Source organism: Streptomyces sp. NPDC050703, assembly GCF_040654435.1.
GTDB lineage: Bacteria > Actinomycetota > Actinomycetes > Streptomycetales > Streptomycetaceae > Streptomyces.
Map to the genome: position 1 here is coordinate 108,105 of NZ_JBFAHX010000003.1, position 53,606 is coordinate 161,710.

General features: G+C 71.9%; 60 protein-coding genes and 1 riboswitch (1 of these 61 only partly in view). Of the genes, 23 read left to right on the forward strand and 37 right to left on the reverse strand.

Features of this window, described 5'->3' with window-relative positions; genetic code table 11:
• Positions 1-39: 39 nt before the first annotated feature.
• The 11 genes from AB0I16_RS03700 to AB0I16_RS03750 all read right to left on the reverse strand — a co-directional run bounded on the left by AB0I16_RS03700 (position 40) and on the right by AB0I16_RS03750 (position 6,165).
• A complete protein-coding gene (locus AB0I16_RS03700) occupies positions 40-516 on the reverse strand; it encodes a hypothetical protein (RefSeq protein ID WP_363247681.1) in 477 nt (158 codons plus the stop codon).
• Between the two features lie 207 nt (positions 517-723).
• Positions 724-2,853: an FtsK/SpoIIIE domain-containing protein gene (locus tag AB0I16_RS03705; protein ID WP_363247682.1), complete on the reverse strand. Its 2,130-nt coding sequence runs from the start codon at positions 2,851-2,853 to the stop codon at positions 724-726.
• A gap of 90 nt (positions 2,854-2,943) precedes the next feature.
• Positions 2,944-3,174 (reverse strand): hypothetical protein, encoded by a 231-nt coding sequence (locus AB0I16_RS03710; RefSeq protein ID WP_363247683.1) that lies wholly within the window; start codon positions 3,172-3,174, stop codon positions 2,944-2,946.
• A 71-nt stretch (positions 3,175-3,245) separates the two neighbouring features.
• Positions 3,246-3,416 carry a pRL2-8 gene (locus tag AB0I16_RS03715; RefSeq protein WP_363247684.1) on the reverse strand — a complete coding sequence of 57 codons (171 nt, stop codon included), beginning with the start codon at positions 3,414-3,416 and terminating at the stop codon, positions 3,246-3,248.
• A gap of 2 nt (positions 3,417-3,418) precedes the next feature.
• Positions 3,419-3,736 (reverse strand): hypothetical protein, encoded by a 318-nt coding sequence (locus tag AB0I16_RS03720; protein WP_363247685.1) that lies wholly within the window; start codon positions 3,734-3,736, stop codon positions 3,419-3,421.
• Positions 3,729-4,085, reverse strand: coding sequence for an RRQRL motif-containing zinc-binding protein (locus AB0I16_RS03725; RefSeq protein WP_363247686.1), 357 nt, complete (start codon positions 4,083-4,085; stop codon positions 3,729-3,731). The genes AB0I16_RS03720 and AB0I16_RS03725 overlap by 8 nt, the downstream gene beginning before the upstream one ends.
• On the reverse strand, positions 4,085-4,981 hold the full coding sequence (locus AB0I16_RS03730) for a DUF2637 domain-containing protein (RefSeq protein ID WP_363247687.1): 897 nt from the start codon (positions 4,979-4,981) through the stop codon (positions 4,085-4,087). The genes AB0I16_RS03725 and AB0I16_RS03730 overlap by 1 nt, the downstream gene beginning before the upstream one ends.
• A complete protein-coding gene (locus AB0I16_RS03735; protein ID WP_363247688.1) occupies positions 4,978-5,178 on the reverse strand; it encodes a hypothetical protein in 201 nt (66 codons plus the stop codon). Before AB0I16_RS03735 ends, AB0I16_RS03730 begins: the two co-directional genes overlap by 4 nt.
• A complete protein-coding gene (locus tag AB0I16_RS03740; RefSeq protein WP_363247690.1) occupies positions 5,175-5,633 on the reverse strand; it encodes a Pycsar system effector family protein in 459 nt (152 codons plus the stop codon). Before AB0I16_RS03740 ends, AB0I16_RS03735 begins: the two co-directional genes overlap by 4 nt.
• On the reverse strand, positions 5,630-5,896 hold the full coding sequence (locus AB0I16_RS03745) for a DUF6284 family protein (protein ID WP_363247691.1): 267 nt from the start codon (positions 5,894-5,896) through the stop codon (positions 5,630-5,632). The genes AB0I16_RS03740 and AB0I16_RS03745 overlap by 4 nt, the downstream gene beginning before the upstream one ends.
• Positions 5,897-6,012: 116 nt before the next feature.
• On the reverse strand, positions 6,013-6,165 hold the full coding sequence (locus tag AB0I16_RS03750; protein WP_363247692.1) for a hypothetical protein: 153 nt from the start codon (positions 6,163-6,165) through the stop codon (positions 6,013-6,015).
• Positions 6,166-6,545: 380 nt separating this feature from the next.
• Here AB0I16_RS03750 and AB0I16_RS03755 point away from each other — a divergent pair, with 380 nt between their 5' ends.
• Both AB0I16_RS03755 and AB0I16_RS03760 read left to right on the forward strand, forming a co-directional pair.
• A complete protein-coding gene (locus tag AB0I16_RS03755; RefSeq protein ID WP_363247693.1) occupies positions 6,546-7,340 on the forward strand; it encodes a GntR family transcriptional regulator in 795 nt (264 codons plus the stop codon).
• The gene (locus AB0I16_RS03760) at positions 7,337-8,002 is read left to right on the forward strand and encodes a YdcF family protein (protein WP_363247694.1); all 666 of its coding nucleotides are present in this window, start codon (positions 7,337-7,339) and stop codon (positions 8,000-8,002) included. Before AB0I16_RS03755 ends, AB0I16_RS03760 begins: the two co-directional genes overlap by 4 nt.
• A gap of 205 nt (positions 8,003-8,207) precedes the next feature.
• On the opposite strand, the gene AB0I16_RS03765 is transcribed toward AB0I16_RS03760, so the two are convergent.
• From AB0I16_RS03765 to AB0I16_RS03775, 3 genes are all read right to left on the reverse strand, one after another.
• Positions 8,208-9,650, reverse strand: coding sequence for a hypothetical protein (locus tag AB0I16_RS03765; protein ID WP_363247695.1), 1,443 nt, complete (start codon positions 9,648-9,650; stop codon positions 8,208-8,210).
• Between the two features lie 2 nt (positions 9,651-9,652).
• Positions 9,653-10,219, reverse strand: coding sequence for a hypothetical protein (locus tag AB0I16_RS03770; RefSeq protein WP_363247696.1), 567 nt, complete (start codon positions 10,217-10,219; stop codon positions 9,653-9,655).
• A gap of 389 nt (positions 10,220-10,608) precedes the next feature.
• A complete protein-coding gene (locus AB0I16_RS03775; protein WP_363247697.1) occupies positions 10,609-12,051 on the reverse strand; it encodes an FAD-dependent oxidoreductase in 1,443 nt (480 codons plus the stop codon).
• 252 nt (positions 12,052-12,303) lie between these two features.
• On the opposite strand from AB0I16_RS03775, the gene AB0I16_RS03780 reads away from it, so the two are divergent.
• The 3 genes from AB0I16_RS03780 (at position 12,304) to AB0I16_RS03790 (ending at position 14,577) form a co-directional block, all read left to right on the forward strand.
• Entirely contained in the window at positions 12,304-13,089 is a 786-nt protein-coding gene (locus AB0I16_RS03780) for a thioredoxin domain-containing protein (RefSeq protein WP_363247698.1), read from the forward strand.
• A gap of 74 nt (positions 13,090-13,163) precedes the next feature.
• Entirely contained in the window at positions 13,164-14,051 is an 888-nt protein-coding gene (locus AB0I16_RS03785; protein ID WP_363247699.1) for an aminoglycoside phosphotransferase family protein, read from the forward strand.
• 46 nt (positions 14,052-14,097) lie between these two features.
• Complete coding sequence (locus AB0I16_RS03790) at positions 14,098-14,577, forward strand: GNAT family N-acetyltransferase (protein WP_363247700.1); 480 nt, start codon at positions 14,098-14,100, stop codon at positions 14,575-14,577.
• Positions 14,578-14,608: 31 nt separating this feature from the next.
• On the opposite strand, the gene AB0I16_RS03795 is transcribed toward AB0I16_RS03790, so the two are convergent.
• A complete protein-coding gene (locus AB0I16_RS03795; RefSeq protein ID WP_363247870.1) occupies positions 14,609-15,649 on the reverse strand; it encodes a zinc-binding dehydrogenase in 1,041 nt (346 codons plus the stop codon).
• 83 nt (positions 15,650-15,732) lie between these two features.
• The gene (locus AB0I16_RS03800; protein ID WP_363247701.1) at positions 15,733-16,944 is read right to left on the reverse strand and encodes an FAD-dependent oxidoreductase; all 1,212 of its coding nucleotides are present in this window, start codon (positions 16,942-16,944) and stop codon (positions 15,733-15,735) included.
• Positions 16,945-17,087: 143 nt separating this feature from the next.
• Here AB0I16_RS03800 and AB0I16_RS03805 point away from each other — a divergent pair, with 143 nt between their 5' ends.
• Positions 17,088-17,786 carry a pentapeptide repeat-containing protein gene (locus AB0I16_RS03805; protein ID WP_363247702.1) on the forward strand — a complete coding sequence of 233 codons (699 nt, stop codon included), beginning with the start codon at positions 17,088-17,090 and terminating at the stop codon, positions 17,784-17,786.
• A 91-nt stretch (positions 17,787-17,877) separates the two neighbouring features.
• On the opposite strand, the gene AB0I16_RS03810 is transcribed toward AB0I16_RS03805, so the two are convergent.
• From AB0I16_RS03810 to AB0I16_RS03820, 3 genes are all read right to left on the reverse strand, one after another.
• Positions 17,878-18,381, reverse strand: coding sequence for a hypothetical protein (locus tag AB0I16_RS03810; RefSeq protein WP_363247703.1), 504 nt, complete (start codon positions 18,379-18,381; stop codon positions 17,878-17,880).
• 87 nt (positions 18,382-18,468) lie between these two features.
• A complete protein-coding gene (locus AB0I16_RS03815; protein WP_363247704.1) occupies positions 18,469-19,116 on the reverse strand; it encodes a response regulator transcription factor in 648 nt (215 codons plus the stop codon).
• A complete protein-coding gene (locus AB0I16_RS03820; protein ID WP_363247871.1) occupies positions 19,113-20,369 on the reverse strand; it encodes a sensor histidine kinase in 1,257 nt (418 codons plus the stop codon). The genes AB0I16_RS03815 and AB0I16_RS03820 overlap by 4 nt, the downstream gene beginning before the upstream one ends.
• A gap of 499 nt (positions 20,370-20,868) precedes the next feature.
• Here AB0I16_RS03820 and AB0I16_RS03825 point away from each other — a divergent pair, with 499 nt between their 5' ends.
• Together AB0I16_RS03825 and AB0I16_RS03830 are read left to right on the forward strand one after the other, a co-directional pair.
• The gene (locus AB0I16_RS03825) at positions 20,869-21,426 is read left to right on the forward strand and encodes a heme-binding protein (RefSeq protein ID WP_363247705.1); all 558 of its coding nucleotides are present in this window, start codon (positions 20,869-20,871) and stop codon (positions 21,424-21,426) included.
• Between the two features lie 130 nt (positions 21,427-21,556).
• Entirely contained in the window at positions 21,557-22,954 is a 1,398-nt protein-coding gene (locus AB0I16_RS03830) for a M1 family metallopeptidase (RefSeq protein WP_363247872.1), read from the forward strand.
• A 45-nt stretch (positions 22,955-22,999) separates the two neighbouring features.
• Here AB0I16_RS03830 and AB0I16_RS03835 read toward each other — a convergent pair whose 3' ends face one another.
• The 3 genes from AB0I16_RS03835 to AB0I16_RS03845 form a co-directional block, all read right to left on the reverse strand.
• Positions 23,000-24,055 (reverse strand): hypothetical protein, encoded by a 1,056-nt coding sequence (locus AB0I16_RS03835; RefSeq protein ID WP_363247706.1) that lies wholly within the window; start codon positions 24,053-24,055, stop codon positions 23,000-23,002.
• Positions 24,052-24,387 (reverse strand): PadR family transcriptional regulator, encoded by a 336-nt coding sequence (locus AB0I16_RS03840; protein WP_363247707.1) that lies wholly within the window; start codon positions 24,385-24,387, stop codon positions 24,052-24,054. Before AB0I16_RS03840 ends, AB0I16_RS03835 begins: the two co-directional genes overlap by 4 nt.
• A gap of 232 nt (positions 24,388-24,619) precedes the next feature.
• Positions 24,620-25,195, reverse strand: coding sequence for a TerD family protein (locus AB0I16_RS03845; RefSeq protein WP_062782923.1), 576 nt, complete (start codon positions 25,193-25,195; stop codon positions 24,620-24,622).
• A gap of 222 nt (positions 25,196-25,417) precedes the next feature.
• Between AB0I16_RS03845 and arfB the strand changes: the two genes are divergently transcribed.
• Complete coding sequence (gene arfB, locus AB0I16_RS03850; RefSeq protein ID WP_363247708.1) at positions 25,418-25,879, forward strand: alternative ribosome rescue aminoacyl-tRNA hydrolase ArfB; 462 nt, start codon at positions 25,418-25,420, stop codon at positions 25,877-25,879.
• Positions 25,880-25,926: 47 nt separating this feature from the next.
• Here arfB and AB0I16_RS03855 read toward each other — a convergent pair whose 3' ends face one another.
• A complete protein-coding gene (locus AB0I16_RS03855) occupies positions 25,927-26,508 on the reverse strand; it encodes a flavin reductase family protein (protein ID WP_363247873.1) in 582 nt (193 codons plus the stop codon).
• A gap of 443 nt (positions 26,509-26,951) precedes the next feature.
• Between AB0I16_RS03855 and cdgB the strand changes: the two genes are divergently transcribed.
• Positions 26,952-28,586, forward strand: a complete 1,635-nt coding sequence (gene cdgB / locus AB0I16_RS03860; protein WP_363247709.1) for a diguanylate cyclase CdgB — start codon at positions 26,952-26,954, stop codon at positions 28,584-28,586.
• An 87-nt stretch (positions 28,587-28,673) separates the two neighbouring features.
• Entirely contained in the window at positions 28,674-29,687 is a 1,014-nt protein-coding gene (locus AB0I16_RS03865; protein ID WP_363247710.1) for a carbohydrate-binding protein, read from the forward strand.
• Positions 29,688-29,709: 22 nt separating this feature from the next.
• Here AB0I16_RS03865 and AB0I16_RS03870 read toward each other — a convergent pair whose 3' ends face one another.
• The 5 genes from AB0I16_RS03870 to AB0I16_RS03890 all read right to left on the reverse strand — a co-directional run bounded on the left by AB0I16_RS03870 (position 29,710) and on the right by AB0I16_RS03890 (position 35,037).
• Positions 29,710-30,558: a class II fructose-bisphosphate aldolase gene (locus tag AB0I16_RS03870; RefSeq protein ID WP_363247711.1), complete on the reverse strand. Its 849-nt coding sequence runs from the start codon at positions 30,556-30,558 to the stop codon at positions 29,710-29,712.
• A gap of 38 nt (positions 30,559-30,596) precedes the next feature.
• Positions 30,597-31,532, reverse strand: a complete 936-nt coding sequence (locus AB0I16_RS03875; RefSeq protein WP_363247712.1) for a 1-phosphofructokinase family hexose kinase — start codon at positions 31,530-31,532, stop codon at positions 30,597-30,599.
• Between the two features lie 158 nt (positions 31,533-31,690).
• Positions 31,691-32,830 (reverse strand): N-acetylglucosamine-6-phosphate deacetylase, encoded by a 1,140-nt coding sequence (nagA, locus tag AB0I16_RS03880; protein WP_363247713.1) that lies wholly within the window; start codon positions 32,828-32,830, stop codon positions 31,691-31,693.
• Entirely contained in the window at positions 32,830-33,828 is a 999-nt protein-coding gene (locus tag AB0I16_RS03885) for an ROK family protein (protein ID WP_363247714.1), read from the reverse strand. Before AB0I16_RS03885 ends, nagA begins: the two co-directional genes overlap by 1 nt.
• A gap of 315 nt (positions 33,829-34,143) precedes the next feature.
• Positions 34,144-35,037: a sugar isomerase gene (locus tag AB0I16_RS03890; protein WP_363247715.1), complete on the reverse strand. Its 894-nt coding sequence runs from the start codon at positions 35,035-35,037 to the stop codon at positions 34,144-34,146.
• A 308-nt stretch (positions 35,038-35,345) separates the two neighbouring features.
• Here AB0I16_RS03890 and AB0I16_RS03895 point away from each other — a divergent pair, with 308 nt between their 5' ends.
• Genes AB0I16_RS03895 through otsB form a run of 3 tightly spaced genes read left to right on the forward strand, consistent with a single transcriptional unit; the run spans position 35,346 to position 37,701 of the window.
• A complete protein-coding gene (locus tag AB0I16_RS03895; RefSeq protein ID WP_363247874.1) occupies positions 35,346-36,563 on the forward strand; it encodes an extracellular solute-binding protein in 1,218 nt (405 codons plus the stop codon).
• 9 nt (positions 36,564-36,572) lie between these two features.
• Positions 36,573-36,806, forward strand: a complete 234-nt coding sequence (locus AB0I16_RS03900) for a DUF3263 domain-containing protein (RefSeq protein WP_363247716.1) — start codon at positions 36,573-36,575, stop codon at positions 36,804-36,806.
• A 19-nt stretch (positions 36,807-36,825) separates the two neighbouring features.
• Positions 36,826-37,701: a trehalose-phosphatase gene (otsB, locus tag AB0I16_RS03905; protein ID WP_363247717.1), complete on the forward strand. Its 876-nt coding sequence runs from the start codon at positions 36,826-36,828 to the stop codon at positions 37,699-37,701.
• Here otsB and AB0I16_RS03910 read toward each other — a convergent pair.
• Together AB0I16_RS03910 and AB0I16_RS03915 are read right to left on the reverse strand one after the other, a co-directional pair.
• A complete protein-coding gene (locus AB0I16_RS03910) occupies positions 37,698-39,116 on the reverse strand; it encodes a trehalose-6-phosphate synthase (RefSeq protein ID WP_363247719.1) in 1,419 nt (472 codons plus the stop codon). The two genes, otsB and AB0I16_RS03910, sit on opposite strands and share 4 nt — an antisense overlap.
• 76 nt (positions 39,117-39,192) lie before the next feature.
• Positions 39,193-40,137: a glucosyl-3-phosphoglycerate synthase gene (locus AB0I16_RS03915; protein WP_363247875.1), complete on the reverse strand. Its 945-nt coding sequence runs from the start codon at positions 40,135-40,137 to the stop codon at positions 39,193-39,195.
• A 168-nt stretch (positions 40,138-40,305) separates the two neighbouring features.
• A riboswitch (SAM riboswitch) is annotated at positions 40,306-40,434 on the forward strand.
• A gap of 17 nt (positions 40,435-40,451) precedes the next feature.
• Between AB0I16_RS03915 and thrC the strand changes: the two genes are divergently transcribed.
• The 4 genes from thrC (at position 40,452) to groL (ending at position 44,728) form a co-directional block, all read left to right on the forward strand.
• Positions 40,452-41,744 carry a threonine synthase gene (gene thrC / locus AB0I16_RS03920; protein ID WP_363247720.1) on the forward strand — a complete coding sequence of 431 codons (1,293 nt, stop codon included), beginning with the start codon at positions 40,452-40,454 and terminating at the stop codon, positions 41,742-41,744.
• 115 nt (positions 41,745-41,859) lie between these two features.
• A complete protein-coding gene (locus tag AB0I16_RS03925; RefSeq protein WP_363247721.1) occupies positions 41,860-42,135 on the forward strand; it encodes a MoaD/ThiS family protein in 276 nt (91 codons plus the stop codon).
• A 420-nt stretch (positions 42,136-42,555) separates the two neighbouring features.
• A complete protein-coding gene (locus AB0I16_RS03930) occupies positions 42,556-42,759 on the forward strand; it encodes a cold-shock protein (RefSeq protein ID WP_005315736.1) in 204 nt (67 codons plus the stop codon).
• Between the two features lie 343 nt (positions 42,760-43,102).
• On the forward strand, positions 43,103-44,728 hold the full coding sequence (gene groL, locus AB0I16_RS03935) for a chaperonin GroEL (RefSeq protein ID WP_076685541.1): 1,626 nt from the start codon (positions 43,103-43,105) through the stop codon (positions 44,726-44,728).
• A 141-nt stretch (positions 44,729-44,869) separates the two neighbouring features.
• On the opposite strand, the gene AB0I16_RS03940 is transcribed toward groL, so the two are convergent.
• From AB0I16_RS03940 to AB0I16_RS03955, 4 genes are all read right to left on the reverse strand, one after another.
• A complete protein-coding gene (locus AB0I16_RS03940; protein ID WP_363247722.1) occupies positions 44,870-46,153 on the reverse strand; it encodes a hypothetical protein in 1,284 nt (427 codons plus the stop codon).
• A gap of 382 nt (positions 46,154-46,535) precedes the next feature.
• Entirely contained in the window at positions 46,536-47,360 is an 825-nt protein-coding gene (locus tag AB0I16_RS03945; RefSeq protein ID WP_363247723.1) for a serine protease, read from the reverse strand.
• An 81-nt stretch (positions 47,361-47,441) separates the two neighbouring features.
• The gene (locus tag AB0I16_RS03950) at positions 47,442-47,756 is read right to left on the reverse strand and encodes a DUF397 domain-containing protein (RefSeq protein ID WP_363247724.1); all 315 of its coding nucleotides are present in this window, start codon (positions 47,754-47,756) and stop codon (positions 47,442-47,444) included.
• Complete coding sequence (locus AB0I16_RS03955) at positions 47,737-48,579, reverse strand: helix-turn-helix transcriptional regulator (RefSeq protein WP_363247725.1); 843 nt, start codon at positions 48,577-48,579, stop codon at positions 47,737-47,739. The genes AB0I16_RS03950 and AB0I16_RS03955 overlap by 20 nt, the downstream gene beginning before the upstream one ends.
• A 114-nt stretch (positions 48,580-48,693) precedes the next feature.
• Between AB0I16_RS03955 and AB0I16_RS03960 the strand changes: the two genes are divergently transcribed.
• The 3 genes from AB0I16_RS03960 to AB0I16_RS03970 all read left to right on the forward strand — a co-directional run bounded on the left by AB0I16_RS03960 (position 48,694) and on the right by AB0I16_RS03970 (position 49,843).
• Positions 48,694-48,900 (forward strand): hypothetical protein, encoded by a 207-nt coding sequence (locus AB0I16_RS03960; RefSeq protein WP_198503004.1) that lies wholly within the window; start codon positions 48,694-48,696, stop codon positions 48,898-48,900.
• Positions 48,897-49,127, forward strand: coding sequence for a hypothetical protein (locus AB0I16_RS03965; protein ID WP_363247890.1), 231 nt, complete (start codon positions 48,897-48,899; stop codon positions 49,125-49,127). The genes AB0I16_RS03960 and AB0I16_RS03965 overlap by 4 nt, the downstream gene beginning before the upstream one ends.
• Before the next feature lie 113 nt (positions 49,128-49,240).
• The gene (locus AB0I16_RS03970; protein ID WP_363247726.1) at positions 49,241-49,843 is read left to right on the forward strand and encodes a Uma2 family endonuclease; all 603 of its coding nucleotides are present in this window, start codon (positions 49,241-49,243) and stop codon (positions 49,841-49,843) included.
• Between the two features lie 17 nt (positions 49,844-49,860).
• Here the strand turns inward: AB0I16_RS03970 and murQ are convergent, their stop codons facing one another.
• Both murQ and AB0I16_RS03980 read right to left on the reverse strand, forming a co-directional pair.
• Positions 49,861-50,859: an N-acetylmuramic acid 6-phosphate etherase gene (gene murQ / locus AB0I16_RS03975; RefSeq protein WP_363247727.1), complete on the reverse strand. Its 999-nt coding sequence runs from the start codon at positions 50,857-50,859 to the stop codon at positions 49,861-49,863.
• Positions 50,860-50,923: 64 nt separating this feature from the next.
• Positions 50,924-51,844, reverse strand: a complete 921-nt coding sequence (locus AB0I16_RS03980) for a MurR/RpiR family transcriptional regulator (protein WP_363247728.1) — start codon at positions 51,842-51,844, stop codon at positions 50,924-50,926.
• Positions 51,845-51,965: 121 nt separating this feature from the next.
• On the opposite strand from AB0I16_RS03980, the gene AB0I16_RS03985 reads away from it, so the two are divergent.
• Together AB0I16_RS03985 and AB0I16_RS03990 are read left to right on the forward strand one after the other, a co-directional pair.
• Positions 51,966-52,322, forward strand: coding sequence for a hypothetical protein (locus tag AB0I16_RS03985; RefSeq protein WP_363247729.1), 357 nt, complete (start codon positions 51,966-51,968; stop codon positions 52,320-52,322).
• A complete protein-coding gene (locus tag AB0I16_RS03990; protein WP_363247730.1) occupies positions 52,319-52,585 on the forward strand; it encodes a DUF4031 domain-containing protein in 267 nt (88 codons plus the stop codon). The genes AB0I16_RS03985 and AB0I16_RS03990 overlap by 4 nt, the downstream gene beginning before the upstream one ends.
• A gap of 13 nt (positions 52,586-52,598) precedes the next feature.
• On the opposite strand, the gene AB0I16_RS03995 is transcribed toward AB0I16_RS03990, so the two are convergent.
• Positions 52,599-53,606 carry the 3' portion of a Cmx/CmrA family chloramphenicol efflux MFS transporter gene (locus tag AB0I16_RS03995; RefSeq protein ID WP_363247876.1) on the reverse strand. The gene runs 261 nt beyond the window's last position, so the window shows 1,008 of its 1,269 coding nt (coding positions 262-1,269); the start codon falls outside the window, past its right edge; its stop codon occupies positions 52,599-52,601.

The following is a 53,606-nucleotide window of genomic DNA, read 5'->3' on the forward strand; positions in this document are numbered from 1 at the left end:
GCGGCCCCGGCTTTGGCGAGACGGGGGCCGCCCTTGGCGTTACTGGTGGTTGTCGGTCTTGGCCCACACGCCGCTCGTGCGGCTGTGGACGGTGCGCCGGTCCTGGTGGACGGGGCCCTGGTAGTGGTGGTGCTCCTCGGGAGCGGGCTTGGCCCGGGTGGCGAGCCGGGCAAGGGCGAGCACGAGAGCGGTCGGGGCTCCGAAGACGAGTCCACAGACGAGCGGGTCGGCGTACTGGGAGAGGTACATCAGCACGCTCGCCGTGCCGCCGACCATGACGGTGGTGGTGCCTCCGGCGAGCATGAGCACGCTCGCGTCGGTGGCGCTCTGGCTCATGGGCGGTCGTCCGGGCTGGGCGACGGCCGGGGCCTCGCCGTGGGCTGGGAGGGGGGTGGTGTCGCGGTAGGCGGTGGGCCGGTAGGCGTCGGCGATGATCCGCCGCGCCTCGGTGGCGGCCTGTGCCTCGCTCAGACCGGCGCCCGCGGGGGCCGTCTCGGGGGTGGTGTCGGGGGTCATGCGGAATCCCTTCATGACGGGGGTCGGGGAGGCAGAGGCACCCCCTTCAGGGAGTGCCGCAGAGGGGGTTTCGGGGGTGCTGACCTGCACGCCTCCCCGCCTCCCCAAAGTGGTGTTTTCGCTGATCAGGGCGGGGGAGACGGTTGGGGGAGGGGTTTGGGGAGTTCTCCCCGCCTCCCCGGATGGGAAGGTGTTCGCTCCCCGCTGTCAGGCAGCGGAAGCGGAACCGTCACTGTCGCGGTCGGCGAGGGCCCGCAGGACGTGTTCGCGGTGGACGACCATGACCCCGTGCGACTTCTTGGGTTCCTCGCCGTGCTCCTCCAAGAGCCGCTTGAGGCGGTCGTTGGTCCACTGGTTGCCGTAGACCTTGGAGTCCAGCGCGTGCAGCCGCTTCAGTACCTCGGTAGTGCGCAGTCGGGCCGCGTCGCCGATGACAGCGGCGACGTCGGCGAGGGCGTCACGCTCCTCGCCGCGGTCGATGCCCTGCATGGTGGTGACGTCGCCGCGTAGGGCCTTGGCCCGCGCGGCGATCTCGGCGGCCGGTTCGTCGGCGATGAAGTGCGTGCGCACCGTGATGGATGCCTGCCCGGCGGGGATGGTGATGCCGTCGGAGGCGATGACGAGGGTGCCCTTGTCCAGCCCCTGGCGCAGCAGATGAGGGGCGGCGCCACCGTCCACGGCCTTGTCGCCCAACGCCATGCGGGCCTGGGATTCGGTGCCCAGCACGAGAGAGGCGCGGGTGTGGGCGCCCTCGCGGACGAGCTTGGGAAGGTTCTGGTCGGTGGGGTCCTGGGTGCCCTGCCACATCAGGACATCGACCGCGCGCCCCTGGTTGTGGATCTTGCGGACGGCCATGAAGTACCGGGAGGTGGCCTTGGAGCCGCCGTAGGGCCGCTTGTCCTCGCCGATGACCGGGCACATGAACGCCAACTGCGCCTCGTCCACGGTGACGATGAGCGGCGCGAAGATGAGGGCCGGATCGTTGCGGCGTGCCGCGATGCGGCGGTTCATCTCCTCCACCGCCTCCTCGACCATCTCGGTCGCCTGGATCACGTGGTCATCGGAAGGGCCCTCGATGAGGACTTGGGCGATGCCGTCGAACATGGCCCAGTCGCCGATGCCCTTCAGGTCCGCAATCCAGAACTGCACGGAGCGGTCCAGCGCCAGCCACAGCGCCAAAGCACGCAAGGCGGCGGTCTTGCCCTGGTTGGACAGGCCGGTCACCAACAGGTGGCGCTGGAACAGGCTGATCGTGGCCGCGTCGCCGCGCAGATCCTGCCCCCACGGCGCTTTGCCCTTGTAGTAGTCGGCGGTCATCGTCTCGTCGGTGACCAGCGGGGACGGGCCGATCGGTTCGTCCAGCGCGCCGGAATCGGCGATCCACAGCCGCACCGTGCGGGCCGCCTCGGGCAGGGTGATGAACACTTCGTGCTCATGCCGGGTCAGGTTCTCGGCGAGCTTGCGGCGCCGCTGCTGCACCTCCACCGTCGACACCCCAGAAGGCAAGGTCACATCGACTTCCACGCCGCATCCGGCGATCCGGATCGGACCGAGCATGGCGGCGCCGGCATCGCCCATCTCCTTGATGGCGTTCCGCAGCGCGGGTACGCCGAGGTCCCGCAGTGCCTTGACGACGATGGAGGGGGTGATGGGCTCGCCCTCACCGGAGCGGACGTTGGCGGGCAGCGCCCACACCGGGGCGGCCTGCTGCTTGCGGCCGACGGACCACAGGGCGAGCAGGGCGAGGAACGGGCCGATGGTGAGGGCGGGGCCCCATACGACCTGAACGATCCGGATGAGCAGGGCGATGAACTCGATCGTGGCGGCGAGCGGGGTGACGACGTCGGCAACTTCGCCGTTGTTGACGGCCATCACGACGCCGAGTTCGACCAGGGCGCCGATGCCCACCCCGGTGCCGACGGCGAGGCCCTTGGCGGCGTCGAGGGGGGAGTGCAGCAGGTCCATGCGGCGGCGGTGGCGGGCCTCGCGGAAGCGCTGCAGCCGCTCTTCCCACTCCTGGGCGACCTCGTAGTTTCCGGCCGCCTCGGCGGCGCGGAGCATCCGCTCGTAGCGGGAGCCGGTGCGGCCGTCCCAGGTTCGGCGGGCCACGATCCGCGTCCCGCCCACCACGTACATGCTGTGGCGGACCGCCGACCGGCCCGCCTCACGGGTGCGCTCATGGGTGGTGATGCGGCGCACGGCGCGGCCGGAGCGCACCCACAGCGGCACGGGGGCCGGGTCGGGGACCACGCTCAGCGTGGTCACGTTCTGGGTGGTGGTGGTGGTGTTGGCGGGCGGGTCGGGGGTCTTGTGCAGGGGAACGACGGTGCCGCTCATGAGGGAAGGCTCCTGCCTGCGCCGCAGGGGGCGCGAAGTATGAGGGGGCCGGAGTGGCCGGGCCCGTGGCGGGGCGGCCACCCCGGTGGGTCAGCGGGTGTGGCGGGCGCGGTTCTCGTTGTCGCTGAGCTGCGAGGGTTTGGTGCGCGGGCCGTCGACCCAGCAGAACGGGCGGGTACCGGCGGCGGCCGTGAAGACGCTGATGGCGGCACCGGTCGGGGCGGCGGGCAGCGGGTAGACGCGTGCGCCGGTGAGGGAGGCCAGCAGGCGGGCGCCGTGGTGCTCGCACGCGTCGGCCCCGCCACCGACCGCGTCCAGCACCCTCACCACCAACGGACCGACACAGAGCGTGGGGTCTTCCGAATGCGCGGCGGGGCAACGCGGGCCCATGCTCACCACCACCCCTTGCGCGCCTTGGGCGCGAGGGTGGGGTGGCCGTTGACCATGTGGTTCACGCAGTCGGGGCAGTCCTCGCGCGGCCCCAGGCGGCGGTGGATGCTCTTGTCGTGGGCGTGCTGCCAGCACTGCGGGCACTCCCCCGGAGGCGCGGGTTTGGCGGCCATGCTCACCACCACCCCGAGGACTTCTTTGCGGCCTTGGCCTTGGCGTTCTCGTTCACGATGCGCTGCCGCTCAGCCTGCAACGCGATGATCTCCGCGTTCAGCCGCATCTCGGCAGCGCTCCAGACGGTGTCGGCCCGGTTCTCCTCGCGGGTGGTGCTCTTGTGCCGCACCACCTTGACCGAACTGGAGGCGACGACGGAGAGGATGGCGCGACGCTCGCGGCCGTCCAGCGGCCACATCTGCCGCTGCTGCACGGCCTCAAGCTTGCGAGTAGCCGCCTGGATCTCGCGGTCCAGGCGGCGGGTGTCGGGCTTACCCATGGCAGGCACTCCTAGGGACGTCGGAGGGTTCGGGGTAGGCGCAGGGCACGCAGGTGCCGAGCGAGGCGGGGATGACGTAGCCCGCATCGCGCCCGCACTGCGGGCAGTGGCGGCGGGCTGCATTGGCCTTGGCCAGCGCCGCCCACCGCGCCTCGGTCATCGGCCGGACCGGTTGGGCGAGGTCGACGCGGTAGAGGTAGGCGACCAACGGGCCCCGGCGGCGGCGCGGCCGTTCAAGCTGCGCAGCCACGCACTGACCACCCGGACGCAGACCACGCGCCCGAAGCTGTCGGCGGGTGGCGTAGCCGTCCGGGGCCAGACGCCACCGGAACACCGGTAGCGCCCCCATCACGCGGCCTTGGCGGTGGCGGCGCGCTCGGCGAGCAGGGTGTCCCGCAGCGTCCGGGCGTTGGCCGGTGAGGTGTGGATGGCGCGGCGGATGCCCTCGCCGGTCACCTTCGCGTCCGGCCAACCGGCCGTCGCCGCCCGCGCCTCGGCGAGGAGCTGTTCCGGGGTGCGCTTGGGCCGGGTCGGCTTGGCCGCCTCGGGCACGCGGCCGGTGGCACGGCGCGGCCGGGTCGACTCCGCCGCCACCGCGCCCCGCTCGATCGGCGTGACCGGGGCCGGGTCGATCGAGTCGAGCGGCTTGACCGGCAGAGCCGACTTCAGGAAGCCCAGGGGCACCGGTCGGGGCAGTGCCACCGGGTTCGGGGGGAGCGGTGCGAGGGTCGATTCCGGCAGGTCAGCCGTAGACCGTTTCATGACGGTCTCGGTCGATTCCTCCGCATTCGCCTTTGAGGTCGATTGCTCGACCGGAGCGGGGCGGTGGTGGAGGACCTTGGCGACCAGATCGGAGCCGAAGTAGATCGACCCGACCGGAAGCGACGTGGCGAGCAGCACCAGGGCCCAGTTGGCGGGGTCCCAGTCGGCCAGCCGTCCCCAGTCAACCGTGCGGCCATGCAGCTCGGGCACGAGGCCGTGCACGTAGTTCAGGACGAGTGAGGCGAGCGTGTAGGTGCCCAGCACCCGCAGCGCGAACGTGCGGTCGCGTCCGGCGAGCACAAGGGTGGCGACCAGGGCGAGCGCCATGAGGCCATCGACCACGAACGGATACAGCGTCGCCGCCGTGGCGTCCGCCCCGACCGCGCCCGCGATGTCCCGCAACGCGTTCCACGAGACCCGGAACGCCATACAGACCACCGTGACCAGGGCGAGGACGAGGAGGGTCTTGCCGGGGCGGTTCATGCCGCACCGCCCGTCCGGCGCGCGCGGCGGCCGTGCAGCAGCCATCCGGCGACGTGCACCGCGGCCCCGCCGGCGAGAACGTACCGCCATACCGGCTCGTGCAGGCTGAGCAGGCACGCGGTGGCCGTCATCATGACCAGCGAGCCCAGCACCATGAAGGTGAGGGCCCATCCGGTGGGGGAAGGCGTGGCGCTCATGCCAGACCACCCCCGACCGCGATCAGCGCGGCGAGGATGAGCAGGGCCCCGCCCGCGCGGGTCAGGTCGACTGCCCGCTTCAGGCCGGTGAACTTCGTGACCGCGATCCGGGAGAGTTCCGCGATGTGCTGCGCGCGGCAGTCCTCGGCGAGCTGGGCGGTGATCTCCTCCGCGCTCAGCGTCGCCCACAGCGGGAAGCCGACCGGGCGGGCGCCGCCCAGGTTCGGGCGGACCGAGGACAGCAGCAGCCCCACCGCCCCGAGCAGCAGGCCCGTGCCGAAGCCGCCGACCGCGAGAGCGGGCGTCGGCAAGTTGGCGTCCTTGGCGAGCGTCCACGTGCCCGCCAGCAGCGCGCCCACGAAGGCCAGGAGCAGGCTGGTCTTGGTGTCGGTGCGGGCGATCTCGGCTTTGACCTCGGCGTGCGCGGCCGTCAGGTTCGCGTCGATGGCACTCACGCGCCCACCCCCGAAACACCGGAAGCGGACGTGTTGGCCAGGGCGCGGCGGGCGGCGAGCACCTTGCGGCGGGCCCGCCGGATGCGCCGCTCGTCCAGCTCGGACGGGACCCGGTCAAGCGTGATGATCTGCGCGTCGAGCAGCTCGATGCCCGCGAGGATCGCGGGCATCTCCGCCTCGATGGCGTCCAGCTCCGCGCTCGTCGGCTCCGCGAAGTCGGCGAACGCGGTAACAGCGTCCTGAACAGTAACGATGTGGTTCATGGGTCGTGTCTCCCTAGCAGTGGGTACGTCCCGACAGAGCCCCCGGAGTTGCACCTCCGGGGGCTCGCGCCGTTGTGGTGGGTAGGCCGCGCGGGGTCACGCGGCCCGAGCGGGTTCTACTTCTCGTCGCGGCCGGTCGCGGTGTAGGTGTTGCCGTTGCCGTCGGTGTGGGTCTGGCCCGGTTCGACGGTGAACGACTCGTCCACCTCCACGCCCTGTTCCTGCGGAGTGACCATCTCGTCGTCACGGAAGCCAAAAACGAGGCCCATCAGGACTCCTTGCGTAGATCACTGAAGTCGGTGAATTCCGGCTCCCCTCAGCGCCGCTCGTACGAGACGAGCGGCGGAGGCAACCGGCCGCAGCCGATGAGCTGCGGAAACGTCGATGCACGACTCTTCGCCGCGCGGTCCGCCTTTTCGACTCGGGGAGACGGGGCCCACCTATGCAGTTCTCAAAGGACGACCAGTTCGTGGCTCCTTGCGGTGGCGAGCTATCACGAACCGACGCAGCCGGAAGCAGCAATGAGGAGCCGCCTCCGCCTCGCTGTCCTAGGACTGCGAGCGGCTTGAGAAGACAATGCACTCACAGTCCCAGGACTGTCAACAGTCCTGGGACTGTGTTTCACTGGGAGCGTCGAGAGGAGTTCTGCGTGGCACCCAAGTGGCGAGAGCTGGCGGACCGGCTTGCCGAGCGGATCAGGAACGGCGAGTACGCCCCTGGCCAGCAGCTTCCGCACATCCGGGAGCTGGTGGAGGCGGGTGAGGGATCGAAGTCCACCGTTCATGCGGCGTACAAGGCTCTGGAGGCCGAAGGGCTGGTGATCTCGTCTCGCGGGCACGGCACCGTCGTGCGACAGCAGACCCCGTTGAAGCGGCTGGGTATCGCTCGGTACGACAAGGCCAAGTGGCGCGATGGCGACGAAGTCGCGTTCATCGCTGACCGAGTGGCATCGGGGCGCGCCTATCGCAGGAACGAGCAGACCCAGCAGGTCAGCCGCGTGAAAGCGCCGGCACCCGTAGCCGAAGCGCACGGGTTGCCCGACGGTGCTGAGGTCTATGCGCGTGCGCGCCTCGTGAAGGAGGGGGCGCAGCCGACCCACACGCTGACCAGCTACTACCGGCCCGAGCATGTCGAGGGGACGCGGTTGGTCGACCCGACCCCAGGCCCCGCGGGCCGGGGTGGCGGCTTCCGCGTGCTGTACGACGCTGGGTTCGAGATCGACCACATGAAGGAAGAGCTGTTCGCGCGTACCCCGACCGCGGACGAGGCTCAGCTCCTCCAGCTCTCGCCGGGGGAGTGGGTGGTGGAGCTGCACCGCACCACGTACACCGCAGACGGGACTGTGGTGGAGTACGCGATCGGGGTTCATGCGGCCACACGGTTCTCGTGGTCCTACGACTTCGAGGTGCCCGACTCGGCGAACGAGGAAGGCGAGAGCCAGTGATCTCTACGCAGGCGTGGGCGGATGCCCAACGGCTCTGGGACTTCCAGCAGATGGGCCACGAACCACGCCCCTGCTCCGTGGCAGTTGGTTTGGGCAGCCATGACTTGGGGGTGGCCGACACCACGGCCGACTTGTACCGGCGCGGGATGATGCCGGTCATCGTCTTCACGGGGGCGACGAGCCGCACGACGCGGGAGCGCATGCCTCGAGGTGAAGCCGATCACTATCGAGAGCGGGCGATCGAGCTTGGGGTGCCTGCGGGCACCATCCTCGTTGAGTCGCGTGCCCGGAACACGGGCGAAAACATCCGCTTCTCTCGCGCCCTGCTCGAAGAGCGGGGCATTCCTGTGTCGTCGGCCCTGTTGGTCAGCAAGCCGTATGAGGAACGGCGGGCGTACGCCACGGCGAGGAAGCTATGGCCCGAAGTCGAGTGGGTGAGTGCGTCAACGCCCATGGCGTTTGCGGAGTACGTCGATGCCATCGGGGACCCGCATCTCGTCATCGACATGTTGGTCGGAGCTCAACAGAGGCTCATGGTGTACCCGCGCCAGGGGTTCATGATCGAGCAGGCGGTCTCGGAGGACGTCGAAGCTGCCTATGAGCGACTATGCGCCGCAGGCTTCACTAGCCGACTCTTGGCGGACAGCGTGACCCGAGGTTGACTAACGTCGCCGTTTCTCGGCGCGGCGCATATTTCCTTGCTCAATCAGGGCGCCGGGCTGCGCTCTGCTCCGTGGGCGGGCCCCGGGGACCGGCCTAGGGGACAAGGCAATGCCGCAGGCGGACGCCATGAATCGCGCCCACTTCACGGTGGGTGTGGGTCGATGGCAGATGGTCGGGGCTCGGACGATTTTTGGTTGAGAAAGGCTAGTCAGCAGGCATCTCAAACCGATATCCCAGCACTTTGGTGGCGATTTCTGTCAGCTTATCGACAGAAACACCATTATCGGACGTCGCTGCCCATGTACTGAAGTCGGCAGAGACCCTCGGAGCGCCTTCATGATCCGACGCGGCGATCTCCACCCTCGGCACATGAAAATCATCTTGGATGTTCGAAGTAATAGACTGAACATCCCGATAGACATCAGCTTGACGCTCCCCCGTAACCTGAACCCGCCTGACCAAACCGTCGAGTGTGACCCCTGTCAGATGGAACCCCTGGAGGCATTCCTCAATGTCAGCCCACCGGGCCGGCGGGTTGTCCTCACGAGTTCGAATGCGACGCCGATCGGCTGTCACCATTACTCGATACTGCCCCATGATGAGATTGAGCATTCGCGCACGAATTTCCCATCTCCTTGCGGAATTGTCCGCCGCCTCATCGCGATCAGGTTCAACGTTGTAGGACAGCGCTGCACGCAGAGCCAGCCAGGAGTCCTTGTTCGGCTCAACGAGACGAGTTAGATCGATTCCCTGGAGGTCACTGGAGATACTCTCCAGAAGCTCAAGCGTCACCATTGACCCCAAGTGGCGCCAGTAACGTGGATTGCTAGTAACGTCGTCTCGCCTCAATAGATAAGGCAGCATTACCCGCAATTCACTTTCCGAGAGCCGGCCACGAATCAACTCATCTTCGGATGGATCAACCATCTGCGCCTGTTCAATGAGGCTGACATCTCCCGTCAGCCCCATTTGCATGATCTGTGCCGCTCTTTCCAGGCGGGTAGCCGCCTCCCCACGGAAGAGGCTTCGGACAGCACCGCTGAACTCTTGCAGCTCGCTGATTTCGGTCTCCCTGGTGCGTCCGCGCACCCGCCCCCTCAGTTCATGCGCCGTCTCGGTAGTCAAGAGGCCACGGCCGCCGCGCATAACGCTTGTTCGCACGAGGTTAAGCAGCGGGGATCCGCGCCGGTGATGCAGATCTGAGACGTCATCCATTTCCCCCGGAGTTGGCTCGGCTCCCGTAGACCTGATCTCATCCAAAGCTGGAACGTCGGTCACCAAGACTTCGCCAGCCTCTTCGATCTCCTGCCGGACAGTCGCAATCTCTTCTGCGACATCACTACCCTTGAGAGCCAGCAAAACTGGTGACCCTTGGGCTAGCGCTTGTACATCTCGGCCTACATTGGCCGCTCGAAGGCTGAACCGAAGAAAAACGTCACGCTCCTGCTTACGGCTCCCCTCACCCCACGTCATAACCAAATCAGGTACGAACGTGTGGTTGAAATATCCGGTATTCTCGATCTTAACTGCCGGATCCAGAGCGGAAATCTCGTACATCAGAACGCTCTTGACTCCACGGATCAAATCGTCACCGTTATGCGCGCCGAGAGCCTCATGAATGGCTGAACGCATGGTTTCGTTGATCACCGTCAGGCTCCTTTGCGCTTAAGAGCGCCCTGCACCGTATAGAGCTCTTCGCGAGTCAGAAGCAACTGCTCCTGCCGCTTGCTAACCATCATCAACCATAGGCGACTCGTGAGGAGATCCACGATATCGTCATCGATATCATACCCGCCAAGGCTTTCCTCATGCACCGCGAGCGCACTCTTGATTTCGCTCTTAGTGGTGAGGTTTACCCACTTGGTTTGACTAAACGGGTGCCATGTCACCCACATGAATTCGCGCTTGCGGTCAATTCCATCACGAATATCACGAGCTGTGGCACTGTATGCATTTGCGAGATATTCGGTGTACTCTTCCGGTTGCTTGCCAACTACATTATATGCTTTCACTTCGACAAAAAGTGGCCGTTTAGTGGCGATAATATGCCCCGCCAGATCGAAGCGTTTTATTTTATTGTCAAGTCGAATCACGGTGGTCTGCTCCGGGCACTCGTACACATCGAACGGCAGTTCGATATGCGTCGTGCTCTCAAGGCACTGCTTCGCGAGGAGGACACCAGCCTCCCCTTCCCTGTGTGAGGACTCAGCCACCATGCGTACAGAGTAGTGACCGGGGGGCCTGCTCGACGAGGCTTTCGACCTCCTGCACGGCGTACCCACGTGGCGCAGGCAGGCACTTCAGCATCAACGATCGGGCCGGTCGAACGGCTGGATCAGAGGGCGTGGTCTCAATCGCGGTCTCAATCGCCACTCATTCCGGGGTGGTCCGCCGTTGCCCGGCAGCGTCCGGCAACCCTTCTGACCAGGAACGCGAGCCCCAACGTGGACGCCCGTGGACGCTCGTAGACCGAGATCGGACAACTTGTAATGCGTAGGTCGTCGGTTCGAATCCGACAGGGGGCTCCGCGCTTGACCTGCTGTGACGGCCCCGTGATCTCCGGATCGCGGGGCCGTCGCGCGTGGGCGGCGGGGTCCTCGTGCCGTCAGTGGCGGCCCGCCACGCGGTCCGCCCACCGGGCCAGGCGCGAGGAGTCGGCGGTGTGGGTGGTGCTCTCCCTGCGGTCGGCCGCGTGGTAGGTGGCGTACATGCCGTGGACGCCCAGCCAGCGCAGGGGCTCCGGTTCCCACTTGCGGACCTTGTGGTTCACCCAGGGCAGGGCGGTCAGGTCGGTGGGGCCCGCCTGGCCCGAGTCCTGCTGGACCAGGTCGCGCAGGGTGCGGGCGGCGAGGTTCGCCGTGGCCACGCCCGAGCCGACGTAGCCGCCCGCCCAGCCGAGGCCCGTCGCGCGGTCCAGGGTGACCGTCGCGCACCAGTCGCGGGGGACGCCGAGGACGCCCGACCAGGCGTGCGCCACCGGGACGCCCGCGAGTTGCGGGAAGAGGCGGGTCAGGATGGTGCGCAGCGCCTCGACCGTGGGCCGCTGGGTGCGGCCGTCGTTGTCCGTCTTCGAGCCGAAGCGGTACGGGACGCCCCGGCCGCCCAGCGCTATGCGGCCGTCGGCGGTGCGCTGGGCGTACATGTAGGCGTGGGCCATGTCGCCGAGGGTCTCCCGGCCCTCCCAGCCGATCGACTCCCACTGGGACGGTGACAGGGGCGCCGTCGCGATCATCGAGGAGTTCATGGGGAGCCAGGTGCGGCGCTGGCCCTTGAGGGAGGCCGTGAAGCCCTCCGTGCAGCGCAGGACGTAGGGGGCGCGGACGGTGCCGTAGGGGGTGACGGCGTGCTTGGGCCTGATCTCCGTGACGGGCGTCGACTCGTGGATCGTGACGCCGAGCGCCTCGACCGCCGCGGCCAGGCCCTTGACCAGCTTCGCCGGGTGCAGGCGGGCGCCGTGCGGGGTCCAGGTGGAGCCGACCACGCCGGAGACGCGGACCCGTTCGGCGCTCTCGCGCGCGCCCAGCAGGAGGCGGTCCTTCTCGCCGTACGTGAGCTCGGCCGCGTGGAAGGCCCTGAGGCGGGCCAGCTGGGCGGGCGTGTACGCGACCTCCAGTACGCCCCCGTGGTGGACGTCCGCCTCGATCGACTCCTCGGCGGCGGCGCGGATCACCTCGTCCACCGTCTCGTTCATGGCCCGCTGGAGGCGGACCGCCGCCTCGTGGCCGTGCCGCCGGGCGTAGCGGTCGCGTCCCGCGATGCCGTTGTAGAGCCAGCCGCCGTTGCGGCCGGAGGCGCCGTAGCCGCAGAACCTCTGCTCCAGGACGGTGATGCGCAGGAAGGGGGCGGCCTTCTTCAGGTAGTACGCGGTCCACAGGCCGGTGTAGCCGCCGCCGACGACGCAGACGTCCGCCGTGGTGTCGGAGGCCAGGGGTTCGCGCGTGGCGGGCAGGCCGTCGTCCGCGTACCAGAACGATATGCCGCCGTTCACCGTGTCCGCGGGGCCCGGTGGGGGAGGCGTGGGGCTCGTCGTGTGGGTCGTGCTGCTCATGGGCGGACGTTACTGCGCAGGTGGGGGCCGTGGGCAGGGGTCGGAGGGGAGATGCGGGGCGGGGGCCGCGGCGGGGCGTGGGGCGGATCGTGCGGCGCGGCGGGCGCGGGATAGATTTTGCTGCTTCGGACAGCACGTGTCGTACGTGTCGCATGTGCCGCACGTGTCGCATGTGCCGCACGGGTTCGCATACGTGCGGCACGGGTTCGCACACGTGCCGCACGGGTTCGCACGAGGGGAAGGGCTCAACTCATGGCCGTACACAAGGCCGGACGCAAGGCCGGGCGCGTCGCCACCGCGGTGGCCGCGGCGGCGCTGATCGGGGTGGCCGCGTCCGCCTGTGGTCCCGACGACGGCGACGGCGGCACGGGGAGGTCCTCCTCGGCGGCGCCGGGGAAGTCCGGTGAGTCGCGGGACCCCGCGGCCGGCGCCCCCGAGGCGAAGGCACCGCCCGCGGGCAGCGACCGGCTCGCCGACGTGCCCGCCTCGGTCAAGGGCGGCGTGATCACCGTGGGCGACCCGAAGGCCGGGCACACGGTCAAGATCTACGAGGACGCGCGCTGCCCGTTCTGCGGCAAGTTCGAGGAGGGCGGGGCGCAGGCGCTGGTCGGGCCGGTGGCCGAGGGCAAGGTCAAGGTCGAGTACACGATCGCCTCGTTCCTCGACAAGAACCTCGGCGGCAGCGGCTCGGTGCAGGCGGCGAACGCGCTGCGGGCCGCGGTGGACGCGGGCAAGTTCCCGCAGTACCACGCCGCCGTCTTCGCCAACCAGTCCGCGGAGGAGAGCGACGACGCCTTCACCCCGGCGTTCCTGCTGAAGATCGCCGACAAGGTCGACGGGCTGCGGGGCGACGCCTTCGACAAGGCGGTGACCGACGGCACGTACGAGAAGTGGGTCGGTGAGGCCATGGACTCCTTCTCGAAGGACGGCATCCAGGGCACGCCCACCGTCTTCATCGACGGCAAGAAGCCGGCGGGCGACGCGATCTACGAGCGAGCGGCGTTCGCCGAGGAGCTCAAGGCCGCCGGGATCTCCTGACGGACGGGTACTCGCCGCGTCCCTGAAGGAAAGTGGCGTGCGGGGGACTCGGGCCCGTGGGTAGGGTCGCGGGCGTGATCGACATTCGCGTGCCCGACGGGCTGATCGAGTCGCAGCACCTGTACGCGGGGGAGGCCGGCCGCGCGTTCGTCGCCGGACTCCCCGCGCGCGTGCGGGAGTTCGCCGAGCGCTGGGATCTCACGCCCGACGGTGGCCCGATGCACGGGCAGGCGGCACTCGTGCTGCCCGTGCTGCGGGGCGACGGGACGCCCGCCGTGGTCAAGTTCCAGGTCCTCGACGAGGAGACCGAGGGCGAGCCGGTCGCGTTGCGGATGTGGGGCGGTGACGGGGCCGTGCGGCTCCTCGACCACGACGCGGCGACCGGCACGATGCTGCTCGAACGGCTCGACTCCCGGCGGATGCTGTCCACCATGGCCGACACCCGCGAGGCCGTCCTCGTCATCGCGCGGCTCCTCGCCCGGCTGACCGCGGGGCCCGCCCCCGCGGGCATGCGGCGGCTCGCGGACATCGCGGCGGAGATGCTCGACGCGCTGCCGGACGCCCTGAAGGCGGTGCCCGACCCGGCGGACCGGGCGCTCGTCGAGCGGTGCGGGGGTGCCGTGCGCGAGGTGATGGGAGAGGCGGGGGACCGGATGCTCCACTGGGACCTGCACTTCGAGAACGTCCTGGCGTCCGAGCGCGAGCCGTGGCTCGCCATCGACCCGAAGCCGCTGGCCGGCGACCCCGGCTTCGACCTCTGGCCCGCCCTGAACAACGCGTTCGCACCGGACGAGGTGCGGTGGCGCTTCGACGCGATGACCGACGTCCTCGGCCTCGACCGGGAGCGGGCCCGCGCCTGGACGCTCGGACGTGTCCTGCAGAACGCGCTCTGGGAGATCGAGGACGGCAGGCCGCTGGACGCCGACGACCTGGAGCTCGCCCGGCGGCTCATCGGGGAGTGAAGGGGGCGCAGGCGAGGGTTCAAAGACAGGGTCTTAACCTGCCCGCATGATTCGTACCGCCGTACCGGCCGACGTGCCCGTCATCCATGCCCTCGTCCGCGACCTCGCCACGTACGAGAAGGCGGCCGACGAGGCCGTGGCCAGCGAGGCGCAGCTCCGCGAGGCGCTGTTCGGGGAGCGGCCCGCCGCGTTCGCGCACATCGCGCAGGACGACGCCTCCGGCGAGACCGTGGGCTTCGCGCTGTGGTTCCTCAACTTCTCGACGTGGCGCGGGGTGCACGGCATCTACCTGGAGGACCTGTACGTACGCCCCGAGGCGCGCGGCGGCGGCCACGGCAGGGCGCTGCTCACCGAACTCGCCCGCATCTGCGTCGAGCGCGGCTACGAGCGCCTGGAGTGGTCCGTCCTCGACTGGAACGAGCCGTCGATCGCCTTCTACCGGTCGCTCGGGGCGCGGCCCCAGTCGGAGTGGACCGTGTACCGGCTGACCGATGACGCGCTCTCGGCGCTCGGTGGCGGCGCCTGAGACCTGACGGCGGGTTCGCCGACGCCCGGGGTCAGGGGACCAGGACCACCTTGCCCATCGTGCCGCGGGACTCCAGTGCGCGGTGGGCCGCGGCGGCCTCGGCCAGGGGGTAGCGCTGCACGGCCGGGGTGAAGTGGCCCGTGCCCGCCTCGGCGAGGGCGGCGAGCTCCAGGGTGCGCAGCGGGTTGTCACCGCCCACCCGGCGCAGCATCGCCGGGCCGAGGACGTCGACGCGCGTGATGCCGCGCGCGGCCAGTTCCTCCTCGCTGAGCGGCTCGCCGTCGTGCGGGCCCCTGCCGGACCAGCCGAAGACGAGGTGCACGCCGCCGGGGCCGAGCAGGTCCACCGCGGCCCGGCCCGCGTCGCCGCCCACGCCGTCGAAGACGACCGTGGCGGAGCGCCCGCCGAGTTCCTCCTTCAGGTACGCGCGCACTTCGTCGGGCCAGGCCGGGTCCTGGTAGTCCACGGCCAGGTCGGCGCCGTTCGCGCGGACGCGGGCCGTCTTCCCGGGGCCGCCCGCCAGGCCGATGACCGTGGCCCCGCGATGTCCGGCGTACTGCGTGAGGAGCGTGCCGATGCCGCCGGCCGCGGCGGGCACGACGACCACGGAGCCGGCGGCCGGCTCCGCGAACCGGAGTATCCCCATCGTCGTGCGCCCCGTGCCGATCAGGGCGACCGCCTCGGGGAAGTCCAGGCCGGCCGGCAGCTCGTGGAGGCGGGAGACCTCGGTGACGGCCTGTTCGGCGTAGCCTCCCCCGGAGTTGGGGGAGCCCAGGGGGGTCTCCAGCGTGAAGCCGAGGTGGGCGACGACGCGCTTGCCGAGCCAGTACGCGTCGACGCCCTCGCCCAGCGCCTCGACCGTGCCCGCCACCTCGCGGCCGGGGATCGTGGGCAGGGCGGGCAGCTCGGGCAGCGGGCCCTGTACGCCCTCGCGGATCGCGGTGTCCAGGAGGTGCACGCCGGCCGCGGCCACGGCCACGCGGACCTGGCCGGGGGCCGGTTCGGGGCGCGCCGTCTCCTCGTACACGAGGTTCTCGGCGGGGCCGAAGGCGTGGAGGCGGACGGCGTGCATGGTGCTGCCTCGGGGGGCGGGCATGAGTGCTCCTCTGGGACGCGGGCGGCCGGCGGGTGCCGGTGGCCTCGTCCCGCAACCCTTCAACCTGAAGTGGAATTGAGGTCAAGCCCCCGCTTCGTCCTCCACTCCGGCCTCGTCAGCGCCAGCGACACGGCCTCCACCGCGCTGTTCAACGACACCTCGGAGAGCAGGCCGGGCGCCGCCACCTGGTCGCCCGCCAGGTACACGCCGTCGCCGCGGTCGATCGCGGGACGGTCGCGCCACGTGGTGCCGGGGTGGTCCACCGCGCCCGTACGGCCCGTCGCCACCGAGGCGCGGCGCCACGTCAGCCGCTCACGCCAGCCGCTGAACCCCAGGTCGAGCAGGTGCTCGGCGCGGGCGACGCCGTCCGCCTTCGACTCGTCGGGGGCGAGCGGGAGCTGCGCCTGCACGAGCTGTTCGCCCGCCGGGGCGAGGGTGCGGTCCTGGGCGGTGAAGCGTTCGACCCAGCCGGTGCGGTCCAGGTCCGACACGGCGAAGGCGTCCCCGCGCCGCGTCCGGAACGCCACGTCGACGAGGGTGGTGCGGCCGCTCTCCCAGCGCAGGGCCGGGTCGCCGCCGAGCAGCCTGCGGGCCGCGTCGAGCGACGTGGCCACGATGACCGGGCCGCGCCCCGTGACGTCGGCGATGTCGTCGACGCGGGCCAGCGTCTCCACCCGGACGCCGAGGTTCCAGGCCATCCCCGCCATGCGGTCGATGACCGAGTCCCAGCCGCCGCGCGGGTAGTGCGCCTCCGGGGGCAGCTTCGCCGTGCGGCGCAGGCGCTCCTGCGTGAAGCGGGCGGAGAGGGAGCCGGGGTCGTGGTGGAACGTGGCCACGGCGACGTAGTGCGCGGCGGCCCGCGCGCCCTCCTCGCCCACATGGCGCGTGGCCCAGGTGAGGAAGTCCTCGTCGACGGGTGCCTGTTCGCTCCTGTGGCGGAGCAGCTTGAGCAGGGCGAGGGGCGGGGTGCGGCGGAGCCTGCCGCGGTGGTGGAAGCGGAGCCGGGCGCCCTCCAGGGGCGGCAGCGGGGCCAGGGGGCCGATGAGGTCGCGCTGCTTGAGCCAGGTCCAGTGCGGGCCGCCGTTGTAGAGGGCGTGCGGGCCCTCGTTCGTCCGGTACGGGCCCTGGGCGGTGCGGGCCCGGCCGCCGAGGGTGTGGTGGGACTCGTGCAGGGTCACGCGGGCGCCGGCCTCCGCGGCGGTGATCGCCGCGGTGAGTCCGGCGAAGCCGCCGCCGATGACGGTGACGTGCGTGGCGTGGGGCGTGGGCATTGCGGGGCTTCCTCTCTGCGGGCTTCGTCCTCTACGACGGGTGGGGCGGGCCGGGATGTGACATCGGGCGGGGGTGTGCGCGGGGTGTCCCGCGGGGCGTTGTCGGCGCGGGCGTTGTCAGTGGGGGCGTGCAGGATGGGGGGATGGCTCAGACGACGAAGTCCTCGCGGTCCTCGAAGGGCGCTCCGGTGGTCAAGGCGGCGCGGCGGGCGGAGGTGCGGCTGCCCTCGCTGCGGGCGTTCGACGGCGGGGAGCTGGTGCCCGACGGTGACTATGACGGGGTGGAGTTCGACGGCCTCGACCTCGGGGGGATGGACGGGGGCGGCGCGCTCTTCATGGACTGCGCGCTGACGGGCTGCGGGCTCGGGGAGACCCGGCTGAGCCGGGCCCGCTTCGTGGACTCCGTCGTGCGGGAGCCGCGAGGGGTGGGCACGGACCTGGCGGAGGCGTCGCTGCGGGACGTGGAGGTGGTGGACGCGCGGCTCGGCGGTGTGCAGTTGCACGGGGGCGTGCTGGAGCGGGTCGTGGTGCGGGGCGGGAAGATCGATTACCTGAACCTGCGGAAGGCGCGGCTGCGGGACGTGGTCTTCGAGGACTGCGTGCTGGTGGAGCCGGACTTCGCGCTGGCCTCACTGGAGCGGGTGGCGTTCGCCGGCTGCTCGGTGCGGGGGGCGGACTTCAGCGGCACGCGGATGAAGGACGTCGATCTGCGGGCCGCGGGGGAGCTCCACATCGCGCGCGGCATCGAGTGTCTGGCGGGGGCGGTGATCAGCCCGGAGCAGCTGATGGACCTGGCGGCGGGTTTCGCGGCCCAGGTGGGCGTACGGGTGGCCGGCCTCTAGGCCGCTCCTACGATGCGGTCTCGCTGCGGAGGGGCGGGCGAGCCGGGCGGGGGGCGTCGGCCGCGGGGCGGCGGGGCTCTCGAAGCACGCCCTAGGCGGGGAGGCGGGGGTAGCGGGCGAGGAGGGACCACAGGGCGGGGTTGTCCGCGAGGGAGTCGTGGAGGTCCGTGAGGTCCGCCACGAGGTCGTGGAGGAAGTCGCGCGCCTCGCGCCGGAGCTCGGCGTGGGAGAAGGCCAGCGGAGCCTCCTCCGCGTCCATCCAGTCCGCCTCGATGTCCACCCAGCCGAACCGCCGGACGAACAGCATCCGATCCGTGGACTCGGTGAAGTCCAGCTCCGCGTACTGCGGCCGCGAGGCCCTGCTGCCGAGCGGGTCCTCGTCCAGGGCCTCCACGATGTCGCACAGCGCCCACGCGAAGTCGAGGACGGGCACCCATCCCCAGGCTGTGGACAGTTCCCGGTCCGCCTCGGTGTCCGCCAGGTACACGTCCCCGCAGAACAGGTCATGGCGGAGCGTGCGGACGTCCGCGCGGCCGTAGTCGAGCTGCGGAGGGTCAGGGAAGCGGCGGGAGAGCGCGTAGCCGATGTCGAGCACGGAGCCGATGGTGTCACGGCCTGGCCGCCGGCCGCGCCGGACCGGTTGATCCGCCTCCGCCGCACGGCCCCGCGGGCGGCCCCGCGGTCACGGCAGCAGCCGCTGCTCCTTCGCCACCGCCACCGCGCCGGCCCGCGTGTCGACGCCGAGCTTGTCGTAGATGCGGCCCAGGTGGGTCTTGACCGTGGCCTCGCTGATGAACAGGGCGCGGGCGATGTCACGGTTGCCGAGGCCCCGCGAGAGCTGGCCGAGGATGTCGCGTTCGCGGTCCGTGAGCGTGGGCCGGGGGGCGCGCATGCGGGCCATGACGCGTGAGGCGACCGGCGGCGAGAGCGTGGTGCGGCCACGGGACGCGGCATGGATCGCCGAGAAGAGCTCCTCGGGACGCTCCGCCTTGAGGAGGTAACCCGTGGCGCCCGCCTCGATCGCCCGCGTGATGTCCGCGTCGGTGTCGTACGTCGTCAGGACGAGGACGTGCGGCGGGGCGCCCGGCGACGGCGAGGCGATGCGGCGCGTCGCCTCCACGCCGTCGATGCCCTCGCCGAGCTGGAGGTCCATGAGGACCACGTCCGGCGTCAGCTTCGCGGCCAGGGCGACCGCCTCCTCGCCCGTGCCCGCCTCGCCGACCACCTCGATGTCCGGCGCGCTGCCGAGCAGGGCGAGCAGGCCCGCGCGTACGACGACGTGGTCGTCGCAGACCAGGAGGCGGACGGGGCGTGGTGCGCGGTCGTTCATGGCAGCGGCTCCGGCGGGGGCGATGGGGCGTCGGGCGGGGGCGGCGCGTGGGACGGGGGCGGTGCGTCCGGCGGGGGCGGCGTCGGGCCGAGGGGGATCGCCACGGAGAGGACCGATCCCTCACCCGGCGCCGACTCGATGGTCAGCGTGCCGCCGAGCTGCCGGGCCCGCGCGCGGATCGCGGGCAGGCCGTGGCCGCGTACGCCCGTCGGCGGCGTCGCCCCGGACGGCGGGGTGAAGCCGCGGCCGTCGTCCGCGACGTCCAGGACCACCTGGTCGTCGAGGAGGGTCAGGGTCAGCGCCGCGGTGGTGGCACCGGCGTGTTCTCGTACGTTGGCCAGCGCGCCCTGCGCCGTCCGCAGCAGCGCGGAGCCGACCCGGTCCGGCAGCGGCACGGGGGCGCCCTCGGCGTGGAAGCGCACCGTGAGCCCGGCATCCGACTCCCGCTCCGCGAGCGCCCGCAGGGCCTGCGGCAGACCGCCGCCGTCGGCGAGGTCGGCGGGCGCCAGGTCGTGCACGAAGCGCCGGGCTTCGGCGAGGCCGCGCTCGGTGACCGACTCGGCGGTACGGACATGGGCACGGGCCTTCGCCGGGTCCCTGTCCCAGAGGCGGTCGGCCGCCTGGAGCAGCATCTGCTGGCTCGACAGGCTCTGGGCGAGGGTGTCGTGGATCTCCATGGAGAGGCGCTGGCGTTCGGCGAGCGTGCCCTCGCGGCGCTCGGTGGCGGCCAGTTCGCGGCGGGTGCGGATGAGGTCGTCGATCAGTTCGCGCTGGCGGGCGGCCTGGCGCCGCATGTGGATGAAGACGGCCGTCGCGATCGCCGAGACGGCGGGCGGCCCGAGGACCAGGTCCGGGTCGAAGCGGCCCGCGAGCCGCAGCTGCGACGCGACCACGCAGCCGGTCAGGACGGCCACCAGGGCGAGGGCCGCGCGCGGCGGCAGCGTGCGCAGCCCGGTGTAGAAGAGCGGCACCGCGCACCACCCGAAGCTCGGCGCGAGCACGACGAGGACCAGCCAGACCGCGACGACCAGGGTGAGCCAGGTGAGATCGCGGGGGGCCGGGCGGGCACCGGGTTCCAGGGAGGACGGCGTGGCGCGCCTGTCCCGCGATGTGCCCGTCAGGAAGGGGAGGGCGTAGAGGAGGGCCAGGACCGCCGAGAGCGCGATGATCCACGGGAGGCGCGCGCCGCCGGGGTGGCGCAGCAGGAAGCGGGCCAGCGAGGTGGCGAGGAGCAGGAAGAACGTCGCGTGCATGACGGCCGCGAGCCAGCGGGCGTCGGGATCCGGTGCGGGGGTGCCGGGGCCCGACGGGCGGGGGCGGTGGCCCGGCGTGCGCTGTCCCACGGGGCGCCTCCCTCTCGTACGGGTGTCTCCGGCCGGTCGGCCGCCCGTAGCTCGTAGCGCCGTCACGCGGTCGCTGAACTGGGCGGACACCTCATTGTGGCCCGGTCGGGCCAGCGGGGGGTCAACCGATCGGCCGACCCCGGCATCGGCCGAGCCGCGCGCGGCTCCCAGCCGGTCCGTGGAGGGGCGGGGCACGGGTGCGACCCCAGGATGGACGGCAGAGGGCGGAGAGGGACAGCCACCTCCGGCACCCTCCCTCGCTCCTCCCACCCGCAGCGCCTTCACCACGTCGGGTGTTCACCACGGCGGGTGTTCACCACGTCGGGTGTTCACCACGTCAGGTCTTCACCACCCCAGGCCGTCAGCCCCGCGGCGCCTTCGCGCGCCGCCACCACCCCAGGAGCCCCCGATGCAGAAGCTCTCCCTCCGTACCCGCGCCCTCACCGTGACCGTCGCCGCCGCCGCGCTCGGCGCCGGGGTCTTCGGTGCCGTCTCCGCCAGCGCGGGTACGCCGGACGCCGCCGCGAAGGCCGCCGTCACCGCCGACGCGGGCGACAAGAACCTCACCCGGTCCACGCACCTGACCGTCGCCGCCGCCACCAAGGCCGCCCAGGCCGCGCTCGACGCCGCGAAGAAGGAGAACCAGCGGGTATCCGTCGCCGTCGTCGACCGCAACGGCAACACCATCGTCACGCTGCGCGGCGACGGCGCGGGCCCGCAGTCCTACGAGTCCGCCGAGAAGAAGGGCTACACCGCCGTCTCCTGGAACGCCCCCACCTCCGAGCTGGCCGGGCGCCTGGACAAGGTGCCGAACCTCAAGGACATCCCCGGCACGCTGTTCCTCGCCGGTGGCGCCCCGGTGACCGCCAAGGGCGCGCCCGTCGCGGGCATCGGCGTCGCGGGCGCCCCGAGCGGCGACCTGGACGAGAAGTTCGCGCGAGCCGGTGCGGCGGCGCTCAGCCGCTGAGGCCCGCGGGCCACGGGCGGCGGCGGACAGCCGTCCGCAGGGAACATATGCCGCATAAGATCACCGCGTGGACCTGCGAAGACTCCCGGCCGCCCGCGCCGCCGCCCGTGCCCTGACCTGCGGTGTCACCCTGCTCGCCACCGCGGCCGTCGGGGCCTGCGGCGGTACGGGCACCGGCGGCACTCCGGGCGGGGACGGCGTGCGCGACCCGTACTTCCCCAAGCTGGGCAACGGCGGCTACGACGTCACGCACTACGGGCTGACCCTCGGTTACGAACCCGCTGCGGGGCGCCTCACGGGCACCGCCGAGATCACCGCGCGCGCCACCAAGAACCTCAGCGCCTTCAACCTCGACCTGCGGGGGCTCGACGTCTCCGGCGTCACCGTCGAGGGCGAGGCGGCCCGCTTCCGCCGTGCGGGCCACGAGCTGACCGTCCGCCCGGCCGACGGCCTGGCCAGGGGCCGGACGTTCCACGCGAAGGTGCGCTACTCCGGCACCCCCGAGACCGTGACCGACCCCGACGGCTCCGAGGAGGGCTGGCTCAGGACCGCCGACGGGGCGCTCGCGCTCGGCCAGCCGGCCGGTTCCATGGCCTGGTTCCCCGGCAACCACCACCCGAGCGACAAGGCCGCCTACGACATACGGATCACCGTCCCCAAGGGGCTGCGGGCCGTCTCCAACGGCGAACCGGCCGGTGGTGTGGACGGCGAGCCCGCCAAGAACGGCCGCACCACCTTCTCCTGGCACAGCCCCGAACCCATGGCGAGCTATCTGGCGACCGTGGCCATCGGGAAGTACGAGACGGAGTCCACGACGACGAGGCGCGGGCTGCCGGTCGTCACGGCCGTCGACATCAAGGGCGCCGAGGCGGGCCGGAAGGCCCTCGCGAAGCTCCCGGCCGTCCTGGAGTGGGGCGAGAGGAACTTCGGCCCCTACCCCTTCTCCGCCGCCGGCGCCGTCGTCGAGCGCGAGCGGGACGCGGGGTACGCCCTGGAGACGCAGACCCGCCCGGTCTTCCCCGGCGCCCCCAGCACCGGGCTCCTCGTCCACGAACTGGCCCACCAGTGGTTCGGCGACTCGGTGACGCCGATGTCCTGGCGCGACATGTGGCTCAACGAGGGCTTCGCGACCTACGCCGAGTGGCTGTACGCGGAGGACCACGGCGGCGACAGCGCGCAGCACGTCTTCGACCAGCTCTACGCGGGCACGCGCTACGCGAAGCCCGCGGACGACGCCGCCGTCTGGGCCTTCCCGCCCGGCAGGCCGCCCGACGCCGCGCACATCTCCGACCCGCCGGTCTACGAGCGCGGCGCGATGGTCATCCACAAGGTCCGCCGCGCGGTGGGCGACACCGCCTTCCGCGCCCTCGTGCGCGGCTGGACCAGGACGCACCGGCACGGCAACGCGAGCACCCGGGACTTCACGGAGTACGCCGAGCAGCACGCGGGCGGCGAAGCGGCCCGAGCGAGGGTCCGCCGGATCTGGGGCGACTGGCTCTACGGGGACGGCAAACCGGACCGCCCCTGACCCTGGCCCTGACCCTGACCCGCCACCGGCCGTGCGGGTCGGGCGTCAGTCCGCGGGGCGGCGCGGCGCGGGCCGGATCTCGCGCCACTCCGTCCAGAGGGCCCACAGCAGGAAGGTTACGACCGCGACGTGCAGGGCCGTCCAGAACGGCGAGCCGCCCCCGCCGCCGACCAGGTCGTCCACCAGCAGCACCGTGAAGAACAGGGCGGCGGCCCCCGTCCCCCACAGCTTCCTGCGGGCCAGGCGGCCCTTGCGCGCGGGGCCCTCGGCCAGCCGCAGCGCGTACACCTCCACGTCGCCGAAGGCGTCCTCGGCGCTCTCGCCCTCCGGCGCGGCGGCGAGGTGCTGCCGCGCCTCCCGCACATGGCCGCGTGCCTCGGCCGCGGGCATCGCGTGCCTGCCGCGCAGGAGCCTGCCGAGGCGGGCGAGCCACGCCTCGTCGTCGCCCGCGGGGGGCGGCGCGGCGAGCCACCGGTCGATACGGGCCTTCGGGAGCGCCGCGGCCGCCGCCGCCACGGCCGCGCAGCCGAGCGCGAGCACCGGCAGCGGTACGCGGAACAGCCGCTCCTCGGGGAGGACGGCCGCGAGCACACCGCCGCCGAGCAGGGCGGTGACGCCTCCGGCCGCGAAGCCCCCCATGCCCCGCCACCGCCCGGCCGCGCCGGCCACCACGGCGAAGGACGCGCACGCCAGGGTGAGCGCGATCGCCGCGAGGGCCGCCGCGCCGGACGGCGTCACTTCCGCCCAGAGGCCGTCCTGGACCCAGTCGAGCACGCAGAGCCCGAGGCCGAGGAGGCCGAGCGACACCTGGGCGGCGACGATCCGCTCGCCGGGCGTCAGGCCGTCCGCGTCGACGCGGGCACGGTGTGCCTCGCCGATGCGCTCGGCGGCGACGGTACGCGCGTACTCCTCCGGGGTCCCGAGGACCTCCGGCGCGGGCCTGCCGGCCTCGGTCACGATCTCGTGGGCCTCGGCGAGCACCTCGTCGGCGAGCCCGACGGGCGCGTCGTGCCGCAGCACGAGGCGCACCTCGACCGTCGCGGCCCAGTCCTCGTCCTCTTCCCTGGTCCATGTGAGGCTCGTGCCCCGTGTCCCGCTCATGCGTCCCCCTCTGCGAGGAGCGAGGCGACGGTCCGGGTGAACTCACCCCACGCAGCCTGGTCACGCCGCAGCCTCGCCCGCCCCTCCTCGGTGATCCGGTAGTACTTCCGCCCGGGGCCGCCCTCGCCCGCGCCCCACTCGACCTCGACGGCGCCCTCCTCTTCGAGGCGGGTGAGCGCGGGGTAGAGGGTCGCGGGCTTCACGCCCGTGAACCCCGCTTCGGCGAGCCTGCTGAGCAGCGCGTATCCGTAGCTCCTCGGCTCGCCGTCGAGGATTCCGAGCAGGCACAGGGGCAGCGCGGCGCGCGCCCAGGAACCGTTCACGACGCCCACGGCACCCCTTCTCCTCGCACGGTCGCGCCGCCAGGACGACCCCCGGGCGACTATTCAAGTATTCATACTAGTGGGAGTTCCCGTCAACGGAGGGGCCGGACGGAACGCGGTCACCGGGGGCCGAACGCAGAGAAGCCCCACCCGCACGCCGTGGTGAACGGTGTGCGGGCGGGACTTCTCCGGGCTCCGGCCGGCCGGGGCGTCAGCGCCCTCGGTCGGCCGTCGGGGGACCTCAGACGTTGACGCCGAAGTCCTGGGCGATGCCGACCAGGCCCGAGGCGTAGCCCTGGCCGACGGCGCGGAACTTCCACTCCGCGCCGTTGCGGTACAGCTCGCCGAAGACCATGGCGGTCTCGGTGGCGGCGTCCTCGGAGAGGTCGTAGCGCGCGATCTCCGTGCCGCCCGCCTGGTTCACGATGCGGATGAACGCGTTGCGGACCTGGCCGAAGTTCTGCGAGCGGTTCTCGGCGTCGTAGATCGAGACCGGGAAGACGATCTTCTCGATGTCGGCCGGCAGACCCGCGAGGTTGACGTTGATCTGCTCGTCGTCGCCCTCGCCCTGGCCCGTGACGTTGTCACCGGTGTGGACGATGGTCTGGTCCGGCGTCGCCTTGTTGTTGAAGAAGACGAAGTGCTGGTCGGAGTAGACCTTGCCCTGCGTGTTCACCGCGATCGCGGAGGCGTCCAGGTCGAAGTCGGTGCCGGTGGTGGTGCGGACGTCCCAGCCGAGGCCCACGGTGACGGCGGTCAGGCCCGGAGCCTCCTTGGTCAGCGAGACGTTGCCACCCTTGGACAGGCTTACTGCCATTGTTCGGGAGTCCCTTCCCTCGTTTGCGTGCGCACTCTGGGTGCGCTGGGCGCTTCGTACTGGGGACGAAGCTACCGTCATCGGTACCAACGCCGTCCAGCGTCCCGAGGTTCCAGTTCCCTCCACTTCCCTTTACTTTCTTTACCCGGTGGCCGGGAGGGGGCGGGGCCGCCCCGGAAAAAGAGCGTGACGTGAGCCCGACAGGCGCGGGACCATGGGGGCATGTCCGGTCTCAGCAGGGGGTCCGGGGGTCTCTCCCCGGAAAAGCTCCGTATCCGCGGTTCGGTCTCCCTGCCGGAGGCCGAGCTGATGTGGCGTTTCTCGCGGTCCTCCGGCCCCGGCGGCCAGCACGTGAACACCAGTGACTCCCAGGTCGAGCTGCGGTTCGACCTCGTGAACACCGGCGCGCTGCCCGACGTGTGGAAGGAGCGGGCCGTCGAGCGGCTCGGCCCCCGGCTGGTCGGCGGCGTCATCGGCGTACGGGCGAGCGAGCACCGCTCCCAGTGGCGCAACAGGGAGATGGCCGTCACCCGCCTCGTCTCCCTGCTCGCCGAGGCCACCGCCCCGCCGCCGAAGCCGCGCCGCCCCACGAAGATCCCCCGTGGCATCAATGAACGCAGGCTGCGGAACAAGAAGCAGCGCGGCGAGACCAAGCGCGGGCGCTCGGGCCAGGGCTGGGGCTGAGCGGGAGCGCAGGGCTCGGCGGGAGCGCAGGGCCCCGGCGCGCGGCCTCAGCCGAGCTGCCGGTACCGGCCGCGGAAGTACGCGAGCGGCGCCCCGTCACCGCCGGGCACGGACGCCGTGAGGACCCTGCCGATCACCAGCGTGTGGTCCCCGGCCCGCACCGTCTGCTCCGTACGGCACTCCAGGGCGGCCAGCGCGCCGCCGACCAGCGGGGCGCCGGACCTCTCGCCCCGTACGTACGGGATGTCCTCGAAGAGGAGGCGGTCGCTGATCCGGCCCTTCATGGCGAAGCGGCCCGCGATGTGGCGCTGGCTCTCCGCGAGCACGGAGACCGCCCACATCGGCTGCTCGGCGAGCAGGTCGTCCATCCGGGAGCCCTCGCGCAGGCTCACCATGACCAGGGGCGGGTCGAGGGAGACGGAGAGGAAGGACGTCGCCGTCATGCCGACGTCCTCGCCCGCGGGGGCGCTCGGGTCGTCCGGGTCCAGGCCCGGCTCGCGCGCCGTCACCAGGACGACGCCGGCGGCCAGGCGGGACATGGCGGCGCGGAACTCGTCGTTGCTCACCCCCTCAGCATGCCCATCCTGTGACGGGTGGCGTGGGGTGGACGGGGCGGGGAGTGTCTTCAGTACGTGAGCCACGGTACCGACGCTAGCCCGGGTGGCTCCTCCGTCACATCGGGCCCTGGGCCGAGACCGGTCCTAGGTCCGACGGCGGAGCGGAGCCCCGCACGCGCGCGTGACCGTGCCCCCGGAACGGGAACCCGGAGGTGGCACGCGGTGCCGCCGGACGCCCCGGACGGCGAAGGGTCTGGACCAACGGCGGTGCCTCACCTGTGACTTGAGTCACAGGGCCCATATTTTGTTGACCCTGTGTACCGGGTGGGCAGCTCGCTGTGATTCAGTGACGGTGGCAATTAGACACTGAGGGCACAAGGGCACAGAACACAAGGGCACAGAACAACAAGGGCACAGAACACACGGACACAGAACGCACGGACACGGAAGCAGACGAAGACACTGCGGGCGCTGCGCATCCTGGAGTTGCTGTCGAGGTCTCGGGGAGAACGAGCATGGAGACCGAGTCGGAGCCGTACGTCCGTCTTGCGACCCTGCGGCAGCTGCATCAGGTGGTTGCGGAGCTGAACACGGCCCGCAGCCTGGCGGACACGCTGCAGACGGTCGCCGACGGCGTCGTCAACGGCCTTGGCTATGAGCTGGCGTGCGTCAATCTCGTGCGCCCGGACGGCGACCTCGTCGTCGCCGCCTTCGCGGGCAACCCCTCCGCCGAGGCCCTCATCACCGGCCGCGTCGGCTCCCGCGACGCCTGGGAGCGCCGCCTGGCGATGGGCGAGTCCTGGGGCGCCCTGCGCTTCATCTCGTACACCGAGGGCTGGGTCCTCGACGACGACGACGTCCCGCAGTGGTACACCGAGGGACCCGAGCCGCGCTTCGAGGACGAGTGGCACCCCGCCGACCGCCTCTTCGCCCCGATGTACGCCTCAGGCGCCGGCGGCGAGCTGCTCGGCGTGATCTCCGTGGACCGGCCGCGCAACGGCCGCAGGCCCGGCGCCTGGGGCCGCGAGGCCCTGCAGATGTACGCCTTCCAGGCCGCCATCGCGATCAGCAACGCCCGGCTGCGGGCCAACATGCAGCGCGCCCTCGTCCGTCTTGAGCGGGAGCAGCAGGCGCTGCGGGCCAGCGAGGAATCCTTCCGGCAGGCCTTCGAGTACGCGCCGTCCGGCATGGCCGTCGCGGAGATGGGCGGCGACCAGCACGGCCGCATCCTGCGCACGAACGACGCGCTCTGCCGCCTCCTCGGCAGGCCCGCATCGGCGATGCGGCGCTATGCGTTCTCCGACCTCGTCCACCCCGAGGACATCGGGACGCTCCTGCGCACCTCCGCCGAGGGCGGCAGGGCCGAGCTGCGGCTAGCGCGCCGCGACGGCACGTACGTCTGGGTCAGCCTGCGCAACAGCGTGGTCGCCGACGCCGCCGACGGGCCCCGCTTCCTGCTCACGCACGTCGAGGACATCGAGGAGCGCAAGCGGCGCGAGCTGCAGCTGGCGCACCGGGCGAGCCATGACTCGCTGACCGGCCTGCCGAACTCCGCGGAGCTGCGGGCCAGGCTGGGCGCCCGGCTCTGCCGCAGGCCCCACGCGGGGCAGCCGAGCGCCGTGGACTCCCTGGACGCCGCCTACGAACACGGCTTCGACTTCGGGCCCGCGTCCCCCCAGACGGACGACGGTTTCGACCACCACGTCCACACCGTCGCGCCCGAGGGCCGCGAGGGCGACGTGGACGACGGCACCAAGGGCCTCGCGGTCCTCTTCTGCGACCTCGACGGCTTCAAGTCGATCAACGACCGCTTCGGGCACCACACCGGCGACGCCGTCCTCATCGAGGTCGCGCGGCGCCTCACCAACGGCGTGCGGGACGGGGACACGGTCGCGCGGCTCGGCGGCGACGAGTTCGTCGTCCTCGCGGACGGCCTCGGCCGCGCCGACGCCCAGGACCTCGCGGTGCGGCTGCGGAACGCGATCATCCCGCCGATCCGCGTCGACGGGCGGGCGGTCCGCGTGGGCGCGAGCTTCGGCATCGGCTGGGCGCACTGCGGGATGTCGGCCGACGAAGTGTTGCACTCCGCCGACCAGCGGATGTACGTGGAGAAACGCTCACGTGCCAAGCAGCACCGGCGGGCGGGATAGCGGTATCGATGAGGTCAAGGCCACCCGTTGGCCTCATCGGGAGCGGGTAGGCTCCCCGCGTCAGCGATATGAGGGAGTGACCTGGGAATGACGCCCGGCAATAACGGCGAGAACACGCCGAGCGCGCCGCAGGGCGACGACGATCCGTTCGGCTACCTGTACGAGGACGGGCAGGCTGCCGGGGCGACCCCGCCCAGCGGCGGGGGCGGCTACGGGTACCCGGGTCCGCGCTCCTCGTACAACCACGTCAGAGCGGTCGGCGACCGCCGCCCCGCCTACGGTCAGCAGACGTACGGGCAGCAGCAGGCGTACGGCCAGCACCAGGCGTACGGGCAGCAGGTCCCGCAGCAGCAGCCCCAGCAGGCATACGGCCAGCCGAACGCGCACTACACCGCGCCCGAGGCCCAGCCGGGCGGGGCCCCCGCCGCGCACCCGCAGCACGCGCCCGCGCCCTCGGGCCGGGGCCGCGGCCCCAACAGCAAGGGGCTGCTCATCGCGGCGACAGCGGTGGTGGCCGTCGTCGCCGTCGGCATCGGCGCGGCCCTGGTCTTCGGCGGTGACGGCGACAAGCAGGACGGCGGCGCGGAGGCGAGCGGCAAGCCGACGCAGGCCGAGACCGTCGAGCCGAGCGAGAAGCCGACGAAGAAGCCGAAGAAGGAAGCCGAGCTGCCGAAGACGGACGCGAAGGCCCTGAAGCTGGACGGCGGCACGACCACGGCGTCCGACGTCGCGGGCGCGAAGGCCGACGGCGGCGTCTACGTGGCGGGCTTCGACAAGGTCGGCGCCCAGGTGACGTGGACGGTCGACGGCATCGAGGAAGCGGGCTCGTACAGCCTGCGGGTGAACTACGGCGTCCCCGGCAAGGACTCCAACGCCACGATCCTCGTCAACGGCAAGAAGCAGACCCGCCCGCTGAACATGAAGAACTTCGCCGGCGCCAAGGAAGGCGACTGGGAGAAGGGCTGGACGAACACCTGGGCCGTCGTGCAGCTCACCAAGGGCACCAACACCGTCACGCTCACCTGCGACCAGAGCAACCTCTGCGGCTCGGTCGGCGCGAACATCGACCAGATGTGGCTCGTCAAGGGCGAACAGGGCTAGCCCTGAGCGCCCCCGCCGAGGGTCACCGCAGCAGTCCCAGGAAGTCCGCCACCGTCCCGGCCATCGCCTCGCGAGCCGGGACGAGGTATTTCCGGGGGTCCACGCCCTCGGCGTCCGCCGCCAGGTACGCGCGGACCTCGCCCGTGAACGCCGTGTTCAGGGCCGTGCCCACGTTTATCTTCACCATGCCGGACGCGACCGCGCGGCGGATCTCGTCGTCAGGGACGCCGCTGGAGCCGTGCAGCACCAGCGGGGCGGGGACGGCCGCCGCCAGGGACGCGATCAGGGCGTGGTCGAGGGCCGCCGTGCGCTCCGTCATCGCGTGCGAGGAGCCCACCGCCACCGCGAGCGCGTCGACGCCCGTCGCGGCCACGTACGCGGCGGCCTCCGCCGGGTCGGTGCGCACCCCCGGGGCGTGGGCGTCCAGCGGCGCCTCGCCCTCCTTGCCGCCCACCTTCCCCAGCTCCGCCTCGACCCAGATGCCCCGCGCGCGACCCCAGCGCACGGCCTCGGCCGTGGCCGCCACGTTCTCCTCGTACGACAGCTTCGAGGCGTCGAACATGACCGAGCTGAAGCCCTCGGGGTGGGCCGCCCGCAGCAGGGCCACGTCCGTGACGTGGTCGAGGTGGAGCGAGAGGCGGGCCGAGGAGGAGCGGGCGACCGCCGTCGCCGCCGCCGCGATGGGGGCGAGGCGCCCGCGGTGGAACTTCACGGCGTTCTCGGAGATCTGGAGGATCGCGGGGACCCCGGCGCGCTCGGCGCCGAGGGCGATGGCCTCGGCGTGCTCCAGGGTGATGACGTTGAACGCGGCGACGCCGTGACCCGCGGCGCGGGCCTCCGCGACGAGTTCGCCGGTGCTGACCAGTGACACGGTGCTCCCCAGTTTGCGGTTTCGTGTGGCGGATCAGGTCACGCCGCGGCCCGGTCGGTCACCGTGACGCGCGGCAGCAGGTCCTCGTAGGTGCGCGCGTCGTACTCGCCCGCCGCAGGGGCGGCCACCGTCGCCGCCGAGAGGGCGACGGCACGGGCCAGGCGCTCCGGCCACGGCAGCCCTTCGGCGAGGCCGGAGAGCAGCCCGGCGACCGCCGAGTCGCCCGCTCCCGTCGGGTTGCCGCGGACCACGGCCGGGGGCCTGGCCTGCCAGGCGCCCTCGGGGGTGACGGCGAGGAGCCCGTCGGCACCGAGGGAGGCGACCACGGCGTGCGCGCCCCTGCGGCGGGCGTCGCGGGTGGCCTGCCCGGGTTCGTGGGAGCCGGTCAGCTCGGCCAGCTCGTCGGCGTTGGGCTTGACGATGTCGGGGCGGGCGGCGACGCCGCGGCGCAGCGGCTCCCCGCTGGTGTCGAGCAGGACCGGCACGCGGGCGGCGCGTGCGGCGCGTACGAGGAGCGCGTAGGCGCCGACGGGGACGCCGGGCGGCAGGCTGCCGCAGAGCGCGACGGCGCGTGTCCCCGGGGTGCGCAGCAGCTCGTCGTAGGTGTCGAGGAAGGCGGTCCACTCGGCGGGGGCGACGGCGGGGCCCGGCTCGTTGAACTGCGTGGTGTCGCCCGTCGTGGCGTCGGCCACGGCGAGCGTGCGGCGGGTGGTCCCGGCGACCCGGGCGAGCGCGTCGGTGACGCGGGGCTCACCGGCGGCCAGGTGCTCGCGCAGGGCGCGCCCGGTGTCCCCGCCCGCGAAGCCCGTGACGGTCACGTCGTGGCCGAGGGCGGCGAGGACGCGGGCGACGTTGAGGCCCTTGCCGCCGGGGCGTTCGGTCACCTCGGTCACGCGGTGCGAGGCGTGCGGGGTGAGGGCGGGCACGCGGTAGGTGAGGTCGAGGGCGGTGTTCAGCGTGACGGTGAGAATCACCCGTGCCACCCCCCGAAGCCGTCCCGCGGAACGTGCTCGCCGACGCTCCCTCTACGGCTCTGATCATGCCAAACAGAAGGCGGTTGGCCCAGGGGTGAGGGTCAACCGCCTTCGTGCGCCCGCCAGTGGACGGGGGGTCAGAAAGTGATGGGCCGCCCCTAATGGGGCGCTACCACCCATTCGCCCCTGCGCATGACGCCCTTGAGGTCGAAGTCCTCGTCGAGTACCACCAGGTCGGCGTACTTGCCGGGCTCCAGGGAGCCGACCGTGTCGTACATCCCGAGGAGCCGGGCGGGGTTGGCGGACAGGGCGCGGACGGTGTCCTCGACGGACAGCCGGTCGACGGTCACCGAGCGCTTGAAGGCGCGGTCCTGGGTGAGGGTGGAACCCGCGATGGAACCGCCCTCGACGAGCCGCGCCACGCTGTCCCTCACCTCGACCTCCAGCGGGCCGAGCATGTACCGGCCGTCGCCGAAGCCCGCCGCGTCCATCGCGTCCGTGATGAAGGCGACGCGGTCCGCGCCCGCGCGGTGGAAGGCCAGCTCCAGGGCGGCCGGGTGCAGGTGCGTGCCGTCGTTGATCAGCTCGACGGTGACCCGCTCGTCCTCCAGGAGGGCGGCGATCGGTCCGGGGGCGCGGTGGCCGAGGCCCGGCATGGCGTTGAAGAGGTGCGTGGCGACGGTGGCACCGGCGTCGACGGCCTCCACCGTCTGCTCGTACGTGGCGTCCGTGTGGCCGACCGCCGCGATGACGCCGTGCTCGGCGAGCAGCCGTACGGAGTCGATGCCGCCGGGGAGTTCGGTGGCGAGGGTGACCATCCTGGCGTGGCCGCGGGCGGCGTCGACCAGCTTGCGGACGTCCGCGGGGTCGGGGTACCTGAGCAGGCCCTCGCTGTGCGCGCCCTTGCGACACGGCGAGATGAAGGGGCCCTCGAAGTGGATGCCGGCGATGTCGCCCTGCTCGGCCAGCTCGCTGAGGAGCCCGGCGCGCTGGGCGAGGAAGTCCATCTCGCCGGTGACGGTCGAGGCGACGACCGTGGTCGTGCCGTGCAGCCGGTGCGTGTGCACGCCCTTGAGGACGTCCTCCACGGTGCCCGAGGTGAAGGAGGCCCCGCCGCCGCCGTGGTTGTGGATGTCCACGAAGCCGGGGACCAGCCAGTGGCCGGACAGGTCGACGGTCTCGGCGTCCGCGGGAGCGCTCCCGCGGATGCGCGCGCCGTCCACGATGACGCGGCCCGCGGGGACCGTACCGGTCGGCAGTACCACTCGGGCACCGGTGAGAACCTTGCTGGCGGCCATCAGGCGGTTACCTCCGTGGCGTCGGGATGGGGGGTGTCGGGGTGCGAGGGGTCGCGGTGCGTGGCGGCGGGCTCCGGGGCGTCGACGAGGTCCCAGGCGAGGAGCCCCGCGCCCAGGCACCCGGCGGTGTCGCCGAGGGCCGCGGGGACGATGTCGGGCAGCGTCTGGAACTGCACGACGCGTGCGGCGACGGCGGCCCGCAGCGGCGTGAACAACGTTTCCCCCGCTTCGGCGAGCCCGCCACCGATGATCAGCGTGTCCGGGTCCAGCAGGGTGAGGGCGGTGAGCAGTCCGTCCGCCAGGGCGTCGACGGCGCCGTGCCAGACCTCCAGGGCGCGGGGGTCGCCGGACTCCACGGCCTTGGCGCAGTCGGCGGCGTCCGCCGTGGGGTCGCCGCTCGCCTCGGCCCACGCCTTGCTGACCGCCGAGGCGGACGCCAGGCGCTCCAGGCAGCCGCGCTGGCCGCAGCCGCAGGGCGGGCCGCCGGGGCGTACGACGATGTGGCCGATCTCCCCGGCCGAGCCGTGGGCGCCGGGCTCGATGGCGCCGCCGATGCCGATGGCGCCCGCGATGCCCGTGCCGAGCGGTACGAAGAGGAAGCGCTCGGCGGTCCTGCCCGCGCCGATGCGGCCCTCGGCGAGGCCGCCGGTGCGGACGTCGTGGCCCAGCGCCACGGGGACGCCCGCCAGGCGGGCGCTGAGGAGGTCCCGCAGGGGGACGTCGCTCCAGCCGAGGTTGGCCGCGTACACGGCGACGCCGCGGTCCGCGTCGACGATGCCGGGTACGGCCACGCCCGCCGCGGCGGCGGGCTCGCCGTAGTGGGCGATGCCGTGGGCGCGCAGGTCCTCGGCGAAGCCGAGGATGCTCTCCACGACGGCCTCGGCCCCGCGGTCGCGGCCCGTCGGGCGGCGCGCCTCGTACAGCAGGGTGCCGTCCGCGCCCACCAGGGCGGCCTTCATTCCGGTGCCGCCCACATCGAGGGCGATGACGTGTCTCACGCCCCCCAGTCTCGCGCGTCACCCCATGAAAGGTCTAGTCCACTCGCGGTAATCGCTCGCTTCTCGCGGGGACGCGGCTCGCACGGCGGCCCCCGGGCACCGGCGGCGCGGCGGACACCCGCCACCCGCCCGGCTCCGCTCCTGCGGTGGCGATCGGGTTGCCGGGTGCCGGCTGCCGGGTGGGTGGGTGGGAGAGGCTCCGCCGCGCAGCGGCGGTCGGGGTCGAAGCCCCGCGCCTCCGCGAGGGCGACCGCGGGGGAGAGGCTCCGCCGCGCAGCGGCGGCACCGGGCGCCCGGAAGGCGCCCCCGCCGGCCTCAGCTGAGGATCACGCTCCGCGTGAGGTTCCGCGGCCGGTCGGGGTCGAAGCCCCGCGCCTCCGCGAGGGCGACCGCGAGCCGCTGCGCGCGGATCAGCTCGGCCAGCGGGTCCGCCTCCTGGCGGGCGACCAGCTCGCCGCCGACCCGGGCGACGTCCCCCGCCAGCCCCTCGGGCAGCGTGCCGAACATCCAGGCCACCCGGCCGGGCCCGGTGATGGAGATCGGCCCGTGCCGGTACTCCATGGCCGGGTAGGACTCCGTCCAGGCCCCCGCCGCCTCCCGCATCTTCAGCGCCGCCTCAAGAGCCAGCCCGTACGTCCAGCCGCGCCCGAGGAACGTCCACTGCTCCGCCCCCACGACGGACGCCGGCAGCGGCTCCGCGATGGCCAGCTCGGCGTCGACGGCGGCGTCCGCCACCGGCTTCACCCCGGGGATCTCGCCGAGCCCGGCCCGCAGGAACGCCAGGGCGGTCGTCGCGAAGCGGGTCTGCACGACCGACTCCTCGTCGGCCCAGTCGAGGACGGCCACCGCGTCCGCCGCGTCCATGACCGGCGTCTTCGGGTCGGCGGTCAGCGCGACCGTCGGAACGGTCCCCTTGAGCCGCCCGAGGAGTTCGAGGACCTCCGTCGTCGTACCGGAGCGGGTGATCGCGACCACCCGGTCGTACGTCCGCCCGGCGGGGAACTCCGACGAGGCGAAGGCGTCGGTCTCGCCCTGTCCCGCGGCCTCCCGCAGCGCCGCGTAGGCGATGGCCATGAACCACGAGGTCCCGCACCCGGTGACGGCGACCCGCTCACCCGGCTGCGGCAGCCCCTCGAAGGAGGCGGCTGCCTCCGCCGCCCGCTGCCAGCAGGCGGGCTGAGTGGCTATTTCTGCTGCGGTACGCGACATGCGCCAAGGCTCCTCGTCAGTGCGGGACCGGTGCGGGACCGGTGGGAGACCAACATGCCCCGCACAGACGTCACGTGCATAGCAGCCGCACCCCGCACCAGGCAACGGTGCCCGGCCTCCTGGGGCCCTTGTGGCGGCCGTTGCACAAGTGATACTCGGGTGGTGTAGACCTTGTATCCGGACTCGGGGGAAACTCGCAGTTCAAAAGCTTTGGGGCGGGCAAGCCCCGAGTACGCGGAAGCAATGAGGGTGGGACAGCTGTGCAGCGGCGCGTGACAGGACTGACCGCGGCGGTGGCCGTACTGGGCATGGCGGGTGTGCTCGCCGGCTGCGGCGGACCGGGCGACTCGGGCGACGTCACCCTGAAGCTGGTGGCCGCGGACTACGGCGACTCCGCCGCGAACAGCTCCAAGAAGTACTGGGACAAGGTCGTCAAGGGGTTCGAGGACGAGAACCCCGGCATCGACGTCGACGTCACCGTGCTCTCCTGGAACGACGTGGACCGCGAGGTCAAGGAGATGGTCAAGAAGGGCGAGGCGCCCGACCTGGCCCAGATCGGCGCCTACGCCGACTACGCCGCCCAGGACAAGCTGTACGAGGCCGACGAGGTCCTGTCCATCGCCACCCAGGCCGACTTCCTCGCCCCGCTCGCCCAGGCGGGCGAGGTCAACCGCACCCAGTACGGGATGCCGTTCGCCTCCTCCACGCGCCTGCTGTTCTACAACACCAAGCTCTTCAAGGACGCGAACCTCACCCCGCCGCAGAGCTGGAGCGAGCTGCAGGCCGACGCGAAGACCCTCAAGGCGCGCGGCGTGAAGTACCCGTACGCGCTGCCCCTCGGCCCCGAGGAGGCGCCCGCCGAGACGCTGATGTGGATGCTCAGCGGCGGCGGCGGTTACACCGACAACGTCAGCTCCTACAGCATCGACTCCGCCCAGAACGCCAAGACGTTCTCCTGGCTGCGGGACGAGCTGGTCGGCAAGGGCCTGACCGGCCCGAAGGCGCCCGGTGAGCTGAACCGCGCCGAGGCCTTCGCGGCGTTCGCGCGCGGCGAGGTCGGCATGCTCAACGGCCACCCCACGCTGATGAAGATGGCGCGCAAGAAGGGCGTGAAGTTCGGCATGGTGCCGGCGCCCGGTGTCAACGGCAAGGCGCAGGCCACGATGGGCGTCGCCGACTGGATGATGGCGTTCAAGCAGAACGGCCACCGCAAGGAGGCCGGCAAGTTCCTCGACTACGTCTACAGCAAGAAGAACGTGCTCGAATTCTCCAACGAGTACGACATCCTGCCCGTGACCAGGTCGGCGTCCGAGACGATGGCCGCCGAGCGCGGCGACAGCGAGCTGGGCAAGTTCCTCAAGGAGCTGCCGACCTCGCAGCTCTACCCGGTGGGCAAGACGTCCTGGGCGCAGGTCTCCGCCGACATCAAGAAGGACATCGGCAAGGCCGTGGAGCGCAACGGCAACCCTGCATCCGTGCTCGGCCGCATCCAGAACCGGGCGGTGGCCGCGGAGAGCGCGGAATAACGTGTCGGCATGAACGGACACGAGCTTTCGGAGCGGGACCGTGCCGTGCTCGCCCTCGAACGGCGCGACTGGCCGGGCCCCGGCGCCAAGGAACGCGCGGTGCGCGAGGAGCTGGGCATGGTGCCGGTGCGCTACTACCAGCTCCTGAACGCCCTCCTCGACGATCCCCGCGCCCTCGCGCACGACCCGATTACGGTCAATCGGCTGCGCCGGGTGCGGGACTCGCGGCGCGAGGAGCGCTGATCCGGTTAGGGTCGGGGCCATGGGTGACCCTACGTACGCGCAGCCGGCCGAGCCGGGACGTCCCGGACTGCCCGAGCCCGTCACGCGGGCCGGCCGTGACGGCCTCGCCGCGATCCTGGCGCGGCCGGAGAGGGCCGTCGTGGCCCTCGACTTCGACGGCACGCTCGCCGCGATCGTGCCCGACCCCGAGCAGGCCCGGGCCCACCCCGAAGCGGTGCCCGCGCTCGCCGCGCTCGCCCCGCGGCTGCGGTCCGTCGCCGTGGTCACGGGCCGCCCGGCGGGCGTCGCGGTGCGCTACGGCGGCTTCGCGGGCGTGCCCGGCCTCGACCACCTGGTGGTGCTCGGGCACTACGGCGCCGAGCGCTGGGACGCCGTCACCGGCACCGTGCAGGCGGCGGAGACGCACCCGGGCGTCGCCGCGGTCCGGGCCGAGCTGCCCGGTTTCCTCGACGCGATCGGGGCGTGGCGCGGCACCTGGATAGAGGAGAAGGGCCGCGCCGTCGCCGTCCACACCCGCCGCGCGGAGGACCCGCAGGCGGCCTTCGACGCCCTGCGCGAGCCGCTGGCGGAGCTGGCGGGACGCCACGGTCTGATCGTCGAGCCGGGCCGCATGGTCCTGGAGCTGCGCCCGCCCGGCATGGACAAGGGGGTCGCCCTCGCGGAGTACCTCCGCGAGGTGGGCGCCGAGTCCGTCCTCTACGCGGGCGACGACCTGGGTGACCTGCCCGCCTTCGGAGCGGTGGAGAAGCTCCGCTCCGAAGGGGTCGCGGGCCTCCTGGTGTGCAGCGGTAGCGCGGAGGTCGCGGAACTGGCGGATCGCGCGGACCTGGTGGTCGACGGCCCCCCTGGGGTCGTCGACCTCCTCTCCGCCCTCACGACCGCACTCCCCGGCTAGGACGGGCCCCCGGTCAGGGCGTGCAGCTGGTCGAGGAACCACTGCGTGGGCGGCAGCGCCGTGGCCGCCGCCGCGAGGCGCTTCGTGCGCTCCGCCCGCTCCTCCGGGGCCATGCCGAGCGCCGAGTGCAGCGCGTCCGCCGTGGCGGAGATGTCGTAGGGGTTCACCGCGATGGCGTCCTCGGCCAGCTCCTCGTACGCCCCGGCCTCCCGCGAGAGCACCAGCGCGCACCCCTCGTCGGAGACGACGGGCACCTCCTTGGCGACGAGGTTCATCCCGTCGCGGATCGGGTTGACCAGCGCCACGTCGGCGAGACGGTACGCCGCGAGCGACCGCGCGAAGTCGTCCTTGACGTGCAGGACGACCGGCGTCCAGCCCTCCGTGCCGAACGCGGAGTTGATCGCGTCGGCGACCCGCGAGACCTCCGCGGTGTAGTCGCGGTAGACCGCGAGGTCCTGCCGCGAGGGGTAGGCGAAGGCGACGTGGACGACCCGCTCCCGCCACTCGGGGCGGTCCTCCAGGAGCTGCCGGTAGGCGTGCAGGCCGCGCACGATGTTCTTGGAGAGTTCCGTGCGGTCCACCCGGACGATGGTCTTGCGGCCCTCGCCGATCTGCTCGCGCAGCGCCCGCATCCGCTCCTCGACGTCGTCACGCCGTGAACGCTCCCGCAGGAAGTCCGCGTCGGCGCCGAGCCCGTGCACGCCGATGCGCGTGCCGGAGGTGCCGCCGAGCAGCCGTACGCAGCACTCGGTGAAGTTGTCGGCCCACCGCCCGGTGAGGAACCCCAGCCGGTCGGCGCCGAGCATGCCGCGCAGGACCTGCTCCGCCACGTCGTCGGGGAGCATCCGGAAGTAGTCGGCCGGCGCCCACGGGGTGTGGGAGAAGTGGCCGATCCGCAGGTCGTCGCGGAGTTCGCGCAGCATGCCGGGGACGAGGGTGAGGTGGTAGTCCTGGACGAGGACCGCGGCGCCGGGCGCCGCCTCCGCCGCCAGCGCCTCGGCGAACGCGCGGTTGTACGTCTCGTACGCCGCCCACTGGGCGCGGAACTCCGGGCCGAAGGCCGGTTCGAGCGGCGTCTGGTACAGCATGTGGTGGACGAACCACAGGACCGAGTTGGCGATGCCGTTGTAGGCCGCCGCGTGCACGCCCTCGCCGGCGTCCGCGTCGACGTCGAGCATCCGCACGCCCGGCTCGGAGACCCCGCGCCGCACGGCCTCCCTGTCGCCCTCACCGAGCGCCGCGCACACCCACAGGGCGTCCGCCTCGTCGCCGATGGCGCTCAGTCCTGAGACGAGTCCGCCGCCGCCGCGCTTGGCGGCCAGCTCCCCGTCCTCTCCCACGGAGTACGAGACGGGGCCGCGGTTGGACGCGACGAGTACCTGCGCTGCTGTCGAGGAACGGGGCTCTGGAACCATGTGGCAAAACGTAGCCCGTACCGGAAACGCTCAAACGTACGCCGAGCGGACTCCGCCAGACACCCCGGACAAGCGCTTACGCCACGCGCCGGTGCGCATACTCGGAGATACCGGTCATCGGCGGCCGTTCCTCCGTGTCCACCGCGTACGTACGCGGCACGAATCCGTGCTCGCCCCGCTCGAACTGCGTCAGCTCCGGGCGTACGAGGTGTCCGCGCGCGAGCCGCAGTTGTGCCGTGCGGTAGATGGCCGCCGCCATCCGCCCCAGCGCCTGCCCGTCCTGGTGCCTGTGCCTGCGCACCCCGACGTCGACCTGTGCGAGCGCGTCGAGCCCGACGGTGTGCAGCGCGTCGACGAGCAGCCCCAGCTCCACCCCGTACCCGACGGGGAAGGGCAGCTGTTCGAGGAGGGACCTGCGGGCCGCGTACTCGCCGCCGAGCGGCTGGACGAACCCGGCGAGCAGCGGCCAGTGCATGTTCAGGAGCGGGCGCGCCATCAGCTCGGTGACCCGGCCGCCCTGGCCGGAGGTCGCACCGAGCGGGCGGTCGTACATCGCCTTCACGAGGTGCACGTCGGGGTCGGTGAGCAGCGGGCCCACTGTCCCCGTGACGAAGTCCGCGGAGAACTCCCTCAGGTCCGCGTCGACGAACGCCACGATGTCGCCGCCGGTGACGAGCAGCGAGCGCCACAGCACCTCGCCCTTGCCCGGCACGGCGGGGAGCCGCGGCAGGATGTCGTCCCGGTGGACGACCCTGGCGCCGGCCTCCGCCGCGACCTCGGCGGTGCGGTCGGACGAGCCGGAGTCGACCACCACCAGCTCGTCGACCAGCGGTGCCCGCTCCATCAGCTCGCGGCGGATCTCGGCCACGATCGCGCCGACCGTCCGCTCCTCGTCGAGGGCGGGCAGGACGACGCTCACCGTCGCGCCGGACGCGCGCTTGGCCGCGGTGAGCCGGTCCACCGGACGGTCGGCGACCGACCAGGAACGCCTGCTCAGCCAGCGCTCGGCCTCTTCCAGCACGGTCAGTGTCCTCCCCATGTGTGGTGCGTATGTGATCCATCTCGCGGTGCGGACGACTATCTCAAGGGTCCGGGGCTTCGGTTACAGTCTTGAACAACGCCGGTGGCCATCGCATGTCGGGGTCACCGCCGCGTTCACGACCCACAACTGAAACCCATAATCGAAAACCGCTCATCCAGAGGGGCAGAGGGATACGGCCCGTTGAAGCCCCGGCAACCCTCCCGCCGACCGCGAGGTCACGGTGGGGAAGGTGCCAATTCCGTCTCGCGGCGAGATGCGTCGCGAGGAAGATGAGGAGAAAGGGCCTCGCCTCCATGGCTGTTCAGACCGTCGCCACCGAAACGACCCCGACCGTCGACCTCGGACCGGCCTCCGGCCTCTCGTGTCGCGAGTGCGGCACCACGTTCCCCCTCGGCCCCATTTTCGCCTGCGCCGAGTGTTTCGGCCCCCTCGAAGTCTCGTACGACCTGCCCCTCGGCGACCCGGAGTCGCTGCGCAAGCGGATCGAGGCGGGCCCCGCCAACATCTGGCGCTACGCCCCGCTGCTCCCCGTCCCCGCCGACGTGGCCGGCAAGCCGAACCTGAACCCCGGCTGGACCAAGCTCGTCAAGGCCGACAACCTCGCCCGTGAGCTGGGCGTCGAGCCCGGCAAGCTGTTCGTCAAGGACGACTCGGGCAACCCCACGCACTCCTTCAAGGACCGCGTCGTCGCGCAGGCGCTCGAAGCCGCGCGCGCCTTCGGCTTCACCACGCTCTCCTGCTCCTCCACCGGCAACCTCGCGGGCGCCGTCGGCGCCGCCGCGGCCCGCGCCGGCTTCCGCTCCTGCGTGTTCATCCCGCACGACCTGGAGCAGGGCAAGGTCGTCATGGCCGCGGTCTACGGCGGCGAGCTGGTCGGCATCGAGGGCAACTACGACGACGTGAACCGCTTCTGCTCCGAGCTCATCGGCGACCCGCTGGGCGAGGGCTGGGGCTTCGTCAACGTCAACCTGCGGCCGTACTACGGCGAGGGCTCCAAGACCCTCGCGTACGAGATCTGCGAGCAGCTCGGCTGGGAGCTGCCCGACCAGCTCGTCATCCCGATCGCCTCCGGATCGCAGCTCACGAAGATCGACAAGGGTCTCAAGGAGCTGATCGCGCTCGGTCTCGTGGCCGACAAGCCGTACAAGATCTTCGGCGCGCAGGCCGAGGGCTGCTCGCCGGTGTCGGCCGCCTTCAAGGCCGGACACGACGTCGTGCGTCCGCAGAAGCCGAACACCATCGCCAAGTCGCTGGCCATCGGCAACCCCGCCGACGGTCCCTACGTCCTCGACATCGCGCGCCGCACGGGCGGCGCCGTGGAGGACGTGAACGACGAGCAGGTCGTCGAGGCGATCAAGATCCTCGCCAGGACCGAGGGCATCTTCGCGGAGACCGCCGGCGGCGTGACCGTGGGCGTCACCAAGAAGCTCGTCGAGGCGGGGCTCATCGATCCGTCCCTCACCACGGTCGTGCTGAACACGGGGGACGGCCTCAAGACGCTCGACGCCGTCGCCGAGACGTCGCAGGCCACCGCCACGATTCCGCCGAGCCTCGACGCCTTCCGCGCCGCGGGGCTCGCCGACTAGTCGCCGTGGGGCCCCGGGACCGTCGTCGGCCGACGGTCCTGGTCCGTCCTCGCGCGGTTCCCCGCGCCCCTGGGAGGGGCGCCACAGCCACCCCCGACTTCAGAGGTGAACCTTCATGAGCGTGAACGTCCGCATCCCCACCATTCTCCGCACCTACACCGGAGGCCGGGCCGAGGTCGCCGCAGAGGGGGCCAACCTCGGTGAGGTCATCGCCGACCTGGAGAAGAACCACACCGGCATCGCCGCCCGCGTCCTCGACGACCAGGGCAAGCTGCGCCGCTTCGTCAACGTGTACGTGAACGACGACGACGTCCGTTTCGAGCAGGGCCTGGAAACGGCCACTCCGGACGGCGCGGGCGTCTCGATCATTCCCGCCGTCGCCGGCGGCTGATCATTTGTGCAAGCCCCCTGCGTAATCTGAATTGCCCCCTCCGTGAGAGAAACGGAGGGGGCAATTCTGCATGGTTGAGCGCGGTACAGTTGGGGAACGTGCTTCGCTTTCCAAGCCGAGTGCATGGACGAAGTCGGCCGGGAGTCGACAAGAAGCAGCCAAAGCGCGACACCCTTATGGGCCTTCTGTGGCTTTTGCCCGGCCCGACTTGCCCCGGAATCCGGGGAACTCTCCATGAATCGCCGATCGGCCATGCCCGGAATTCTCGTCCGATTGACCTGTTGCAGACGGCAGTTGGACAGATACATTCAGCGGCGGTCGACGCGTTCCGGCGCACACCCCCAACCATTGGGGGGTGAGGTCTGACCCGGGTCCGCGAAGTGCGGTCCTGTGCAAGGGCCAGTAATAGGGGAGTTAGGCATGGCTCAGGGCACCGTCAAGTGGTTCAACGCGGAGAAGGGGTACGGCTTCATCGCGGTCGACGGTGGTGCGGATGTTTTCGTCCACTACAGCGCGATCCAGATGGACGGCTACCGCACCCTGGAAGAAGGTCAGCGAGTCGAGTTCGAGATCTCGCAGGGCCAGAAGGGTCCGCAGGCGGACATGGTCAAGCTCGCCGTCTAGCTCGGCGCGAACGGCCACCGACGCAAGCATCGCGAGGGGCCCGTATCCCGTAGGGGGTACGGGCCCCTCGTGTGCGTCGCCGCCGCCGGCGACTGTCCGGGAACGGCCAGAGGCGCTTGCACTCGCAGGGGTCGAGTGCTAATCATGGGGCTTAGCACTCTCCCAGTGAGAGTGACAGAACTTGGATCGGGTCGGTGAGGCCCGCACGCCGGGTGGGGCAGGGAACCACAAGGCGCGCAGGCCGTCCGTCGCGGGCGCCAGCACGGTCCGTTTGCTGCTTTTCCTTCTTCGGGCCCTTGACGGGCCGGGGGAAGACCCCATTCGTCCGGGAGGACCACTTCACATGGCCAAGATCATCGCGTTCGACGAGGAGGCACGGCGCGGCCTCGAGCGCGGCATGAACCAGCTCGCCGACGCCGTCAAGGTGACCCTGGGCCCCAAGGGTCGCAACGTCGTCCTCGAGAAGAAGTGGGGCGCCCCCACGATCACCAACGATGGTGTGTCCATCGCCAAGGAGATCGAGCTCGAGGACCCGTACGAGAAGATCGGCGCCGAGCTGGTCAAGGAGGTCGCGAAGAAGACGGACGACGTCGCCGGTGACGGCACGACGACCGCGACCGTCCTGGCCCAGGCCCTGGTGCGCGAGGGTCTGCGCAACGTGGCCGCCGGTGCCAACCCGATGGCGCTGAAGCGCGGCATCGAGAAGGCCGTCGAGGCCGTCTCCGGCGCGCTCCTGGAGCAGGCCAAGGATGTCGAGACCAAGGAGCAGATCGCTTCGACGGCCTCCATCTCCGCCGCCGACACCCAGATCGGCGAGCTCATCGCCGAGGCGATGGACAAGGTCGGCAAGGAAGGCGTCATCACCGTCGAGGAGTCCCAGACCTTCGGTCTGGAGCTGGAGCTCACCGAGGGTATGCGCTTCGACAAGGGCTACATCTCGGCGTACTTCGCCACCGACATGGAGCGTATGGAGGCGTCGCTCGACGACCCGTACATCCTGATCGTCAACTCCAAGATCTCCAACGTGAAGGACCTCCTTCCGCTCCTGGAGAAGGTCATGCAGTCGGGCAAGCCGCTGCTGATCATCGCCGAGGACGTCGAGGGCGAGGCCCTGTCGACCCTGGTCGTCAACAAGATCCGTGGCACCTTCAAGTCCGTCGCCGTCAAGGCCCCGGGCTTCGGTGACCGCCGCAAGGCCATGCTCGGCGACATCGCCATCCTCACCGGTGGCACCGTCATCTCCGAGGAGGTCGGCCTCAAGCTGGAGAACGCCGGTCTCGACCTGCTCGGCCGCGCCCGCAAGGTCGTCATCACCAAGGACGAGACGACCATCGTCGACGGCGCCGGTGACAGCGACCAGGTCCAGGGCCGCGTCAACCAGATCCGCGCCGAGATCGAGAACAGCGACTCGGACTACGACCGCGAGAAGCTCCAGGAGCGCCTGGCGAAGCTCGCGGGCGGCGTGGCGGTCATCAAGGCCGGTGCCGCGACCGAGGTCGAGCTCAAGGAGCGCAAGCACCGCATCGAGGACGCCGTCCGCAACGCGAAGGCGGCCGTCGAGGAGGGCATCGTCGCCGGTGGTGGCGTGGCCCTGCTCCAGGCCTCCCAGGTCTTCGAGAAGCTGGAGCTGGACGGCGACGAGGCCACCGGTGCCGCCGCCGTGAAGCTGGCCCTTGAGGCCCCGCTGAAGCAGATCGCCGTCAACGCCGGCCTTGAGGGCGGTGTCGTCGTCGAGAAGGTGCGCAACCTGACCGTCGGCCACGGCCTGAACGCCGCGACCGGTGAGTACGTCGACATGATCGCCGAGGGCATCCTCGACCCGGCGAAGGTCACGCGTTCCGCCCTGCAGAACGCCGCGTCCATCGCCGCGCTGTTCCTCACCACCGAGGCCGTCATCGCCGACAAGCCGGAGAAGGCGGGCGCCGCCCCGGCCGGCGGCGGCATGCCGGGCGGTGACATGGACTTCTGATCGGCCTCTGGCTGATCACCGTCCTGACGTACCGAGGGCGGCACTCCTTCTCACGAAGGGGTGCCGCCCTCGGGCATTTCTTGTGCCCGCCGCTCAGCGTTCGTAGCGGTACCGGCAGGCCGCGACGCGCGGTCGAGTCGCCTACGGCAGCCGGTCCAGGAGCCAGGTGCTGAGTTCCTCGGTCACCAGGGTGTGCGGTTCGTTGTGCGAGGCGCAGCGGAACTCGTCCAGTTCGCTCTCCTGCTCCGCCGAGGCCGTGACGGGGGCGTAGAGCTTCTCGTGGGTGTCGATGTCGCGCAGGGCGATCGCGCTGACCGTCGGCACGAAGCAGTGGTCGCGGATGTCCGCCTCCGAGCCCAGTCCGATGAGGGCCGGGATCTTGTCCAGCTCGTCGGCGAGGATGCCGAAGCCCTCAAGGGTGCCGCCGGGGGCGCCGTCGATCTCGGGCAGGCCGGAGGTGCGGACGCGCGGCTTGCGCAGGGTCACGACGCGGAGCTGGGCGACCAGCTGGTCGTGGCCCGCGCTCTGGGTGTGCAGATGGGTGCCGGTGATCGCCAGGCCCGTGCCGTGGAAGGCCCGCACGCCGGGGCGGATGCCGTTGCCCTCGCCGGAGCGTGCGCCGTTGGCCACGCCGATCTTGCGCGGTCGCGCGGGCCAGCCGCCGACCCGTTCCAGCTCGGCGAGGAACTCGGCACGGGCCTTGTCGGTCTCCGGGGCGTCGTCCCACTCGGCGATGTGCTGCCACAGGAGCTGACGGGCCGCCGGGCTGTTCATCTGGTGGGAGAAGGCCGGGTTCAGCCGCCGGATGTAGTGCGCGAACGACTGGAGCGCGATGGGCACCCAGGCGCCGCGGTGCGGGCTGTCGTAGGAGAAGTACAGGCCGGTCTGGTGGTCGTTCTCCTCGCCGCCGTCGTGCTCCATCCTGGCCAGCGCGTACCGGGCGACGAGGCCGCCCATGCTGAAGCCTCCCACGGTCAGCGGGTGGTCGCCCGTCCGCTGCGCGACGGCCTCGCGGACCGCCGCGCGCACGGCCCTGGCGTTGTCCAGGATCGAGGCGCCGCGCTCGTCGAAGCCCAGCAGGACGACGTCGTACCCGCGCCGCCGCAGCTCGCCCAGGAACGGGTACGGGCCGCGCTCCAGGATCTCCCAGGAGTAGTCCAGGTCGCTCGGGCCCGAGTTGAAGCCGTCGGCGATGATCACGGGCCGGGTCAGGCCGCCTCCGGGGTCGGCGAGGTACACCCACGCCCGCCCCTCCGGCAGCGCCCACTCGTCGTCCGGCTCCGGCGCGGGCGCGGGTGCCTCCCTGGCCTCCCTGGGGCCGGGCGCCAAGGTGACGCGGGCCGCGCTCCCGAACGCCTCGGCGATCCGCGGGTCGGCGGGCTCGTGCGGGTCGCCGGACGCGTTCGGTTCGGTGGGTTCGGTCATGAGGGTCCCCTCCGGTTCGTACCGCTTCGATGGCGTGCGTCTGCCGGGCACGTGCGGTGCCATCTTTGGTACGTCCGGCGGGCGCCGGGTAGGGGGAGCCGCCGATTCCGGTGGGCGCCCGGAACCTTTCGGACAGCGCGGCTTCGGCCGCTTACGCGTGGGGCGCGAGGGAGGCCGGCCGTCCTGCCAGGGACGCCCGCCCGGCGGCGGGCCCGGAGCGGGCGCCGGTCGGCGGCGCGTCGGCCAACCCGGCGCCCGCGCCGGTCGCTCCCCGGGCGCGCGCACGCGACAAGTCTGTCGCGAAGCCGACCGGGACCGGCGCCCTTCCCGCCGGGCCGCGCGGCGCCGGTGCCGGGCCGCGCGGCACCGCGGGGAGTCCGGATCAGCCGTTGCGGGCCATCGTCCGGTGTATCCAGCCCGCGTGGGCGGGCGCACTGGTGTAGAGCCCCGGGCCCTCGCTGCACCGCACGCCCGGCGCGCCGGGGCCCGAGGTGACGCCGATCAGCTCCCAGCGCCCCTTGCGGTCCCGCTGGACCTGGGGGCCGCCCGAGTCGCCGTGGCACGCCATGGCCTTCGGCACCTGGCTGATCGTGCACAGACGCGTGCTGTCGGCGTAGCCCGGCGCGCACTCGGAGACCGCCCCGCGCCGCGTGTCCAGCTCCTGGAGCCGGTCGGGGAAGACCACCTCGGTGGCGTCGGGCGAGTCGTCGGTCCTGCCGAAGCCCATGATGCGGGTCGGAGTGCCGGGCTTCCCCGGCTTGTCCGCGATGCGGATGGGCTTCTCGGAGACCGCGCGGTTCAGCCGGATCAGGGCGACGTCGTGGCGGTTGGGACCGCTGTCGTCACCGTTCCTGTAGCTCGGGTGCGTCACGGTCTTCGCGATGGACCGTACGGTGCCGCCGGACTTCCGCCACTCGCTGCCGACCCGGACGGTGCCGTCCAGGGTGACGAGCTTCGGGTCCACGCAGTGGGCGGCCGTGAGCACCCACTTCGCGTCGATCAACGACCCGCCGCAGACCCCCTTGAAGGTGGGGTCGTCCACACCCGTCACCGGGATCGACACCATGGAGGGGTACCGCTGCGTGGAATCCTTTCCGTTGACGATGGCTTCGGCGCTGCCGGACATCATGGCGGCGCACGCCGCGCCGGCCAGGGCCACCGCGGCGGTGCGCGCCACCGTGCGGCGCGAGGACTTCAGGCTGAACACTGGTTCTCCGATCGGACGAGCAGGTGCGACATGCTCAGCCTCGGCGATCAAGGGGAACCGATCCATCCGGTCAGCGGGCCTCTACGGGGTGGGGCAAACCCCCGGCCGGCCATCGGGGCTCCCCTCGATCCCGGGAAGCCCCCCGATGAACGCGGACCAGGCGGGGGCCCGGAACACGAGCCTCGGCCCTGCGGGGTTCTTGGAGTCACGTACCGGGACGACTTCGGGGTGCCCGTCAGCGACCTCCAGGCAGTTACCGCCGCTGCCGTCGCTGTGGCTGGACTGGCGCCAGCGAGCGACTTCGAGGCAGTCGCCGCCGCTGCCACCGCTATGGCTGGACTTGTGCCATACGGCTGCGCTCAGGTCGTACGCATACTCAAGGGTGCTGTTCTCCATGCCCGTAATCCTGCGCCACTGAGTCGATCAGGGCCAGGGAATCCTTTGGACTGAGTGCAGCCGCCTGCAGCAGGCTGATCAGCAGAGCGTGGTGAGCAACAGTGGCGGGGTCGTCGAGCAGCTTGCCCATGTTCGGTCCTTCCACGAAGGAGAGCGGAGGCGCATCCTCGAACTCCATCAGCTTCAAACTGCCCTCCATGGCTGCGTGAGCCCCCGCGCCGAACGGCAGCACCTGCACGATCACGCGGTGCCTGCGCGCGAGCCCCGCCACGTGGCGCAGCGCTTCGGCCATCACCGGGCCGCCGCCGACCTCGCGTCTCAGGGCGGCTTCGTCGAGCACGGTCCACAACAGCGGCGTTGTTGGGTCGTCCAGGAGGCGCGCTCGGTCAAGGCGGACGGCTACGTGGGCGTCGATGGTCTCGTCCAGTGCGGTCGGGTGGTAGGCGCGGAAGACCTCCTCCGCGTACGCCTTCGTCTGGAGCAGCCCCGGGATCAGGAGCATCGCGTACTGCCGGATCGCCGTGGCGACCGCTTCCGCCTCCGCCGCCTCCGCGAAGTGATCGGGGTACCGGGACTTCGCCAACGCACCGCAATTCCGGGCGAAGAAGCCCCCTGTGCCCAGCACCGAGTCGAAGTGCTCCGCATACTCCCTATGCATCCTGCGCGTACCCGCCTCCAGTTGCCCGATGAAGGAGCCGCTGACGAACAGCGGTGCTCCCAGGGCCTCCTGGCTGAGGGCCGCCCGCTCCCGGGCATGGCGGAGTTCCGCGCCGAGGAGCGCGCGGGGGTTGGAGGACGGGTCCAGGTCCTTGGGTCGGGTCATGCGCAACGCCTCCACCTGACACGGGGGGTTGTTGGGTCGCCGGAGCTGTTCAGCGTACGCGCGCACCGCCACGCTGGGTGAGCAAACGGAAACAGTAGGTGAGAGGCAGAGACCATGGCGTTGACGGTGGAGGAACGGTTGCTGGCGGCGGAAGAGGCGGTCCGGCAGTTGCGGGAGGGCCTTGCCGGGGTCGGGGTCACGCTGCCGTCGCTGCGCGTGGACGTGCTGACGGCGGCGGGCGCGCTGCCGCTGGTGGAGCTGGGGCGCTGCAACCTGGACACGGCGCTGCGGCTCGCGGCGGTCCTTGAGGGGGCCCGGTGAACGAGGATCCGGTCGTGCCGGAGACGGGCACGTACGCCGTGGACCACAGGGACGGCAGCGTGGGGCAGGTGATGGGCTGCGAGGGCGGCCTGGTCCAGCTCCGGCCGCTCGGCGGCGGCCGGGAGTGGGACTGCCCGCCCGCCGAGGTGCGGCCGGTGCCGGCGATGGACGTGCTGCGGGAGCGGGTGCGGGAGCTGAACCGGCAGATCCAGGCGAGGCCGCGGTGATCGGGGCACCGCCTCGGCCGCCCGTTCGTGGGACGCTGAGAGGAAGAGGACAACGACCGCAGGCTCGTCGATCTACGCTCACGCGCCGAGGGCTTCAAGAGAAGGGACCCGCTATGACCGCAGCACTGGTCGAGCACGACACGGCTCCGGACCGCCGCTCGTGGGACCTCCTGCTCCAGGCATGGCGTGAGCTGGATGTGCCGGAGGGCTGGCACGCCGAGATCGATGAAGGGCAGATTGTCTTGGTACCGCCGCCGCACAGGCATCACAACGGAATCGCGGATGCCCTGCAGAGGGTGCTTTACCGGGTAGCCCCGGACGAACTGGGGGTCTATCAGACCCTCGGCGTCCACATCGCCCCCCTGGACAAGCTGTACGTCCCCGATCTCGTACTCGCCCCCCGCGAGACGGTCGACGCGGCCGACCCCGACACCAACGACCCGCTCGACGCGGCGGAGGCCCTGTTCGTCGTCGAGATCACGTCGCAGAGCAATGCCAAGGACGACCGCACCAAGAAGCTCTGGGCCTACGCGCACGCCCCCGTCCCGGTCTACCTCCTCGTGGACCGCTTCGACGAGCACGGGCCGACGGCCACGCTGTTCACCGGCCCGCAGAACGGGGCCTACAAGCATGCGGAGCGGGTGCCGTTCGGTGAGCCCCTGAAGCTGCCGGCCCCGTTCGCGGCGGTCGTCGACACGGCCGGCTTCCCCGGCTGAGCCTGCGGCTCGGCGCCCTAGCCGCCGCGGGAGGCGTCCAGGGCGTCGCGGAGGTGGCCGCGTGAGGTGGTGAGGAGTTCGGCGGCGGTGGGGCCGTCGACCTTGCCGAGGATGGTGAGGATGGCGTTCTTCACCTCGCCGTCCGTGGCGGCGAGGGCGGCCTCGATCTCGTCGTCGGCGGCGCCCGTCGCGAGGGCCACGATGCGGCGTGAGCGGGCGCGCAGCTTCTCGTTCGACGCGCGGACGTCCACCATCAGGTTCCCGTAGGTCTTGCCGAGGCGGATCATCGTGATCGTCGAGATCATGTTGAGGACGAGCTTCTGGGCCGTGCCCGCCTTCAGACGGGTGGAGCCGGTGAGGAGTTCGGGGCCCACGACGACCTCGATGCCGTGCTCGGCGGCTGCCGCGAGGGCGCTGCCGGCGTTGCAGGAGAGGCCGATGGTGAGGGCGCCGCAGCGGGCGCGGGCGTGCTCGACGGCGCCGATCGCGTACGGGGTGCGGCCGGAGGCGGAGACGCCGACGACCACGTCGTCCGCGGTGAGGGAGAGGCCGTCCAGGTCCTCGGCGGCCAGTTCCTTGCTGTCCTCCGCCCCCTCGACCGACTTGACCATGGCGCCCGGCCCGCCCGCGATGAGGCCGACGACCTCCGACGGGTCGGTGTTGAACGTGGGCGGGCACTCCGAGGCGTCGAGCACGCCGAGGCGGCCCGCGGTGCCCGCGCCCGCGTAGATCAGACGGCCGCCGCGGGCCATGCGCTCGGCGGTGCCGTCGATGGCGGCGGCGATGGCCGGGAGCTGCTCGGCCACGGCCGCGGGGACGGTGGCGTCCTCGCCGTTCATGATCCGGGCGATCTCCAGGGTGGAGCGCCGGTCGATGTCGGAGAGGTCGGGCCGGAACGCCTCGGTGGTGAGGGTGGCGAGCTGGGCGCGCAGCTCGCCGTAGTCGCCGTGCCGGGGGCTGTCGCCGCGCCCGCGGTCGCCGGGGTGGGAGGGGGTGGCGTCGGTGGTGGAGGTCATGGCTTCTGCGGCTCTTCCGTGTCTCTCGTGGGCGAGGGGGGTTGGTGGAGAGAATCTGCTCGCGTCAGCGGCCGGCGCGCGGGCTGTGGCGGTGCGCGAGTGCTTCGTAGGAGGCGGCGAGCGCCGGGGCCGCCGTCTCGTAGGTCCGCTGGGCGACGCCCACGAACAGGCAGTCGACGACGAGCAGTTGGCTCGTGCGCGACGACATCGCGGCGGGCCGCAGCTCGCTCTCGCGGGCGGTGGACGTGGTCAGTATGTGATCGGCGTACTGGGAGACGGCGCCGTCGGGGCGGCCGGTGATCGCGATCGTGGTGGCCCCGTGCTCGAAGGCGACGCGCAGCGGTTCTATGACGTCGCCGGTCGAACCGGAGTGGGTGATCGCGATGGCCACGTCCTTGGCGCGCAGCGTCACGGCGTTGGTGACCGCGAGGTGCGGGTCGGAGTGGGCGTGCGCGACGTGGCCGATGCGCAGCAGCTTCTGGGCGAGGTCCTGGGCGACGAGGCCGGAGGCGGCGACGCCGTAGATCTCCGCGCGCCGGGCGCCCGCGAGCGCGGCGACGGCCGCGCCGAGCTGCACGGTGTCCAGTCCGGCCGCGGTGTCGGCGAGGGTCTGCTGCTCGTCGTAGGCGAGCTTCGCGACGACGTCCGCGATCGGGTCGTCGACGGCGATGTCCGCGGTGACGGCGGGCGCGCGCCCCGACTGCTGCTGGGCGGCGAGCCCGGCGAGGGCGAGCCGCAGGTCGCGGTAGCCGGGGTAGCCGAGGAGGCGGGCGGTGCGGACGACCGTGGCCTCGCTGGTCCCGGTGAGTTCGGCGAGGCCGGTGACCGTGAGGGCCGCGCAGCCGGCGGGGTCCCCGGCGACGGCCTCGGCGACCCGCTGCATGGACCGCGTCATCGTGGGGGCCAGGGTCCGCACCTTGGCCGCGAGGGCGGCGGGGGCGGGGGGCGCCGCGCCCGTGAAAATTTCCTTCACGTCATTGGTCACGCCTGAAAGGTATTTTCGGGGCGGGGGCGGGTCAAGACCCCCTGAGGGGCCGTGGCGGGCCAGGGCGCTCGCCGTCCTTGATCTTTTCTCCGTGTGCCGGGCACGGGCGACAATGGATCTCATGGACACGATCGACCCACTGGAGCAGGCGCTGCACGCCGCCCGCGCACTCGTCCTCGCCGACCTCGTGGCCCGGCAGGTCGCCGAGGCGGAGGTCGTCTCGCTCGTCGAGGAGTCGGTGGCGCACCGGCGCTGGTGGGTCGAGCAGTGGCCCGAAGGCATCGGCTACGTGGCGGGCCTCGTCGCCCAGGACGTCCAGGACGCCCTCCTCGAACGGTACGGGCGGTGGCCGCTCTGCCCCGTCTGCGGTTCGGGGGACCCGCACGCCCTCGACGTCGAGCCGGAGCTGGGACCCGACCCGCACTGGGTCTGCGCGAAGGCGGGGGTGGTCGTGGCGCCCGTGGGCGGGCTCACGTGACGGTCTACATCGACCCGCCCACCTGGCCCGGCCACGGCCGCCTGTGGTCACACCTGGTCAGCGACGTCTCGTACGAGGAACTGCACGTCTTCGCCGCGGCCATCGGCTGCCCGCCGCGCGCCTTCGAACGCGACCACTACGACGTCCCCTCCCACCGGTACGAGGACGCGGTGCGGGCCGGGGCCGTCGAGATCGGCTCGAAGGAGCTGGTGCGCAGGCTCACGGAGGCGGGGTTGCGGAGGCCCAAGGGGCGGCCGACCTAGCGGGACGGCCGGCCTAGCGGGTGCCGGTCGCGGTCTCCGCCCCGGCGGGCGATGTCCCTGCGGGCGATGCCCCGCCAGGCGATGCCCCGGCGGGTGGAGCCACCGCGGGCGACGACGTCTCGACCACGCGGCTCGGCGTGCCGCGGTGCAGGCGCAGGGACAGGGTCACGCCCACGAGGGCGACCAGCGTCATCGCCGCGCCCGCCCAGGCCGTGGCCGCGTAGCCGAAGTCGAGGTCGATGACCGTGCCGCCGAGCCAGGGGCCGCCGGTGTTGCCGAGGTTGAAGGCCGCCGTGGTGGTCGCGCCCGCCAGGGTCGGGGCGGCGCCCGCGACGTTGAACATGCGGGCGTTGAGGGCCGGGGCCGTGTAGAACGCGGAGAGGCCGAGGAGGAACGAGAGGGTGATCGCGGCGGCCGGGGCCGCGGCGAACAGGGCCAGCGAGACCAGCAGGACGGTGGAGGCCGCGACGCCGCTGAGCAGCACGCCGAACAGGTGCGCGTCCGCCACGCGACCGCCGATCACGGTGCCGACCAGGGCGCCCGCCCCGAAGAGGCCGAGGACCGCGGGGACCCAGCCGTCGGAGAGGCCGGCCACGTCGGTGAGGAGCGGGGAGAGGTACGAGAACGCGCAGAACACACCGCCGGCCGCGAGGGCGGTGACGGTGACCGAGAGCCAGACCTGACGGTCGCCGTAGATGGACAGCTCCTTCTTGAGCTGCGGCTTCTCCTCGGGGAGCGGGATGCGGGGGATCAGCGTGACGACGCCCACCAGGGCGATGGCGGAGGCGGCGGCGACCGCCCAGAACGCCGAGCGCCAGCCGAGGCCCTCGCCGAGGAACGCGCCCGCGGGGACACCGAGGACGTTGGCGATGGAGAGGCCGCCGATCATCACCGCCATGGCGCGGGCGCGCTGGTTGAAGTCGACCATCGCGATGGCGACGGCGGCGCCGACCGCCCAGAATCCCGCGCAGGCGAGCGCGCTGACGACGCGGGACGCGAAGAGGATCTCGTAGCTCGGGGC

Coding starts and splice junctions, on each gene's coding strand:
- AB0I16_RS03780 (WP_363247698.1), top strand. CDS start 12,304: ATGGCCGTACACAAGGCCGGACGCAAGGCCGGGCGCGTCGCCACCGCG.
- AB0I16_RS03815 (WP_363247704.1), bottom strand. CDS start 19,116: ATGAACGACCGCGCACCACGCCCCGTCCGCCTCCTGGTCTGCGACGAC.
- AB0I16_RS03895 (WP_363247874.1), top strand. CDS start 35,346: ATGGCGGGTGTGCTCGCCGGCTGCGGCGGACCGGGCGACTCGGGCGAC.
- AB0I16_RS03795 (WP_363247870.1), bottom strand. CDS start 15,649: ATGCACGCCGTCCGCCTCCACGCCTTCGGCCCCGCCGAGAACCTCGTG.
- AB0I16_RS03720 (WP_363247685.1), bottom strand. CDS start 3,736: ATGGGTAAGCCCGACACCCGCCGCCTGGACCGCGAGATCCAGGCGGCT.
- AB0I16_RS03950 (WP_363247724.1), bottom strand. CDS start 47,756: ATGGAGAACAGCACCCTTGAGTATGCGTACGACCTGAGCGCAGCCGTA.
- AB0I16_RS03970 (WP_363247726.1), top strand. CDS start 49,241: ATGACCGCAGCACTGGTCGAGCACGACACGGCTCCGGACCGCCGCTCG.
- cdgB (WP_363247709.1), top strand. CDS start 26,952: ATGGAGACCGAGTCGGAGCCGTACGTCCGTCTTGCGACCCTGCGGCAG.
- AB0I16_RS03805 (WP_363247702.1), top strand. CDS start 17,088: ATGGCTCAGACGACGAAGTCCTCGCGGTCCTCGAAGGGCGCTCCGGTG.
- AB0I16_RS03770 (WP_363247696.1), bottom strand. CDS start 10,219: ATGGTGGCTGAGTCCTCACACAGGGAAGGGGAGGCTGGTGTCCTCCTC.
- AB0I16_RS03865 (WP_363247710.1), top strand. CDS start 28,674: ATGACGCCCGGCAATAACGGCGAGAACACGCCGAGCGCGCCGCAGGGC.
- thrC (WP_363247720.1), top strand. CDS start 40,452: ATGGCTGTTCAGACCGTCGCCACCGAAACGACCCCGACCGTCGACCTC.
- AB0I16_RS03725 (WP_363247686.1), bottom strand. CDS start 4,085: ATGGGGGCGCTACCGGTGTTCCGGTGGCGTCTGGCCCCGGACGGCTAC.
- AB0I16_RS03825 (WP_363247705.1), top strand. CDS start 20,869: ATGCAGAAGCTCTCCCTCCGTACCCGCGCCCTCACCGTGACCGTCGCC.
- otsB (WP_363247717.1), top strand. CDS start 36,826: ATGGGTGACCCTACGTACGCGCAGCCGGCCGAGCCGGGACGTCCCGGA.
- AB0I16_RS03985 (WP_363247729.1), top strand. CDS start 51,966: ATGGACACGATCGACCCACTGGAGCAGGCGCTGCACGCCGCCCGCGCA.
- murQ (WP_363247727.1), bottom strand. CDS start 50,859: ATGACCTCCACCACCGACGCCACCCCCTCCCACCCCGGCGACCGCGGG.
- AB0I16_RS03735 (WP_363247688.1), bottom strand. CDS start 5,178: ATGAGCGCCACGCCTTCCCCCACCGGATGGGCCCTCACCTTCATGGTG.
- AB0I16_RS03890 (WP_363247715.1), bottom strand. CDS start 35,037: ATGTCGCGTACCGCAGCAGAAATAGCCACTCAGCCCGCCTGCTGGCAG.
- AB0I16_RS03790 (WP_363247700.1), top strand. CDS start 14,098: ATGATTCGTACCGCCGTACCGGCCGACGTGCCCGTCATCCATGCCCTC.
- AB0I16_RS03835 (WP_363247706.1), bottom strand. CDS start 24,055: ATGAGCGGGACACGGGGCACGAGCCTCACATGGACCAGGGAAGAGGAC.
- AB0I16_RS03960 (WP_198503004.1), top strand. CDS start 48,694: ATGGCGTTGACGGTGGAGGAACGGTTGCTGGCGGCGGAAGAGGCGGTC.
- groL (WP_076685541.1), top strand. CDS start 43,103: ATGGCCAAGATCATCGCGTTCGACGAGGAGGCACGGCGCGGCCTCGAG.
- AB0I16_RS03930 (WP_005315736.1), top strand. CDS start 42,556: ATGGCTCAGGGCACCGTCAAGTGGTTCAACGCGGAGAAGGGGTACGGC.
- AB0I16_RS03845 (WP_062782923.1), bottom strand. CDS start 25,195: ATGGCAGTAAGCCTGTCCAAGGGTGGCAACGTCTCGCTGACCAAGGAG.
- AB0I16_RS03820 (WP_363247871.1), bottom strand. CDS start 20,369: ATGCACGCGACGTTCTTCCTGCTCCTCGCCACCTCGCTGGCCCGCTTC.
- AB0I16_RS03900 (WP_363247716.1), top strand. CDS start 36,573: ATGAACGGACACGAGCTTTCGGAGCGGGACCGTGCCGTGCTCGCCCTC.
- AB0I16_RS03925 (WP_363247721.1), top strand. CDS start 41,860: ATGAGCGTGAACGTCCGCATCCCCACCATTCTCCGCACCTACACCGGA.
- AB0I16_RS03775 (WP_363247697.1), bottom strand. CDS start 12,051: ATGAGCAGCACGACCCACACGACGAGCCCCACGCCTCCCCCACCGGGC.
- AB0I16_RS03700 (WP_363247681.1), bottom strand. CDS start 516: ATGACCCCCGACACCACCCCCGAGACGGCCCCCGCGGGCGCCGGTCTG.
- AB0I16_RS03955 (WP_363247725.1), bottom strand. CDS start 48,579: ATGACCCGACCCAAGGACCTGGACCCGTCCTCCAACCCCCGCGCGCTC.
- AB0I16_RS03750 (WP_363247692.1), bottom strand. CDS start 6,165: ATGGGCCTCGTTTTTGGCTTCCGTGACGACGAGATGGTCACTCCGCAG.
- AB0I16_RS03745 (WP_363247691.1), bottom strand. CDS start 5,896: ATGAACCACATCGTTACTGTTCAGGACGCTGTTACCGCGTTCGCCGAC.
- AB0I16_RS03730 (WP_363247687.1), bottom strand. CDS start 4,981: ATGAACCGCCCCGGCAAGACCCTCCTCGTCCTCGCCCTGGTCACGGTG.
- AB0I16_RS03715 (WP_363247684.1), bottom strand. CDS start 3,416: ATGGCCGCCAAACCCGCGCCTCCGGGGGAGTGCCCGCAGTGCTGGCAG.
- nagA (WP_363247713.1), bottom strand. CDS start 32,830: ATGGCCGCCAGCAAGGTTCTCACCGGTGCCCGAGTGGTACTGCCGACC.
- AB0I16_RS03940 (WP_363247722.1), bottom strand. CDS start 46,153: ATGACCGAACCCACCGAACCGAACGCGTCCGGCGACCCGCACGAGCCC.
- arfB (WP_363247708.1), top strand. CDS start 25,418: ATGTCCGGTCTCAGCAGGGGGTCCGGGGGTCTCTCCCCGGAAAAGCTC.
- AB0I16_RS03705 (WP_363247682.1), bottom strand. CDS start 2,853: ATGAGCGGCACCGTCGTTCCCCTGCACAAGACCCCCGACCCGCCCGCC.
- AB0I16_RS03910 (WP_363247719.1), bottom strand. CDS start 39,116: ATGGTTCCAGAGCCCCGTTCCTCGACAGCAGCGCAGGTACTCGTCGCG.
- AB0I16_RS03800 (WP_363247701.1), bottom strand. CDS start 16,944: ATGCCCACGCCCCACGCCACGCACGTCACCGTCATCGGCGGCGGCTTC.